The organism is Pseudomonas sp. McL0111 (assembly GCF_052567255.1).
In genome coordinates, this window is record NZ_CP199585.1 from 5,094,440 (window position 1) to 5,152,110 (window position 57,671).

Annotated in this window: 47 protein-coding genes (2 of these 47 running past the window's edge); 34 read left to right on the plus strand and 13 right to left on the minus strand. The window is 60.3% G+C overall.

What is annotated here, in order from left to right; translation table 11 throughout:
* Positions 1-4,191, minus strand: partial view of an NAD-glutamate dehydrogenase gene (locus ACTWLJ_RS23015; RefSeq protein WP_445178585.1) — the 5' portion only. The gene continues 681 nt to the left of window position 1, outside the view; the window shows 4,191 of its 4,872 coding nt (coding positions 1-4,191); it begins with the start codon at positions 4,189-4,191; its stop codon lies off the left edge, out of view.
* Between the two features lie 504 nt (positions 4,192-4,695).
* Between ACTWLJ_RS23015 and ACTWLJ_RS23020 the strand changes: the two genes are divergently transcribed.
* From ACTWLJ_RS23020 to ACTWLJ_RS23090, 15 genes are all read left to right on the plus strand, one after another.
* A complete protein-coding gene (locus tag ACTWLJ_RS23020; RefSeq protein ID WP_445178586.1) occupies positions 4,696-5,049 on the plus strand; it encodes a hypothetical protein in 354 nt (117 codons plus the stop codon).
* 270 nt (positions 5,050-5,319) lie between these two features.
* On the plus strand, positions 5,320-6,279 hold the full coding sequence (locus tag ACTWLJ_RS23025; RefSeq protein ID WP_003218556.1) for an AAA family ATPase: 960 nt from the start codon (positions 5,320-5,322) through the stop codon (positions 6,277-6,279).
* 5 nt (positions 6,280-6,284) lie between these two features.
* Positions 6,285-7,229 carry a DUF58 domain-containing protein gene (locus ACTWLJ_RS23030; RefSeq protein WP_401212495.1) on the plus strand — a complete coding sequence of 315 codons (945 nt, stop codon included), beginning with the start codon at positions 6,285-6,287 and terminating at the stop codon, positions 7,227-7,229.
* Positions 7,226-7,723: a DUF4381 domain-containing protein gene (locus tag ACTWLJ_RS23035; protein WP_445178587.1), complete on the plus strand. Its 498-nt coding sequence runs from the start codon at positions 7,226-7,228 to the stop codon at positions 7,721-7,723. Before ACTWLJ_RS23030 ends, ACTWLJ_RS23035 begins: the two co-directional genes overlap by 4 nt.
* Positions 7,716-8,795, plus strand: coding sequence for a vWA domain-containing protein (locus ACTWLJ_RS23040; protein ID WP_401212499.1), 1,080 nt, complete (start codon positions 7,716-7,718; stop codon positions 8,793-8,795). Before ACTWLJ_RS23035 ends, ACTWLJ_RS23040 begins: the two co-directional genes overlap by 8 nt.
* Positions 8,792-10,531 carry a tetratricopeptide repeat protein gene (locus tag ACTWLJ_RS23045; protein WP_445178588.1) on the plus strand — a complete coding sequence of 580 codons (1,740 nt, stop codon included), beginning with the start codon at positions 8,792-8,794 and terminating at the stop codon, positions 10,529-10,531. Before ACTWLJ_RS23040 ends, ACTWLJ_RS23045 begins: the two co-directional genes overlap by 4 nt.
* The gene (locus ACTWLJ_RS23050) at positions 10,528-12,168 is read left to right on the plus strand and encodes a BatD family protein (protein ID WP_445178589.1); all 1,641 of its coding nucleotides are present in this window, start codon (positions 10,528-10,530) and stop codon (positions 12,166-12,168) included. Before ACTWLJ_RS23045 ends, ACTWLJ_RS23050 begins: the two co-directional genes overlap by 4 nt.
* Positions 12,169-12,340: 172 nt before the next feature.
* Positions 12,341-14,344, plus strand: coding sequence for a type VI secretion system Vgr family protein (locus ACTWLJ_RS23055; protein WP_445178590.1), 2,004 nt, complete (start codon positions 12,341-12,343; stop codon positions 14,342-14,344).
* The gene (locus ACTWLJ_RS23060; protein ID WP_445178591.1) at positions 14,341-15,207 is read left to right on the plus strand and encodes a DUF4123 domain-containing protein; all 867 of its coding nucleotides are present in this window, start codon (positions 14,341-14,343) and stop codon (positions 15,205-15,207) included. Before ACTWLJ_RS23055 ends, ACTWLJ_RS23060 begins: the two co-directional genes overlap by 4 nt.
* Positions 15,204-18,830 (plus strand): toxin VasX, encoded by a 3,627-nt coding sequence (locus ACTWLJ_RS23065; protein WP_445178592.1) that lies wholly within the window; start codon positions 15,204-15,206, stop codon positions 18,828-18,830. The genes ACTWLJ_RS23060 and ACTWLJ_RS23065 overlap by 4 nt, the downstream gene beginning before the upstream one ends.
* Positions 18,814-19,944 (plus strand): hypothetical protein, encoded by a 1,131-nt coding sequence (locus ACTWLJ_RS23070; RefSeq protein ID WP_445178593.1) that lies wholly within the window; start codon positions 18,814-18,816, stop codon positions 19,942-19,944. Before ACTWLJ_RS23065 ends, ACTWLJ_RS23070 begins: the two co-directional genes overlap by 17 nt.
* Before the next feature lie 108 nt (positions 19,945-20,052).
* Entirely contained in the window at positions 20,053-21,171 is a 1,119-nt protein-coding gene (locus ACTWLJ_RS23075; RefSeq protein ID WP_445178594.1) for a hypothetical protein, read from the plus strand.
* Positions 21,172-21,317: 146 nt separating this feature from the next.
* Complete coding sequence (locus tag ACTWLJ_RS23080) at positions 21,318-22,562, plus strand: exonuclease SbcCD subunit D C-terminal domain-containing protein (protein WP_401212528.1); 1,245 nt, start codon at positions 21,318-21,320, stop codon at positions 22,560-22,562.
* On the plus strand, positions 22,559-26,200 hold the full coding sequence (locus ACTWLJ_RS23085) for an AAA family ATPase (protein ID WP_445178595.1): 3,642 nt from the start codon (positions 22,559-22,561) through the stop codon (positions 26,198-26,200). The genes ACTWLJ_RS23080 and ACTWLJ_RS23085 overlap by 4 nt, the downstream gene beginning before the upstream one ends.
* Positions 26,197-26,781 carry a glutathione S-transferase gene (locus ACTWLJ_RS23090; protein WP_445178596.1) on the plus strand — a complete coding sequence of 195 codons (585 nt, stop codon included), beginning with the start codon at positions 26,197-26,199 and terminating at the stop codon, positions 26,779-26,781. The genes ACTWLJ_RS23085 and ACTWLJ_RS23090 overlap by 4 nt, the downstream gene beginning before the upstream one ends.
* 370 nt (positions 26,782-27,151) lie before the next feature.
* Here the strand turns inward: ACTWLJ_RS23090 and ACTWLJ_RS23095 are convergent, their stop codons facing one another.
* The 6 genes from ACTWLJ_RS23095 to ACTWLJ_RS23120 form a co-directional block, all read right to left on the minus strand.
* Positions 27,152-27,331, minus strand: coding sequence for a hypothetical protein (locus ACTWLJ_RS23095; protein WP_445178597.1), 180 nt, complete (start codon positions 27,329-27,331; stop codon positions 27,152-27,154).
* 156 nt (positions 27,332-27,487) lie between these two features.
* On the minus strand, positions 27,488-28,663 hold the full coding sequence (locus ACTWLJ_RS23100) for a lactonase family protein (RefSeq protein WP_445178598.1): 1,176 nt from the start codon (positions 28,661-28,663) through the stop codon (positions 27,488-27,490).
* Complete coding sequence (locus tag ACTWLJ_RS23105; RefSeq protein ID WP_445178599.1) at positions 28,650-28,946, minus strand: DUF5629 family protein; 297 nt, start codon at positions 28,944-28,946, stop codon at positions 28,650-28,652. The genes ACTWLJ_RS23100 and ACTWLJ_RS23105 overlap by 14 nt, the downstream gene beginning before the upstream one ends.
* A gap of 168 nt (positions 28,947-29,114) precedes the next feature.
* On the minus strand, positions 29,115-30,695 hold the full coding sequence (locus ACTWLJ_RS23110) for an aldehyde dehydrogenase (NADP(+)) (protein WP_445178600.1): 1,581 nt from the start codon (positions 30,693-30,695) through the stop codon (positions 29,115-29,117).
* A gap of 9 nt (positions 30,696-30,704) precedes the next feature.
* Positions 30,705-31,697: an AraD1 family protein gene (araD1, locus tag ACTWLJ_RS23115; RefSeq protein WP_445178601.1), complete on the minus strand. Its 993-nt coding sequence runs from the start codon at positions 31,695-31,697 to the stop codon at positions 30,705-30,707.
* A 158-nt stretch (positions 31,698-31,855) separates the two neighbouring features.
* The gene (locus ACTWLJ_RS23120) at positions 31,856-33,178 is read right to left on the minus strand and encodes an MFS transporter (RefSeq protein ID WP_445178602.1); all 1,323 of its coding nucleotides are present in this window, start codon (positions 33,176-33,178) and stop codon (positions 31,856-31,858) included.
* Positions 33,179-33,372: 194 nt separating this feature from the next.
* Here ACTWLJ_RS23120 and ACTWLJ_RS23125 point away from each other — a divergent pair, with 194 nt between their 5' ends.
* A complete protein-coding gene (locus tag ACTWLJ_RS23125) occupies positions 33,373-35,109 on the plus strand; it encodes an IlvD/Edd family dehydratase (RefSeq protein ID WP_401212553.1) in 1,737 nt (578 codons plus the stop codon).
* 208 nt (positions 35,110-35,317) lie between these two features.
* A complete protein-coding gene (locus ACTWLJ_RS23130; protein ID WP_445178603.1) occupies positions 35,318-36,037 on the plus strand; it encodes a FadR/GntR family transcriptional regulator in 720 nt (239 codons plus the stop codon).
* Between the two features lie 183 nt (positions 36,038-36,220).
* On the opposite strand, the gene ACTWLJ_RS23135 is transcribed toward ACTWLJ_RS23130, so the two are convergent.
* Positions 36,221-38,605, minus strand: coding sequence for an efflux RND transporter permease subunit (locus ACTWLJ_RS23135; protein WP_445178604.1), 2,385 nt, complete (start codon positions 38,603-38,605; stop codon positions 36,221-36,223).
* Positions 38,602-39,645: a WD40/YVTN/BNR-like repeat-containing protein gene (locus tag ACTWLJ_RS23140; RefSeq protein WP_445178605.1), complete on the minus strand. Its 1,044-nt coding sequence runs from the start codon at positions 39,643-39,645 to the stop codon at positions 38,602-38,604. The genes ACTWLJ_RS23135 and ACTWLJ_RS23140 overlap by 4 nt, the downstream gene beginning before the upstream one ends.
* 449 nt (positions 39,646-40,094) lie before the next feature.
* Here ACTWLJ_RS23140 and ACTWLJ_RS23145 point away from each other — a divergent pair, with 449 nt between their 5' ends.
* From ACTWLJ_RS23145 to ACTWLJ_RS23175, 7 genes are all read left to right on the plus strand, one after another.
* Complete coding sequence (locus tag ACTWLJ_RS23145; RefSeq protein WP_007957412.1) at positions 40,095-40,685, plus strand: amino acid synthesis family protein; 591 nt, start codon at positions 40,095-40,097, stop codon at positions 40,683-40,685.
* Positions 40,686-40,729: 44 nt separating this feature from the next.
* The gene (locus ACTWLJ_RS23150; RefSeq protein ID WP_401212566.1) at positions 40,730-41,563 is read left to right on the plus strand and encodes an alpha/beta fold hydrolase; all 834 of its coding nucleotides are present in this window, start codon (positions 40,730-40,732) and stop codon (positions 41,561-41,563) included.
* Positions 41,560-43,041: an aldehyde dehydrogenase gene (locus ACTWLJ_RS23155; protein ID WP_445178606.1), complete on the plus strand. Its 1,482-nt coding sequence runs from the start codon at positions 41,560-41,562 to the stop codon at positions 43,039-43,041. Before ACTWLJ_RS23150 ends, ACTWLJ_RS23155 begins: the two co-directional genes overlap by 4 nt.
* 12 nt (positions 43,042-43,053) lie before the next feature.
* Positions 43,054-43,539: a flavin reductase family protein gene (locus ACTWLJ_RS23160; protein WP_401212572.1), complete on the plus strand. Its 486-nt coding sequence runs from the start codon at positions 43,054-43,056 to the stop codon at positions 43,537-43,539.
* Between the two features lie 134 nt (positions 43,540-43,673).
* Positions 43,674-44,063 (plus strand): carboxymuconolactone decarboxylase family protein, encoded by a 390-nt coding sequence (locus ACTWLJ_RS23165; protein ID WP_027613073.1) that lies wholly within the window; start codon positions 43,674-43,676, stop codon positions 44,061-44,063.
* Positions 44,064-44,121: 58 nt separating this feature from the next.
* Positions 44,122-44,874 (plus strand): GntR family transcriptional regulator, encoded by a 753-nt coding sequence (locus ACTWLJ_RS23170; RefSeq protein ID WP_445178607.1) that lies wholly within the window; start codon positions 44,122-44,124, stop codon positions 44,872-44,874.
* Position 44,875: 1 nt separating this feature from the next.
* Complete coding sequence (locus ACTWLJ_RS23175; protein ID WP_445178608.1) at positions 44,876-45,439, plus strand: NUDIX hydrolase; 564 nt, start codon at positions 44,876-44,878, stop codon at positions 45,437-45,439.
* Positions 45,440-45,561: 122 nt separating this feature from the next.
* Here ACTWLJ_RS23175 and ACTWLJ_RS23180 read toward each other — a convergent pair whose 3' ends face one another.
* Positions 45,562-45,858, minus strand: a complete 297-nt coding sequence (locus tag ACTWLJ_RS23180) for a DUF1330 domain-containing protein (protein WP_445178609.1) — start codon at positions 45,856-45,858, stop codon at positions 45,562-45,564.
* A 69-nt stretch (positions 45,859-45,927) separates the two neighbouring features.
* On the opposite strand from ACTWLJ_RS23180, the gene ribBA reads away from it, so the two are divergent.
* From ribBA to ACTWLJ_RS23205, 5 genes are all read left to right on the plus strand, one after another.
* Positions 45,928-47,037: a bifunctional 3,4-dihydroxy-2-butanone-4-phosphate synthase/GTP cyclohydrolase II gene (gene ribBA, locus ACTWLJ_RS23185; RefSeq protein ID WP_445178610.1), complete on the plus strand. Its 1,110-nt coding sequence runs from the start codon at positions 45,928-45,930 to the stop codon at positions 47,035-47,037.
* Between the two features lie 362 nt (positions 47,038-47,399).
* Complete coding sequence (locus ACTWLJ_RS23190; RefSeq protein ID WP_445178611.1) at positions 47,400-48,425, plus strand: ABC transporter substrate-binding protein; 1,026 nt, start codon at positions 47,400-47,402, stop codon at positions 48,423-48,425.
* Positions 48,422-49,369 (plus strand): ABC transporter permease, encoded by a 948-nt coding sequence (locus ACTWLJ_RS23195; protein ID WP_445181406.1) that lies wholly within the window; start codon positions 48,422-48,424, stop codon positions 49,367-49,369. Before ACTWLJ_RS23190 ends, ACTWLJ_RS23195 begins: the two co-directional genes overlap by 4 nt.
* 6 nt (positions 49,370-49,375) lie before the next feature.
* Complete coding sequence (locus tag ACTWLJ_RS23200; RefSeq protein WP_445178612.1) at positions 49,376-50,185, plus strand: ABC transporter permease; 810 nt, start codon at positions 49,376-49,378, stop codon at positions 50,183-50,185.
* Between the two features lie 17 nt (positions 50,186-50,202).
* A complete protein-coding gene (locus tag ACTWLJ_RS23205) occupies positions 50,203-51,357 on the plus strand; it encodes an ABC transporter ATP-binding protein (RefSeq protein WP_445178613.1) in 1,155 nt (384 codons plus the stop codon).
* 130 nt (positions 51,358-51,487) lie between these two features.
* On the opposite strand, the gene map is transcribed toward ACTWLJ_RS23205, so the two are convergent.
* The 3 genes from map to ACTWLJ_RS23220 form a co-directional block, all read right to left on the minus strand.
* On the minus strand, positions 51,488-52,279 hold the full coding sequence (map, locus tag ACTWLJ_RS23210; protein WP_445178614.1) for a type I methionyl aminopeptidase: 792 nt from the start codon (positions 52,277-52,279) through the stop codon (positions 51,488-51,490).
* Positions 52,276-52,503, minus strand: a complete 228-nt coding sequence (locus tag ACTWLJ_RS23215) for a ParD-like family protein (protein ID WP_166217502.1) — start codon at positions 52,501-52,503, stop codon at positions 52,276-52,278. Before ACTWLJ_RS23215 ends, map begins: the two co-directional genes overlap by 4 nt.
* Positions 52,504-52,568: 65 nt before the next feature.
* A complete protein-coding gene (locus tag ACTWLJ_RS23220; protein WP_445178615.1) occupies positions 52,569-53,426 on the minus strand; it encodes a LysR substrate-binding domain-containing protein in 858 nt (285 codons plus the stop codon).
* A gap of 109 nt (positions 53,427-53,535) precedes the next feature.
* Here ACTWLJ_RS23220 and phnD point away from each other — a divergent pair, with 109 nt between their 5' ends.
* From phnD to ACTWLJ_RS23245, 5 genes are all read left to right on the plus strand, one after another.
* Positions 53,536-54,402 (plus strand): phosphonate ABC transporter substrate-binding protein, encoded by an 867-nt coding sequence (gene phnD, locus ACTWLJ_RS23225; RefSeq protein ID WP_445178616.1) that lies wholly within the window; start codon positions 53,536-53,538, stop codon positions 54,400-54,402.
* Positions 54,399-55,190 carry a phosphonate ABC transporter ATP-binding protein gene (phnC, locus tag ACTWLJ_RS23230; RefSeq protein ID WP_445178617.1) on the plus strand — a complete coding sequence of 264 codons (792 nt, stop codon included), beginning with the start codon at positions 54,399-54,401 and terminating at the stop codon, positions 55,188-55,190. The genes phnD and phnC overlap by 4 nt, the downstream gene beginning before the upstream one ends.
* A gap of 2 nt (positions 55,191-55,192) precedes the next feature.
* Entirely contained in the window at positions 55,193-56,011 is an 819-nt protein-coding gene (gene phnE / locus ACTWLJ_RS23235) for a phosphonate ABC transporter, permease protein PhnE (RefSeq protein WP_445178618.1), read from the plus strand.
* A gap of 133 nt (positions 56,012-56,144) precedes the next feature.
* Positions 56,145-57,236 (plus strand): iron-containing alcohol dehydrogenase PsrA, encoded by a 1,092-nt coding sequence (gene psrA / locus ACTWLJ_RS23240; protein WP_445178619.1) that lies wholly within the window; start codon positions 56,145-56,147, stop codon positions 57,234-57,236.
* Between the two features lie 133 nt (positions 57,237-57,369).
* Positions 57,370-57,671, plus strand: the beginning of a protein-coding gene (locus tag ACTWLJ_RS23245) for an MFS transporter (RefSeq protein ID WP_445178620.1). Its footprint extends 913 nt past the window's final position; the window shows 302 of its 1,215 coding nt (coding positions 1-302); the start codon lies at positions 57,370-57,372; its stop codon lies off the right edge, out of view.

Sequence of the window (57,671 nt, forward strand, 5' to 3'; positions counted from 1 at the left end):
GTCGGCGGAAACCTGGTAATCCAGGGCTTCGATCTGACGGAACCAGTGCGGGAGGTGGAAGATGTCACGCACGATCACGTAAGCGCCCGCCACGTTCGCCGGGCTCATGCCGGTCGACTCTTTGAGTCGTTGAACGAAGGTGATACCCATGTGGTTGACCAGATCGTTGGCGATCTGGGTGCTGACGATCTCGCGCTTCAGGCGGTGACGACGCATGGCTTCGGAGAACTTGCTCACCAGACTCGGCGGGAAAGCCGTTTCCATGTCGCGAGTCAGGTAATCGTCGTCCGGCACCTGCGAGCCCAGCAACTGCTCCTTGAGGTCGATCTTGCTGTACGAAATCAGCACCGACAGCTCAGGGCGCGTGAGGCCGTGGCCTTCTGCAAGGCGTTCGTTGATCTGCTCTTCGGTCGGCAGGAACTCGATGGCACGGTCCAGCTTGCCACGGCCTTCCAGATCGCTCATCAGACGCTTGTACTCAGCGATCCGCTCGTAGGCACGACGGGCCGCCAGGGACAGGGCCTGAGTCTGCTTGTAGTTGTTGCCCAGCACCAGATTGCCGACTTCGTCGGTCATGCTCGCCAGCAGCTGATTACGCTGCTTGTCGGTCATGTCACCGGCCTGAACCACTTCGTTCAGCAGGATCTTGATGTTTACTTCGTGGTCGGAGCAGTCAACGCCACCGGCGTTGTCGATGAAGTCGGTGTTGGAACCGCCGCCATTGATACCGAATTCCACACGACCCAGTTGGGTCATGCCGAGGTTACCGCCCTCGCCCACTACTTTGCAGCGCAGTTCGTTGCCGTTCACGCGCAGAGCATCGTTGGCCTTGTCGCCGACATCGGCGTGGCTTTCGGTGCTGGCCTTGACGTAAGTACCGATGCCGCCGTTCCACAACAGGTCTACCGGCGCCTTGAGCAAGGCGTTCAGCAGTTCGGTCGGGGTCAGCTTGTCAGCCTGGATGTCGAAGCGTTCTTTCATCTGTGGCGAGATGGCAATGCTCTTCGCGCTGCGCGAGAAGATACCGCCGCCTTCGGACATGATGCTGGTGTCGTAATCCGACCACGACGAACGCGGCAGATCGAACATGCGCTGACGTTCAGCGAAGCTCGAAGCGGTTTCCGGGTTCGGGTCGATGAAGATGTGCAGGTGGTTGAAAGCCGCGACCAGTTTCAGCTTGTCGGACATCAACAAACCGTTACCGAAAACGTCACCGGCCATGTCGCCGACGCCGACCACAGTGATGCTGTCTTCCTGAACATTGATGCCACGTTCGCGGAAGTGACGTTGTACGCCAACCCACGCGCCCTTGGCGGTGATGCCCATTTTCTTGTGGTCGTAACCGGCAGAACCACCGGAAGCGAACGCGTCACCCAGCCAGAAACCGTAGTCGATGGCGATACCGTTGGCGATGTCGGAGAAGGTCGCAGTGCCCTTGTCCGCTGCGACTACCAGGTACGGGTCGTCATTGTCGTGGCGAACCACGTTCAATGGCGGTACCAGTGCGCCGTCTTTCAGGTTGTCGGTGATGTCCAGCAGACCGGAAATGAAGATGCGGTAGCAGGCGATGCCCTCGGCCGCGATCTCGTCACGGCTGCCGCCCAGTGGCAGACGACGCGGCAGGAAGCCGCCCTTCGCACCCACTGGCACGATGACCGAGTTCTTCACTTGCTGGGCTTTCACCAGACCGAGGACTTCAGTACGGAAGTCTTCTTCACGGTCGGACCAGCGCAGACCACCACGGGCAACGTTGCCGAAGCGCAGATGCACGCCTTCGACGCGAGGCGAGTAGACGAAGATTTCGAACTTCGGCACTGGCTTCGGCAGCTCAGGGATCGCATGCGGGTTGAACTTGAAGCTGAAGTACGACTTGTTCTGGCCGTTGGCATCAGTCTGATAGAAGTTGGTACGCAGTGTGGCTTTGATCAGGTCGAGGTAACGACGCAGGATGCGGTCTTCGTTGAGCACCTGAACATCGTCCAGAGCCGTCAGAATCGCTTGTTCCAGACGCTGTTGCTTGTCTTCCAGATCGTCTTCGGTGAGCTTGCGCGCCAGATAGAAACGGGTCTTGAACAACCGGGTCAACTCGCGAGCGATGTCGGTGTGGTTGTTCAGGGTGCTGGCGATGTAACCGAGGTCGAAGCCCAGACGAATCTGCTTCAGGTAACGGGCGTAGGCACGCAGCAGCGCAACGTCGCGCCATGGCAGGCCGGCGGTCAGAACCAGACGGTTGAATGCATCGTTCTCGGCATCGCCACGGACGATGTGGACGAACGCGTCCTGCAGGGTGTCGTTGAGTTGCTGGATGTCGAGGTCCAGACCTTCAGCGGCAGTGAACGCGAAGTCGTGAATCCAGAACTCGCGGCCATTGGTGTGACGCAGGCGGTACGGGAATTCACCCAGCACGCGCAGACCGAGGTTTTCCAGAATCGGCAGCACGTCGGACAGCGCTAGCGGCGTGTCGGCGTGATACAGCTTGCAGTGCAGTTCGCGCTGACCGGAGACCTGACCCAGTGGTTGATAGAAGCTCATCACCAGCGGATTTTTTTCGTTCAGGCTCAGCAGGTGCTGCATGTCGACCACGGCCGAATGCGCAGCGAAACGCTCGCGGTAGCCGGCCGGGAAGCCTTTCGGGAAGTCAGCCAGCACGTTGGTGCCGTGGGCTTCGCCGAAGCTTTCAACGGTCAGTGCGGCGTAGTCGTCCTGCCAGCTGCGGCAGGCCTGAACCACTTCTTTTTCCAGCAGCAGCGTGTCGATGTCCAGACGGTTCTTCGGATCGACACGCAGGATCAGCTGTACGCGAGCCAGAACGGACTCGGAGAAGAAGGTCCAGAACTCGCAGTCGGAAGCCTTCAGGCGTTCCATCAGCACTTGCTGGATTTTCTGGCGTACTTCGGTGGAATAGATGTCGCGCGGCACGTAGGCCAGGCAGTAGCAGAAACGACCGTACGGGTCTTTGCGCAGGAACACGCGGATCTTGTTGCGTTCCTGGATCTGCACGATCGACATCACGGTGCTGAACAGTTCGTCGACCGGAGTCTGGAACAGGTCATCACGCGGCAGCACTTCGAGAACCTGCGCCAGTTCCTTGCCCAGGTGAGCCTTGGACTGGAAGCCGGAACGGGTTTCGATTTCTTCGACCTTGCGGCGGATGAACGGGATGACCCGTACGCTCTCGCCATACACCGAGGAGGTGTAGAGGCCCATGAAACGGTGTTCCTTGATGACTTTGCCGTCGGCGTCGATCTCGCGGATCGACACATAGTCCGGGTAAGCCGGACGGTGTACACGGCTCGGATGCGCAGCCTTGGCGAACGACAGCAGGGTCGGTTCGCGCAGGTAGTTCACCGCGTAGTCTTCGATGCGCAGGTCTTCGTAGGTCAGGCCGGTGCGCAGCAGTTTGGTTAGGCCGAGGAACGAGTTCTGGTCGTACTCGATGTGGCCGCCATCGGCCTGATCGGTGACCACGAACTCTTCGTAGCCGAGGAAGGTGAAGTGGTTGCCCACCAGCCATTCCAGGAAGCTTTTGACTTCGGTCTTCTCGTCGGCATCGACGGCGAACTTGCTGTTGTCGAGCTTGGTGAGGATTTCCTGCACCTTGGCTTTCATTGGCTCGAAATCGGCGACCGCGACGCGGACTTCACCGAGAACCTGTTCCAGCTCTTTGCTCAGTACATTCAATTCGGCCGCGTTGGCGCAGCGGTCGATTTCCAGGTACATCAGCGATTCGTGCAATACGCCTTCGCCGGAGGTGCCTTTCGGCAGGATTTCCAGCAACTCGCCCTTGCTGCCACGACGTACGCTGAGCACGGTGGTTTGCAGGGTGTGGATGCTGTAGCCGCGACGGTTCAGTTCGGTACGGACCGAATCGACCAGAAATGGCAGGTCGTGGTGCAGGACTTCGACCGCGGTGTGGGTCGACTGCCAGCCGTGGCGTTCGTAATCAGGGTTGTAGACGCGCACTTGCGGTTGCGCGTGATCGAAGCGCTCAAGCAGGCGCCACGCAGAAAGAGTACAGCCAGCGAGGTCGGAGAGGCGACGTTGAGTCAGCTCGTCCAGGGAAATGATGCCGAAGAATTGTTCAGCGAACAGCGCCACTTGTGGCAGTGCCTGTTCACTGATGTGCTGCGCCAGTGCCGCTTGCAGTTGGTGCTGGAAGTCGGCTTTGCTGGCTGCGGTGAAGAACGCCATCTGTGGTACTCCGCTTGGGGCTTGTTATTGATGGAAAGCGTCGCTTGCAAAACCCCTTTTCGGGGCCTCCGTCGCCCTGTTCCTGATTCTCGGGCAGAGGAAACAGGGTGACAGGTGGGTGAAGCTGGACGAGACACTCAGGTCACATTCACCTTCCATTGAATGGGCATCTGCAAAAACGACTGCCGGGGCTGCCGACAATGTCTTTACGGGTGCTCATCCGTTGCGCAGCTTAATGGGTGCGACAATGTGTCTGCTTGCGGTGCTGCGACATATTCGGTCATCGGCACGTAAACAGCGACCTTTGCTGGGCAACAACACTAGCAGCCACGGGGCGCAACGGGTGTTTTCAGAGCGGTTTTGCAACATTCTGGTACTAGAAATGACCAGCAACACTCTGAGCGTTCACGCCCCTTGTCTGACAGTCGTTCATGCAGAAATTCCCCCGGACTGGCAGAATTGCGTTTTCGGCGTTGACCACGCCTGTCGAATCAGGAATTTCCCATGCAAATGACCACCGCCCTATTGATCGTCAACCCGTGCGACGACGAAGAAGACAACATGGCCATGCTCTGCTGTCACAGCGACAAGGGCGACATGTTCCTGATGAGCCGCTACCCGGACGAAGACGAACTGGAAATCACCCTGGATGGCGAGCCTTCGACCCTTGATGGCGTGAAGGTCACTTTGACCTCGACCCTGCTGAAGATCGAAATTGCTGCCGGCGATGCCGATGCGCTGAATGGCGATGATGTGCTGGAGATCACCCACAGCACGGATGCAGCGGATCTGGCGGAAGTTGAAGAAACCCTGAAGAACATCCTTGATGGCACTGGCACCTTTATCAGCCAGATTTGATGGTGTCCGGGCTGGCCCCTTCGCGAGCAAGCTCGCTCCCACATTGACGGATGTACGCCGCTCAAAATGTGGAGCGAGCTTGCTCGCGAAGAGGCCCGAAAGAACACCGCCCCTCCCCGGCGCTACAAAAATCCAACAACTCCTGCGGTCATTTCCCGCACTTTGCGAAAAATGCCGTTAGTCGCCACCCCCCTCGATGGATTAAAGTAACGCCCCCAGCCCCGGCATTATTCGAACGCCCGTGGCCACCCTTTCCAGGAACAGTCACCGATGGAACATCGTGAAGCGCTACTGGCGCTGCGAACCTTTCTTTCAACGCAGATTCTCGGCCAGGAAAAGCTCATCGAGCGTTTGCTCATCGCCCTGCTCGCCGACGGCCACATGCTGGTCGAGGGCGCCCCGGGCCTGGCCAAGACCAAAGCGATCAAAGAACTCGCCGAGGGCATCGAAGCCCAGTTCCATCGCATCCAGTTCACCCCAGACCTGCTGCCGGCGGACATCACCGGCACCGAAATCTATCGCCCGGAAACCGGCAGCTTCGTGTTCCAGCAAGGGCCGATCTTCCACAATCTGGTACTGGCGGACGAAATCAACCGCGCCCCGGCCAAGGTTCAGTCGGCATTGCTCGAAGCGATGGCTGAACGTCAGGTCAGCGTCGGGCGCAGCACTTATGAGCTATCGCCGCTGTTTCTGGTGATGGCCACGCAGAACCCGATCGAGCAGGAAGGCACCTATCCGCTGCCGGAAGCTCAACTCGACCGCTTCCTGATGCACGTCAAGATCGGTTTCCCGGACGCCGCCGTTGAGCGGCGTATCCTGCAACAGGCCCGTGGCGAAGCGCTGAACGGCGAAACCAAACCCGAACGCCGGGTCAGCCAGCAGGCGATCTTCGCCGCGCGCAAGGAAATCCTCGGTCTGTACATGGCTGACGCGGTGGAGGAATACCTGGTGCAACTGGTCATGGCCACGCGCACCCCGGCCAAGTTCGATCCGGAGATGGCCGAGTGGATTGCCTATGGCGCCAGCCCGCGAGGCTCGATTGCCCTCGACCGTTGCGCCCGGGCTCACGCCTGGCTGGCCGGTCGCGACTTCGTTAGCCCGGAAGATATTCAGGCAGTGCTGTTCGACGTGTTGCGTCACCGCATCATCCTGTCGTTTGAAGCTGAAGCAGCGGGCATCGACCAGGATCGGGTGGTGCAGCGGATTCTCGACGTCGTAGCCGTCGCTTGACCCTGATGAACGCCCCTCTGCCGTCCGAACCGGGTATTCGCGTCAGCCTCGCCGAGCTGATCGAGATGCGTCACCGCGTGCGTGAAGTGCAGCTGTTTTCGACGCCGAGCCAGCGCAGCCCGCTGATCGGTCTGCACCACTCGAAATTCCGTGGGCGCGGCGTCGACTTCGATCAGGTTCGGGTCTATCAGGCCGGCGACGACGTACGCACCATCGACTGGCGCGTTACGGCACGCACGCAAGAACCGCACACCAAAATGTTCCATGAAGAACGCGAACGACCGATTTTCATCATGGTCGAGCAGAGCCAGCGGCTGTTTTTCGGTTCCGGACTGATGTTCAAATCGGTACTCGCCGCGCAAGTCGCAGCGCTGATCGGCTGGGCCGCACTGGGCCACAACGACCGTGTCGGCGGACTGGTGTTTGGCGACAACGAGCATTACGAAATCAAGCCACGGCGCAGCAAACAAAGCCTGCTGCAACTGCTTAACCGTCTGGTGAAGGTCAACCAGTCGCTGCACACCGAGCGCGAGCCGGATCGTGATGCCTTTGGTGTGGCCCTGCGCCGTGCCCGCGAAGTGCTGCGCCCGGGCAGTCTGGCGATTGTGATCTGTGACGAACGCGCACTGTCCGACAGCGCCGAGCAACAGCTGGGCCTGCTGTCGCGGCATTGCGACCTGTTGCTGCTGCCGCTGTCCGACCCGCTGGACCACGCCCTGCCCGCCGCCGGACTGCTACGGTTCGCCGAGCGCGGCGCGCAACTGGAACTCGACACGCTGAATTTTGAGCTGCGCCAGACTTACCGCGCCCAGGCTGAAGCACGCATCGCCCGCTGGGAATTGCTCGCGCAAAAACTGCGGGTGCTGTTGATGCCACTGAGCACGCAAAGTGAAATGGTCGAGCAGATGCGCGAGTTCCTCAATCCGCAACGCCCGGGGAAAGGTCGATGAACGGCCTCGAGCAACTGCAACCGCTGATTTCCCCGCCACCGATTGCCTTCTGGCCACCGGCACCGGGCTGGTGGCTGTTGGTTCTGTTGGTGCCGCTGCTCGGTTTTGCGGTGTGGCGTTTGCGCCGCTTCATTCCCGTCAAGAAACGCTCAATCGTGCGCGCCGAACAGCCGCTCGATCCGGTGCGCATCGCCGCCCTCGTCGAACTGGCGCAGATGCCCAAACCGTACGATGGCGCGCCGGCCGGCGCGTGGTTGCAACAACTCAACGGCCTGCTCAAGCGTCTCTGTCGCAATCACTATCCCTACAGCCAGAGCCATACGCTCAATGGCCGCAAATGGCTGGCGTTTCTCGACAACCGTTGCCCGGCAGCTGGCCTGACGCGCTGGATGGTGCTGGTGGAAGGTGCGTACAAACCCGAATGCAAACTCGATGACAAGGCCATTGCTGGTCTGACTCAAGCCGTCGACACCTGGATTCGCAAACATGTTTGAGTTCGCCTGGCCGTGGATCTTCGTGCTGCTGCCGCTGCCGTGGCTGATGCGCATCGTGCTGCCGGTGGCCGACAGCGGCGAGCCGGCCTTGAAGGTGAGTTTCCTCTCTGACCTCGAAGGTCTGGCCCGCCGTCGTGCGCGGGCCAATCTGCCGGCCTGGCGTCAGCAAACGCCGTTCATCCTGTTGTGGCTGCTGTTGCTGATCGCCTCGGCGCGCCCGGAATGGCTTGGCGAACCGTTGCCGATTGCCGCCAGCGGTCGCGACTTGCTGGTGGCGGTGGACGTGTCCGGCTCGATGGATTTCCCCGACATGCAGTGGCAAGACGAAGACGTCAGCCGCTTGTCGCTGGTTCAGCATTTGCTCGGCGACTTTCTCGAAAGCCGCGAGGGTGATCGGGTCGGGCTGATCCTGTTCGGCAGTCAGGCCTATCTGCAAGCGCCACTGACTTTTGACCGCCACACGGTACGGGTCTGGCTCGACGAAGCACGCATCGGTATTGCCGGCAAGAACACCGCCATCGGCGACGCGATTGGCCTCGCCCTGAAACGCCTGCGCCTGCGACCCGCGCAAAGCCGCGTGCTGATTCTGGTGACTGACGGCGCCAATAACGGTGGTGAAATCGACCCGCTGACTGCGGCAAAACTGGCAGCCAGTGAAGGCGTGAAAATTTACCCGATCGGCATCGGCGCCGATCCTGAAGCCAGCGGCAGCACCGGCCTGCTCGGGACCAATCCGAGCCTGGATCTCGACGAGCCGGCGCTCAAGGCGATTGCCGACGCCACTGGTGGCCGCTATTTCCGCGCCCGTGACGGTAAAGAACTGCAAGCGATCAAGGACACCCTTGACCTGCTCGAACCCGTGGCTCAGCAACCGACGCAAGCCCGCCCGGCGCAAGCGTTGTATCAGTGGCCGCTGGCACTGGCCTTGCTGCTGAGTCTGTTGCTGGTCGTGCGCGAATTGTGGCCGGACAACCCGTTGCAACGCCTGTTCACCAAGGAGCTGTATCTGCAAAGTCCGTTGCCCGACTGGCGTGAGCGTCTCAAGCGCCTGCGTCTGCGGAGGCGCCGATGATTGCGCTCTGGCCGCACTGGTTCCGCCCTTGGTGGCTATTGCTGTTGCCGCTGCTGGGCTGGCTGCTGTGGAAACTCTGGCACCGGCAAAAACGCGCCGGACGCTGGCAGATGATTCTGCCGCCAGCCTTCCACGCCACCCTGCTCAGCGGCGGCAACGGACGCGACAGTAAACTGCCGTGGATCGTCCTCGGCGGTGCGTGGCTGTTGGCGATGCTGGCGTTGCTCGGGCCGAGCTGGGAGCGCGTCGAGCAAACCAGCCAGAAACCCGCAGACCCGTTGGTGGTGGTGCTGGAGCTGACCCCGGAAATGCTCGCCACCGACTCGCCGCCAACCCGACTGGAACAGGCCCGGCGCAAGCTGTTCGACCTGTTGCAGGCGCGCAGTGATTCGCAGACTGGCATCGTCGTTTACGCAGGCAGCGCGCATACCTTGGTGCCGTTGTCGGATGACCTGGCGACCAGTCGCAATCTGCTCGATGCGCTGAAGCCATCGCTGATGCCCGAAAGCGGCCATCGCGCCGACCTTGCCGTGAGCAAAGCGCTGGCACTGCTGAAACAGGGCGCGCTCGGTCAGGGGCGGATTCTGTTGATCGGTTCATCGCTCTCTGAAGAAGAACGCCAAGGCATACGCCGCGCGTTGAGCGGACAATCCGCGCAACTGCTGATGCTCGGTGTCGGCACCGCTGAAGGCGCGCCAATTGCGCAAGAGGACGGCAGTTTCCTCAAGGATGACCAAGGCGCGATCCGCGTGCCGCAACTCGACAGCCCGGGCCTCGGCGCCTTCCTCAATAGTGTGGGCGGCGAATACCACAACGCGCGGCTCGACGAAGCTGATTTGCGAGCCCTCGGTTTGCTCGACGGCCCGCGCAGCTTGCGCAACGACGGGCAGATCCTGCGTCTCGATACTTGGGCGGATCAGGGCTATTGGCTGCTGTTGCCGCTGTTGCTGCTGGCGGCCTGCGCGGGGCGTCGTGGCTGGTTGTTCTGCCTGCCATTGCTGCTGTGCCTGCCGCAACCGAGCTACGCTTTTGATTTTCAGGATCTGTGGCTGCGCCCCGATCAACAAGGGCTGCACCTGCTCAAGCAGAAACGTCCGGCCGAAGCGGCGGAACATTTCGAAGATCATCAATGGCAAGGGGTGGCGTTGTACGAGGCCGGCGACTACAGTGGCGCCGCCCAGCGCTTTGCCGAAGGCAGCGATGCCCGCGCCCACTACAATCGTGGCAACGCCCTGGCGAAAAGCGGCGAGCTGGAAGCGGCCATCGATGCCTACGAACAGGCGCTGGAGCTGCAACCGGATTTGCGCCCGGCACTGACCAACAAGGCGCTGGTGGAAAATCTGCTCAAGCAGAAAAACACCCCGCCACCCGCCGAGCCGGAGCCACAACCCGAGCAACAAAGCATACCGGGCGACGAACCACCGCCAGCGACCGCGCCACCAACGGCGGTCAACAGTGAAAACCACAGCGAAGCGCAAACCGCCGAGCCGGCCAGCGAACCGCCGACCGCCACCCCGCCGCCGCTGCCAGGCCCGAACGAAGTGCCGAACAACGAGCCGGACGAAGAACAAAGCAGTACGCCGACGCTGCATCCCTACGAAGATAATCTTCAAGGCGAACAACGTCAGGCACTGGAACAATGGCTGGGCAAAATCCCGGACAATCCGGGCGAACTGCTGCGACGCAAATTCTGGTACGAACAGCAACAACATCAGGATCAGGAAAAAACCCGATGACCCGTTTCACCGCTCTCTTGCTGCCCCTGCTGATCTGCACGGCCGCCGCCAACGCGGCCGAGTTGACGGCCAGCGTGGATCGCAGTCGCCTGAACTCCGGCGAGACGGTCGAACTCACCCTCGAATCCAACGACGTCACGCAGTTCGGCAAACCTGACCTGACACCGCTGGAGCCGCTGTTCGAAGTGCGCGGCACGCGGCAGGTCAACCAGTTGAACACGCTCAATGCCGACAGCCACGCGACCACGCGCTGGATCATTACCCTGCTGCCCCGGCAGAACGGCAGCGTGGTGATTCCACCGCTGCAAATGGGCGACGTGCAGAGCCAGCCGATCACCGTGCAAGTGGTCGAAAGCGATACCCGCGAAGACAAAAACAGTCTCGATCCGGTGTTTATCCAGGCCAGCCTCGATCAGCCCAGCGTCTACGTGCAGGCGCAGGCGATTCTGACCCTGCGCATTTACCATTCGGTCTCGCTGTATGACGACAGCAGCCTGACCCCGCTGGAAGTCACCGATGCCCGCGTCGAACAACTGGGCGACACCCGCACCTACGAAAAAGACATCAACGGCATGCGCCACGGAGTGATCGAGATGCGCTATGCGATCTATCCGCAACACAGCGGTTCGCTGACTATCGCGCCGCAGACCTTCAGCGCCACACTGGTCGACACTCAATCGACACAGGATGCCAACGCGCAGGGACCGAAAACCGGCAAGCTGCTGCGCATCAACTCCACGCCGATGGAGCTGACAGTCAAACCGAAACCGCTGACTTACCCCGCCGATGCGCCTTGGCTGCCGGCACGCAGCCTGACTCTTAGCGAGAGCTGGAACCCGGAGCCGGATCACACTCAGGTCGGTGATTCTCTGACTCGCATTCTGACACTGAAAGTCGAAGGCCTCGCCAGCTCACAACTGCCGGCGCTGCCCGGCACCGAGGCCAACGGCCTGCGCCGCTACCCGGATCAACCAGTGCTGAGCAACCAGAGCAGCGACCGTGGCCTGATCGGCACCCGCGAAGAACGCGAAGCACTGGTGCCGAGCCGCAGCGGCTCAATCGAGTTGCCGACCGTAGATGTGATCTGGTGGAACACCTTCGAGGATCACCTGGAACACAGCAGCCTCCCGGCGCGCACTCTGCAAGTGGCGAACAATCCGAGCCTGCAAGTCGATACCCCGGCCGGCAACTCGCCAGCCATGAGCACTGCCGACAGCGATGCACTGTGGTGGTGGAAACTCAGCACACTGATTCTGGCCTGCACCACCCTGCTCGGCTTCGGCTTGTGGTGGCGGGCGCGCTGGCAACCGGCGATCCTGCGCGCTGCACAAACCGGCCCGAGCCCGCGCACGCTGCTGGATGACATCAAACGAGCAAGCCAGGCCAACGACCCGCAAGCCACCCGGCAGGCACTCGATGCCTGGGCACGCCAGCAGCCGGAAACCCTGGCCGACATGGCCGCGCGTTTTGTACCGCTGTCCGACGCCCTCGACGGCCTCAACGGCGCGCTCTATAGCGAAACCGGCCAGCATTGGCAGGGTGAGGATTTGTGGCGGGCAATCCGCACAATTCCGATGGCCGAGCGCGTGCAAGACCCGACAACCGACAGCAGCCTCCCCCCCCTCTACCCCAAATAAAGCTCCTACCTGATCCAGCGCAATTAAGTAATTTCTGTAGGACTTATAGCCTGATGGCGTGCTTTTCCGCCAAATCAGAAAAGCCCTACATCAAACTTCGATTTGTCTGACTTCACTGATTGGGTCGCTCCACACAAAGTCCTGTGCCTTAAACAGACACAGGGAAAAGTGGATGCTTACTGCTGGCAAACCCGTCGTTTTCAGACTCGATATCGAAGGTTTTACCCACGACTTTCAGGTACATGAGTTCCGAGCCAAGGAAGCGCTCAACCAAACCTACAAGGTCGAACTCGAATTGGTCAGCGAACGTCGCGACCTTGATCTCGAGTCTCTGCTGCACCGTCCGGCCTTTCTCTCTTTCAGCGCCAATGGCGCCGGCCTTCACGGGCAAATTTATCGAATCGGCCAAGGTGACTCCGGCACACGTCTGACGCGTTACCAGATCGTGTTGGTGCCGTATCTGGCCTATCTCGGCCACCGCCATAACCAGCGAATCTTTCAGCAGCAGAGCGTGCCGCAGATCATCGCCAAGGTGTTGCTCGACCACGGCATGCAGGCTGACGCCTGGCGTTTCCAGCTGAGCGCGGAATACCCGCCACGTCCGTACTGCGTGCAATTCAACGAGACGGATCTGCACTTCATCCAGCGCTTGTGCGAGGAAGAAGGTCTGCACTTTCACTTCCAGCACAGCAGCGCTGGACATCTGTTGGTGTTTGGCGAGGACCAGACCGTTTTCCCCAGACCCGGTGCCCCGACCGTGTACGTACAAGACAGCGGCATGGTGGCCGACACCTCGGTAATCGATCGCTTCAACGTACGCCTGGAAACCCGTACCAGCCACGTCAGTCGTCGCGACTATCACTTCGAACGGCCTACTGTGCAACTGGACGCCGAGGCCCGGGACACGCGGCTTCCCGCACTTGAGGATTACGCCTTTCCGGGGCAGTTCATCCATCGTGAACGCGGCACTCATCTGAGCCAGCGCGCCCTTGAGCGCCATCGCGCCGATTACCGCCAGGGACAAGGTCGCAGCAATCAAAGCCTGCTGCGCAGTGGCAGTTTCCTCGACCTGTGCGAGCACCCACGCGCTGACTTTAACGGTTTATGGCTGCTGACCAGCGTCGACCACACTGGCAAACAACCGCAAGTGCTGGAGGAGTCGGCGACTGACGCTGGCAGCGAAGATGGATTCCAACAGGGCTACCGCAATGACTTTGTTGCCACGCCTTGGGAGGTGATTTACCGACCCGCGCTGGAACACCCGAAACCACGGGTGAACGGCAACCAGCACGCGGTGGTGACAGGTCCGTCCGGCGAGGAGATCTACTGCGACGCCTATGGCCGCGTGAAAGTGCAATTGCTGTGGGATCGCGAAGGTCAGCTCAATGAGCAATCCAGTTGCTGGCTGCGAGTCGCCACAGGCTGGGCTCATGACCAATACGGCAGCGTGCAGATTCCCCGCGTCGGCATGGAAGTGCTGGTCGGATTCACTGAAGGTGATCCCGACAAACCGTTTATCCAGAGTTGCCTGCCCAATGCCGTGACGCCGGTGCCACTCGACTTGCCCGCCGAACAGACGCGCAGCATCTGGCGCAGTCAGAGCAGCCCCGGAGGTGGCGGTTACAACGAGCTACGGATCGAGGACAGAAAAGGCGCCGAAGAAATCGCCATCCGTGCTCAGCGTGACTTTGTTCAACTGGTGCTCAATGACCAACGGGTTCAGGTCGACAATCAGCGCTCGGTGGTGGTCGGCGGCATTTGCAGCCATGACCTGCGCAGCGACGAACACCATCTGACCCACGGCAATCGCCTGACCGAACTCAAGCAGGACGATCACCTGTGGGTGCAAGGCGACCGGCACATTCGCGTCACCAGTCAGCGGCTCAGTGCGAGCCAGCAAATCCACTTCGGCGCCGGCCAGCAAGTGGTCATCGATGGCGGTGCCCACGTGACGATCAAGGCCGGTGGCCATTGGTTGACGCTGGGGCCGGAGGGCATTTGCAGCAGCGTGCCGATCGTTCAGGGCGGCGCGCCTGCGGTCGGGCTGTCAGCGGCGCCATTGATGCCGGGAGCGTTGCCGATCTTGAGTGCAGCGGTCGATCCGCCCCAGCAGCGCCGAACAATGGTCGCGGCGCGCAATTCACGTTGCCTGATGTGCGAGGCAGCCGAGGCATGAATCTTTCGACCTCACTGCCCACTGACTTGCCGTGGAATGAGCAACAGGCTTTTGTATTGCTGGACGGCGCAACCCAAATCAATTTGCCGGAGCGCTTGCAACAGCACTGTCCCGGCTTCAGCAGCATCGCATTGTTCGACTGCCCGCCCTTCACTGAACTGCGGGATATCTCGCCACTGCTGGTGACAATCGAACACCCTGAGTCGGCGGTGTTTCAGTTCTACATGGCGCATGCGCACGAAGAATGGGGAGTGTTGCTGTTCAGCTCGGAGCACGCACATGGCGTCGCTCAACACCTGCGAAAACTGCTGACGGTGGAAATGCCGGAAGGTCTGCCGGTGATGCTGCGACTGGCCGACGCCGCCGTTGCGCGGGCGCTGTTTGGCAGCGGTGATCCACGGTTATTTGGTCCGCTTTGCTCGGTAGTCACCCCCGATTGCGTTGGCGCGAGCTGGCATCGTCACCAGTCTCGGCAATCCGACAGCCCTGACCTGCCAATCCCCTATCGCCTGACGCCGGAACAGAACTCGGCACTGGATCGAGTTGATCAACGGCGTGCGCTGCTCGATCTCGATGTCCATTTACTCAGCTACTTCCCGCAACAGCAACGCGGCGCAACCCTGGCCTTGCGCTGGCCAGCGCTTGAACAGCTTTTTACGCAGGCGCAAGCCCTGGGCTTGAGCAGCCAATCCGAGTTGCTCTATTACGCCAATGTTCTGGCCTCGCTGGACGGTTCCCCGCTCGACCAGCACCCGCACATCCATCGATTACTGCATTCGCCATCGCTGCAATCACCCGGCGAGCGCGTTGCGCTGGCCGCTACCCTTGCCCACGACTGGGCCAGCCAACGGGGCCGCCCATGAACTCGCCTGCCAACCTTGCCGCCGCTGCGGCCCCGAAAACCCCCATCGGCTCACCCGGCGCCTGCCCCTTGCGTCAAACCCATGTGCAACTGCTGCCCTTGCGTTACGGGCTGGTGGAAAACCCCCTCGACCCAAGTGCCTCGCTGCAACTGCCCTACTCCCTGAAAACGCGACCGCTGGGCATTCGCATGCTGCGCGATGGCTGGCTGTATGTGATCGACAGCGTCACCGGTCATTTGCATGAATACCGGATTCGCAATGGTCTGGTCAGCGCCTTGTTGCACAAGGGCGCCAAGGTAGCCGGCGATCAACGCACGCCCATCGAGGAGTCTCCGGCGCTGGTGTTTTCCCGGCGCAGTCAGTTGCACGTGTGCTTCGCCGAGGTTCAATGGAGCGCCGGCAAATGCGCGCAAGTGACTGACAGCCGCGAAGAGCGCGAACACTTCATGCAGGCCGTAGACCTTGGTCCGGTGAACTGCGAAACCGGTGGCGAACATCTGCTGACGGTGGAACAGGCCGGGCAGTGGCTGGCGGAGATTGCGACGGTGCCGGCGCAACAGACGCAGCTGGAGAAAGACCGCGCCAGCCTGGAGCAGGACTCGCCGCCAGACGCCGTCCTGATGCCCACGGTGCACGTCAGCAACGCCCCCGAGCACGAGCGCGAACCGTATCTGTGGGAACAACCCCGGCGCTTTCGCGATGCGCATATTGGCGAGTTCCTCGGTTCAGTGCGCCCGGCTTATCAGAACGACACGTTGTTCCTTGTGGTGCTGGACGACCTCGGCGTACTGCGTGATCTGGCTGACTATCAAGACACGGTGGTCGGCTGGATTGATCACTGGAGCAATAACGGGCACAACGAACGGGATTATTTGCTGGCCTGTTATATCGAATCCTTGAGTCAGCTCAGTCCGGCTGACGTCGGCAACCTCGACAAGGTCAGCGACGACCCGGCAGTCAAAGCCCTGCTTGGCGATCTGCAACAGTTGCCTGAACCGACCCGGGAAGACACGCGCAAAGCTTTGCTCGACTACCTGAACAAGGGCGGCAAGGTCGAGCTGGACGAGGTGCCCCTCCCGCCTGCGCTGGTGCAATTACGCAACGAAGCCCAAGCCGAAGCACGGAAGATGCTCAGGTATCAGGGTGGCGCTCCAGACATCATGGCCCATAGCCGCGCCATAGAATACGCGGACCGCAGTTACTACACCCGCGAGCACTTTTCGATGGCTCCCGATGACTTCGTCGAGCGCCACTTGAAGACGCTGGTCAAGCTCGGCAAGGAGCAAAACAAGCGCATCGAGGACGTGATCGAGGGCTCCAGTTTCACCGGTAAACGCGGGATCAACGACTTCATTGATCGACCCGCCATGGACGACATGCTGTTCCAGCATCGCGCCGATATCGGACGCTGGAATCGCTTGCTCGATCGCATTACCGAAGACCGTACAGATTTGGTCTGTGCCGGGCGTTTCCATCGCTCGGCCTGGTACTACGATGCGCATAAACCACAGCAATTGGCCGAGGTTTTCGCCGCCGAATACGCCTGCATCAAAGACATCTGCCGCAGCGATCACGCCAGTGAAAAGATGCTGGCTTTTCTGGAAGAACACCCGGAGCTGACACGCCCTGCGTTTTACACCTTGCCGCTGCGGGTCAGGCCTGAGCTGCTGGCGCAATACAGCCTGCTGTCCAATGCGGGAACCAGCCTGTACAGCAAGCTGCCGCACTGGCTGGAAACCCTGCGAAAAGCCGAACAACCGCACCTGCCTGCCCTCGATTCATTTCCCGAATACACCAGCGCCCTCGCCGACGCGGTGCAGCACAGCTACAGCCCGGCGCTGAATCTGGGCCTGAGCCGCGCACTGGCAGGTTTCGATCTGGAGGGAGGAAAAGTCCCCGACCTCGACGAACTGTTTCGCCATCTGCCCAAAGCACTGCCGGCCCGGATTCTCGATGCGGCGCGAAGCACAGGCGTGACCTTCACCGTCGCCACCCCGGCGGAACACGCGGCGCTGCAAACCGACATCAAGGACGTGCTCCGGGAACGGGCGGACCTCAAAAGCCTGACCAAGGAACGCAATCGGCTGACCCACAACAAAAACCTCGCGGGGCACAAGACACCACAAGCGATGGAGTTGCAGACCGAGATCGTGCGGGTACGGGCGCAATTGACACAGCTCGAAGGTCGACTGGCGGGAGCGATGAGCCCGATTGCAGAACTGCCGGATGCCTCTGTTCGCACTTACGGTGCAACGCCGTCCCGGGCGGGAGTGACGGTAGTGTTTGCCCCGGCGCAGCAGCAGGAAGTGCGGAGTTTGCTGAAGAATATTCGGTTGGGGATACAGAGTGTGCCGAGGGCGGATTTGATTAAGAGTGAGGGGATTGGGTTGTTGGTGTTTTTGGCTCAGGCGGTGAATTTGGTGGTGGTTTATCGGGAGATGTTGAAGCAAACCGGGAACGAACGAGTTTGGAAGCCATTTGCTAACGCAGTAGCAACCACAGGTGCCGCAGGATTTTCCGCTGCACAGAACCTAGCAGACACTGCGCTGAAGGCACATAGCGATAAGTTGGTCGCGGCAGGTCAATATCACGCTTTGGAGAGTGTGCATGTCCAGATGGGGAAGATGCATGTTGGATTGGGTTTCGCTACGTACTTGTTCGGTTTTGTATCTTCCCTGGCCAGCCTAAATGCCCACCAGCAAAATTGGCAGCAAGCAATGCGAAGTGGCAACCGCGCAGCCCAGAGCAGTGCTGCTCTTGCCACAGTAGGAGCAGCCGGCATGACGAGCATCAATGCCTATGGTTTTGGTCAAACCTTACATTCGGGTTACATGGTTCTGATTGCTAAAGACGCTGCCGCAAGAACAGCCGCATGGACCGCAGCCGGTACTCGCCTGTCAACCGTGTTTTTCCGAGCAAACCTGGCTGGTGCATTGTTCACAGTATTAGAACTAAGCGGTACCTGGCTGCACAACCGCTATAACATCAGCGCTCACGACAAATGGCTCAAAACCACACCTTGGAGTCTGGACGGCGATGAACGCGGTAACTACACCCTGGACGAATACCAGAGTTACCTCGGCGAATTAATCCATGCCCCTTTTGCAACATTGGGTCTGAACGAACATGACACTTCGCTGAAGAAGCTTTTTTTGCGGGCGAAACCCAGCGATATTCACCTCGAGTTGCCGGGGGTGAAACTGAGCGACTTCCAGCCGCCACTCAGCGGCAAACCATCCCTGCGCCTGGGCATCGGTGCCCATCGGCTGTTCCGCCCACTCGAAAGCCGCGGCACCGCGCGTGAACGCAAGGATGTGATCAGTAATGAGGTGTCGGACAGCTTGCAGATCGTGCAAGCAAACCCACTGATTCTATGCCTGCAATACCCGCTAAATCGTGAGGCTCCGACGTCGCCCGTGATCGATACAATGGAGTTGGGGGTTTGCGTGCAACGGTTGAACGCCAAAGGCGAGTGGATCTCTCGTACCCACATCATTCACTTGAATCCCCGAGGCGAAGGCCGTTTCCCTTCGCTGCCCCCCAAATCCGTCACCGAGCATCCGCCCCTGTTGCTGGTTGAAACCCATTTACTGGAGCTGGTCGACCATGTCCAAAAGCCTTGATGACACCGTCCAAACACCACGCGTGGAACAATCCCGTAAAGCCGGAGATATCGAGCCCTTTCCAAGCGGGAAGATCACTTATCTCGCGCCGCTGCCGCTTCCTACCCCATTGCTGCCTCACGGTCCTCATATCGGAGAGTTGAATGATGTACACATGGACTTTGGCTTGGGGTCACCCGGAGTCTTCATGTGGCAAGTGACACTAGGCGGACCATTCACCGGGGCATTTATGATTGCCTTCCTATTTCCGTTGGTGGGCGGATTTCTTGGGCTCGTGCTTGGATATGGCTGGGAGGAAGCTTGGAGTTCTGTAGAGGGAATTTTCCTGGTGTCATATGACACAGCGTTAATAACCGGTTTCTGCTCCCTATTCGTTGGCCTCTGCGTCTGGCTCCACAACCACAACAAACGCGCCGAAATCATCCCCACCCGCTTCAACCGCCAGCGCCGCGAAGTCTGTTTCATGCCCGAAGACGCCACCGAACCGGTCTTCGCCCCTTGGGAATCGCTTTCAGCCTGGGTCATCGAAGCCCAAAGCGCGACCCAGCATGGCATCCGCCGCCAATACGGCATGGGCATCGGTTTCCAGCACGGCGAAACCCTCACCAGCGTCGAATTCCCCTGCGCCGGCCTGCCCATCGCCATCAGCTATTGGGAAGCCATTCGCGGTTACATGGAATACGAAGTCAACGACCTCAAATCCATCCAGTATCAGCAAGACCTGCAAGGCCCCGACGACCCGCCCCACGAAGGCCTGCACACCTTCCACAACGCCCGCGCGCGCATGCATCAGCAAATTCGCGATGGCGAGCGAGGCCGGGTGTCGGGATTTTTCTGGTACCTGTACCACGTCATGACCTTCTGGACCGTGCCCAACCACTTGGTCGAATGGGAAATCCGCCGTATCAACGCCAGAGGCCAACACATACTGCCCGAGGTAATGCGCCAGTGGTCAGAGCCGCTGCCGAAGGACCAATGGGCTAAACCGAGCGAAGAATTGCTGCGCATGGGCGAACAGGTAAGAAAGCTACACAAACGCCGGCCTCACCGGGCGATCACCGAGATTTTTGCCGAGGTGCAGCGGTTGAACGCCAGCAACAAAGATCGCGCATGAAATTGAGCGCCTCGAGACGAAGTCTGTTCCCTTCGCTGCCCCTCAAATCCGTCACCGAGCATCCGCCCCTGTTGCTGGTTGAAACCCGTTTACTGGAGCTGGTCGACCATGTCCAAAAACCGTGATGACACCGTCCAAACACCACACCTTGATCAATCCCGTAAGGCAGGAGATATCGAGCCCTTTCCAAGCGGGAAGATCACCTATCTCGCGCCATTGCCGCTTCCTACTCCATTGCCACCTCACGGCCCTCATATTGGGGAGTTGAATGACGTGTACATGGACTTCGGGTTGGGATCGCCTCAGGTGTTCTCCTGGCAAGTCATTTTGGGCTTACCCTTTAGTGGCGCGTTTATGATTGCTTTCCTATTCCCGCTATTTACTGGGTTTCTTGGGATTGTTTTCGGTTACGACAAGGAAGCTATCTGGGACTCAATGAAGGGTATATTCCACGAAGGTTATGGGTATGCGCTGGTAACCGGCTTCATCACCCTACTCATCGGCCTCTGCGTCTGGCTCAACGTCCACAACAAACGCGCCGAAATCATCCCCACCCGCTTCAACCGCCAGCGCCGCGAAGTCTGTTTCATGCCCGAAGACGCCACCGAACCGGTCTTCGCCCCTTGGGAATCGCTTTCAGCCTGGGTCATCGAAGCCCAAAGCGCGACCCAGCACGGCATTCGCCGCCAATACGGCATGGGCATCGGTTTCCAGCACGGCGAAACCCTCACCAGCGTCGAATTCCCCTGCTCCGGCCTGCCCATCGCCATCAGCCATTGGGAAGCCATCCGCGGTTACATGGAATACGAAGTCAACGACCTCAAATCCATCCAGTATCAGCAAGACCTGCAAGGCCCCGACGACCCGCCTCACGAAGGCGTTCACACCTTCCACAACGCCCGCGCGCGCATGCATCAGCAAATTCGTGATGGCGAGCGAGGCCGGGTGTCGGGGTTTTTCTGGTACCTGTACCACGTCATGACCTTCTGGACCGTGCCCAACCACTTGGTCGAATGGGAAATCCGCCGCATCAACGCCAGAGGCCAACACATACTGCCCGAGGTGATGCGCCGATGGTCAGAGCCGCTGCCAAAGGAACAGTGGGTCAAACCGAGCGAAGAACTGCTGCGCATGAGCGAACAGGTCAGAAAGCTGCACAAACGCCTGCCCCACCGGGCAATCACCGAGATTTTTGCCGAAGTTCGGCGCATGAAAGTTAGCGGATGAGACGACTTTCTGTGGTGAGGGCGCTTGCCACTCTCACCACAGAAGCTCACTTCGACCACAGTCAGCGTTTTTGCCAGTAAACTCTCCGCACTTTCGCCGCCATCCATTTCCTGCGGCCATCACCTCTTTTTGTTGCGGAGTCCACCTTGCGTCTGTTTCACACCTCCGACTGGCACCTTGGGCAAAACCTGCATGGCCAGGAGCGCGATTTCGAGCACGCCTGTTTTCTCGAATGGCTGCTGCGTCAACTGCAACTGGCGCAGCCTGATGTGCTGCTGATCGCCGGGGACATATTCGACACGGTCAACCCGCCGGTCAAAGCCCAGGAACGCCTCTACGATTTCATCGTCAGCGCCCACGAACAGCAACCGTTGCTGACCATTGTGATGATCGCCGGCAACCATGATTCCGGCTCGCGCATTGAACTGCCCGCGCCGTTGATGCGCCGGTTGCGCACCCATGCGCTGGGTCGGGTGTTGTGGCTGGACGATGGCCAGCTCGACGCCGAGCGTCTGTTGCTGCCACTGCCGGATGCCTCCGGCGAAATCGCCGCGTGGTGCCTGGCGCTGCCGTTCTTGCGCCCTGCCGAAGTGACTGGCGCGCACTTGGGCGATAACTATTTGCGCGGTATCGGTCAGGTTCATGAATGGCTGATCGAAGCGGCCAATGCCAAACGCAAACCCGGTCAGGCGCTGGTCGCCATCAGCCACGCGCACATGGCCGGTGGTTCGGTTTCGGAAGACTCCGAGCGCAGTCTGATCATTGGCAACGCCGAGGCGCTGCCGGCCAGTCTGTTCGGGCCGAGCATCAGCTACGTCGCCCTCGGCCACTTGCACAAGCCGCAGAAGGTCAACGGTGAAGAGCGGATTCGCTACAGCGGTTCGCCGATTCCATTGTCGTTCTCGGAAATCGGCTATCAGCATCAGATTCTCGACATCACCCTGGACGGCGAAACCCTGGTCAGCGTAGAGCCGAAACTGATTCCGCGTTCGGTCAATCTGCAACGCATCGGCCCGGCGCCGCTGGCGGAAATCCTCGTGCAACTGGCGGACCTGCCAAACATCGACCTGCTCGCCGAAACCCAGCGCCAACCGTGGCTGGAAGTCCGTGTGCGCCTCGACGAGCCGCAGCCGGATCTGCGCCATCAAGTCGAAAGCGCCCTGCAAGGCAAAGCCGTGCGTCTGGTACGGATCGCCGCCGAATATGCCGGCAACGGTGGCCGCGACGGCGCCGACGATGGCAGCACGCTGATCGAACTCGATCAACTGACGCCGCAGGAGCTGTTCAGCCGCGCCTGGCTCGACAACTACGGCAATGAGGTCGATGAACAGACGCTCAAGGACTTCGCCGAGTTGCTGCAAGACGTGCAAATGGAGGCGGAGCAGCCATGAAGATTCTTGCGATTCGCCTGAAAAACCTCGCCTCGCTGGCGGGCCCGTTCGAAATCGATTTCACCGCTGAACCGCTGGCCAGCGCCGGTCTGTTCGCGATTACCGGGCCGACCGGCGCCGGCAAAAGTACCCTGCTCGATGCTTTGTGCCTGGCATTGTTCGGCGCCGTGCCGCGTCTGAACAACACCGGTCGCGATGCGAAAGTACCGGACGCCGACGGCGAAATCGCCACTGGCGACCCGCGCACCTTGCTCCGTCGCGGTACTGGCGAAGGTTATGCCGAAGTGGATTTTGTCGGCGTCGATGGCCGTCGTTATCGTGCGCGCTGGGAGGCCAATCGCGCCCGTGAGAAGGCTGGCGGCAAGTTGCAGGCCAGCCGTCAGAGCTTGCGCGATATCGATCAGGATCAACTGCTCGCCAGCCAGAAAGGCGAGTACAAAACCCAACTCGAAGCCGCGCTGGGCCTGAACTTCGAACAGTTCACCCGCGCCGTGTTGCTGGCCCAGAGTGAGTTCAGTGCCTTCCTCAAAGCGGACGACAACGACCGCAGCGAGTTGTTGGAAAAGCTCACCGACACCGCGCTCTACACTCGCCTCGGTCGTCGCGCTTTCGACAAGACCAAAGAGGCCCGCGAGGCGCATAAGCTGTTGCAGGATCAAGCGACCGGCGTCACGCCGCTGACGCCGGAAGCCCGCGCTGAGCTGGATGAACGCTTCAACACCGCACAACAGCAACTGAAGCTGCAACAGTCGCAGCTCAAACAGCTTGAGCAGCAGCACACTTGGCTCAAGGATTTACGTCAGTTACAGGACGCGCAACACGCCGCCGCCGAACAACTGCAAAGTGCCCAACAACACTGGGAAACGCTGAGCGCTGATCGGCTGAAACTGACGCGTCTGGAACAACTGGCCCCGCAACGCCACCAGTTCGCCCGCAAAACCGAACTCGACGCGCAACTGAGTCCTTTGGCCGCGCAGATTGCCGCGCACACCCAACAGCATGTCGAACTGGGCGAACGTCAAACATTGCTGGAACAGAATCTCGGCGCAGCGCAACTGGCCCTGAGCGAAGCGCAACAGCGCCAGAGTGACAGTGCTCCGCTACTGCGTCAGGCCTTCGAAGAACAAAGCACCCTCGCCCGTCTGGCCAAGGATGTCGCGCTCAGCGTCGAAGCCAAACAGGCAGCGCAACAGGCCTGCACTCAGGGCCAGAGCTCGATACAGACCTTGCTCGACAAGCAAAGTCAGGTCGCTGAACGCTTGCAGCAGATTGCCGCCGGGCTTGAGCAAAGTGCCCATCTGGCACCGTTGAGCGATGCGTGGAATGCCTATCGCGATCGCCTGCAACAGCTGATGCTGGTGAGTGGTCGGTTTAACAAGGGCCAAGAAGAACTGGCCAGTCTTGAACAGAATGCCAGCCGCTGCGCCGAAGAGCTGGCCACGCACAAACAGCAACTGGACGTGTTGTTCAAAGAGGCCGGTGCCGAGCCGGATGCCGTCGCCGAACAGATCGGCATACTCGGCAATCTGTTGCAGGACAACCGCAAACAACTGCGCGCCATCGAAGATCTGACGCGCCTGTGGGCCAGTCAGGAGGAAATGGACAAACTCGGCGCCGAGCTGCAACAACGTCAGCTCAGCGCGCAACAGGAACGTGATCGCCTGACTCAGGACGGGGTCAAGACCAAAGCCGAACTGACCGTCGCCGAGCAAACCCTGAGCGTCACCCGTGACTTGCTGGAGCGTCAGCGACTGGCGCGCAGTGCCAGCGTCGAAGAGCTGCGTGCGCAGTTGCAGGACGATCAGCCGTGCCCGGTCTGCGGCAGCAACGAGCATCCGTATCACCAGCCCGAAGCGCTGCTGCAAAGCCTCGGTCGCCACGATGAGAGCGAACAGGCCAACGCGCAGCAAGTGGTCGATCAGCTCAAGGAAAAGCTCACCGAGTTGCGCGCCGAAGTGGTTGGGGTCATCTCGCAACAGAAAGAATTGCTGCAACAGCAGGAGCAGTCTGCCGCCCGGCAACAGGCATTGACCTCCAGCCTCGAAGCCCATCCGCAGGCGGCTCAGTTGCTCAATCAGGACGCCGACAAACGCAGCGCCTGGCTGACGCGGCAGAACGATCAGCTGAATCAGAGCATCGCGCAGGACGAACAGCGCCAAAGCGCCCTGCTCACGCTGCAACAGGATGCGGCGCGCCTGACTCAGCAACTGCGTCACGCCGAAACCGCCCACCAGCAAGCGGCGCAACACCTGAGCAATCAGCAACGCGAACTGGGCAGCGACCGTCAGCGGCTCGACGAAGAGCTGACTGCGTTCGGTAATCTGCTGCCCGCCGACACCCTTGAAGCGTTGCGGGTTGAACCAGCGGCAACCTTTATGCAACTCGACCGGCAGATCGCCGAGCGCCTGACCCAAGTCGATCAGCAGAAAGAAGAACTCAGCGAGCAGCAACAACGCCAGCAGACGCTGGAGATGGAACAGGATCGTCAGCAGACCCGCGTGCAGCAAGCGCAAAACGCTGAACAGCAGTTCGACGCATTGGCCGCGCAACAACAGGCCTGCCAGGAAAAACTCGCGCAATTGCTCGGCGAGCACAGCAACGCCGAGCACTGGCAAACCCGGCTTGAACAAGCGGTGGAACAGGCGCGCAACGCCCAGACATCGACGGCCCAAGAACTGCAAAGCGTGCGCACGCAACTGGTGCAGATCGCCGCCGAACTCAAGGCGCAGCAAGATCGCTTACAGACCATCGAAGCCGAAGACCGCGAACTGGCCGGCAAAATCGCCGACTGGCGTGCGCGTCATCCTGAGCTGGATGACGGTGGCCTCGAAGACTTGCTGCGAATCGACGACGCGCAAGTCAGCGAATTGCGTCAGCGCTTGCAGCACAACGAAAAAGCCATCGAACAGGCCAAAGTGCTGGTGCAGGAACGTGATCTGCGTCTGCTCGATCATCAGGCGCAGCACAACGGCAACCTCGATGCCGAACAACTGGCAAGCGCCCTCGCCGACCTGCAAAACCAGTTCACCGTCAGCGAGCAGCAATGCGCCGAATTGCGCGCCGAGCAAGCCGAGGACCAACGTCGGCAGAACGCCAATCAGGCGCTGGCGCAGCAGATTGCCGACGCCTACACCGAGTATCAACGCTGGGCTCGTCTCAACGCGCTGATCGGCTCGGCCACTGGCGACACCTTCCGCAAGATCGCCCAGGCGTACAACCTCGATTTGCTGGTGCATCACGCCAACGTGCAGTTGCGCCAACTGGTCAAACGCTATCGCCTGAAACGTGGCGGCAGCATGCTTGGATTGCTGGTGATGGACACCGAAATGGGCGACGAACTACGCTCGGTGCATTCGCTGTCCGGTGGCGAGACGTTCCTGGTGTCGCTGGCATTGGCCCTGGGTCTGGCGTCGATGGCGTCGAGCACGCTGAAGATCGAATCGCTGTTCATCGACGAAGGTTTCGGCAGCCTTGATCCGGAATCACTGCAACTGGCGATGGACGCCCTCGACGGCTTGCAGGCGCAGGGCCGCAAGGTCGCGGTGATCTCGCACGTACAGGAAATGCACGAGCGGATTCCGGTGCAGATTCAGGTGCAGCGCCAGGGCAATGGTTTGAGCACACTGGAGGTGAAATGAACACGCTGTACTCTTTCCGCCGCTGCCCTTACGCGATGCGCGCACGGATGGCGCTGCGCTATTCGGGCGTGGCGGTGAACATTGTCGAGGTCAGCCTGAAGGCGAAACCGGCCGAGATGCTGGCGCTGTCGCCGAAAGGTACGGTGCCGGTGCTAGATGCCGGTGGTCAGGTGCTGGAAGAGAGTCTGGAGATCATGCGCTGGGCGCTGGCGCAGAATGATCCGGATAATTGGTTGCTCGACGGTGATTCGCGGATTGCCGAATTGATCCAGGCCAATGATCAGGTGTTCAAGGTGCACTTGAATCGCTACAAGTACGCTGAACGCTATCCGGAGCAGCCGATGGAGTTCTATCGAGGTGAGGGTTCGCTGTTTCTGCAGAAGCTGGATGAGTTGCTGAAGGATCGCGATTATTTGCTGACCGAGCATCCGACTCTTGCCGATATCGCGCTGCTGCCATTCGTTAGGCAGTTCGCCCATGTTGATCGCGAGTGGTTTGCGCAGACGCCTTATGTGCGCTTGCAGTCGTGGCTACAGCGCTTCCTCGACTCCGACCTGTTCACCGCCATCATGAAAAAGTAACCAACCCTTCCTGCTTAAACAACACCCGTGGCGAGGGGATTTATCCCCGTTGGGCTGCGAAGCGGCCCCAAACCCTGCAAGCCAGATATTCCCGATGCACCTTAGTGGCAGATTTTACGACTGCTTCGCAGCCGAACGGGGATAAATCCCCTCACCACAGAAGTGTTCACACCTCAGAAAAATCTGCGGATGCTCAAGTAAGGGCTTCGCACATGCCCAGCGCCGAGCAATGTGCGCTTTGCTGAATAAACTCTATCGAGCTGCCAAACGCACACATGCAGGAGCTGCCGAAGGCTGCGATCTTTTGATTTTGAAAGTCAAAAGATAGCAGCCTTCGGCAGCCCCAACAGGGAGTTTCTGAGCGGGAATTTCAGTGTTGGGTTTTGTGATCCAGTGCGGCGTAGAAGTTGGCACTTTGTTGCAGGTATTTCTGGGTGTAGCTCTGGGTGTGGGATTTTTTGCTGCTGACTTCAACGCTGGCGCTGGCTGGCAGAGCAACGGTAGCGGAGATGGCGGAAGCAGCGATAATCGAGAAGAGATTGAAGTTCATGGCGGTAACCCTCGTGTTCGGTTGGCTTGCTTGCCCGGTTGGGCTGTGAAGCAAACTTAACGCTCGAGGGTCGCCTGCTTGAAATGCTTTGTAGCATTAGCTGTTATCAGCGCGATTAATACATAGAGACAGGCCCCGTGAACCGGGGCCTGTGGCTTATTGTCGCACCAGAAACTTGAGGTCGCTCGGGGCGTCCATCGGCAGTTTCTGCACGGTTTTGCCCAGCAGACCGGTCTTGGCATCGCGCTCGACAACGATAATCGCGTTGCTCTTCTGGTTGGCGATCAGCAGGAATTTACCGCTCGGGTCGAGACTGAACTCACGCGGGTGATCACCCTCCACCGAGCGTTTTTGCAGTTCTTTGAGCTGGCCGGTCGCCGGATCAATCGCAAAGACCACCAGTTGATTGGCGGTGCCACGGTTGCTGACGTAGAGGAATTTGCCATCAGCCGAAGCGTGCAACGCCGCACCAGCCTTGTCCGAGGTCGGTTGGCCGGCAGCCAGATCGACCATTTGCGTCTGGGTCAGCACGCCGTCGTTGTAGTCGAACACCGCGACCTGCGCGCTCATCTCCATGGTCAGCCAGGCATGCTTGCCGTCGGCGCTGAACAGCAGATGCCGTGGACCGCTGCCCGGTGGCAAGGCCACGGAAGCGGCTTTCGCCGGGGTCAGTGGCAGATCCGGGTTGGCTTTCGGGTCGAATTTGTAGATGAAAACCTTGTCCGCGCCCAAGTCGTTGGAGAACACGTAATGACCGTCCGGCGAGGAAATCGTCGAATGCACATGGTTCGACGCCTGACGTTCGGCGTTCACGCGGCTCGCCGGGTGAGCGCTCATCTGCACCACGGGCTTGAGTTTGCCGTCGGCACCGACCGGCAATACCGCGAGGGTTCCGCCCGGGTCTTCAACCACCGAGTAGTTGCTGACGAACAGATGGCTGGCGTCGCCGCTGAGGCTCGAATGGGTCGGCTCGTTGCCCAGGCTCTGCACTTGGCTGATCAGGCTCAGGGCATGAGTCTTGGGATCGATGGCGTAACTGCTGACGCGGCCGACCGGGTCTTTTTGGCCCGGGCCGTTTTCGTTGACCACGAACAGTCGGTGCTGATCTTTCGACAGGGTCAGCCACGACGGATTTTCGCTCTTGACCACTTGCAGCGGTTTGGCGTCAATCTGCCCGGTGGCGCTATCGAAGTTCATTCGATAGATGCCCTGGCTGGTATTGGCGGTGTAGGAACCAACGAGCAACTGGAAATTTTCGGCGGACGCACTGGAAATGCCCATCGCGCCCACGCTGCCGGCCATCAGCAACGGCCAGAATTTACGCATTTTCATTCGGTTCTTCCTCGTCGTTGCTGCCGCCGAAGGCTTGCATGACCACCAGACGATGCTCGCCGGAGTCGCCAACGATCAGCCAGCTCTGCAGCTCATTGTCGAAAGTTGCCGCCCTGACTTGTTCCGGGCTGAACTCCCAGTGTTTCGACACGCGACCGTCCATGAGTTCGATGTGCAGACTGTCGTCTTCGTAGAGGGAGGATTCGAAAGCATGCAAGCCGTCGATTTCGACCATGTCGCAGTGTTCGAGGGCGTTGAGAAGGGATTCGGTTTCGGCAGTCATGGCAAACAGTCTTTAAAAGGGGGAAAGGGCCAATGATAGCTCAATGTCGCCACATAACCCCCTGTGGGAGCTAGCCTGCTAGCGATGCGGTTGTGTCAGGCGGCGGTGATGTCGACTGATTGGCCGCTATCGCTAGCAGGCTAGCTCCCACAGGTAATGTGTTGTCAGTTACAACGCGTCGCGGGATTGCTTGCCATCGACCAGCCGTTGAATGCGCAGCGGATTGGCGTTTTTCAGCGGTTCCGGCAGCAGGCTGTCCGGATAGTTCTGGAAGCACACCGGGCGCAGGAAACGATCGATCGCCAAGGTGCCCACCGAGGTGCCGCGCGCATCCGAAGTCGCCGGGTATGGCCCGCCGTGCACCATCGAATCACAGACCTCGACACCGGTCGGATAACCGTTGAGCAGAATCCGCCCGACCTTCTGTTCCAGTAGCGGCGTCAGTTCGGCGAACTGTTCGAAGTCAGCTGGTTCACCAATGATCGTCGCGGTGAGTTGCCCGTGCAGGCCGTTCAACGCGGCACTGAGTTGTGCCTGATCGGCCACTTCAACGATCACCGTGGTCGGGCCGAAGACTTCTTCCTGAAGCACTTCATCGCCGTTGATCAGCAGGCTCGCATCCGCTTTGAACAGTTGCGGCTGCGCCTGATTGCCTTGCTGCGGATTACCCGCCAGATGCTCGATGCCAGCGTGCGCCAGCAATTTCTCCAGACCTTTGCCATAACTGCCCAGCGTGCCGGCATTGAGCATGGTTTGCGCCGGTTGATCGCCGATCAGCCCTGCAACTTGCTGGATAAAAGCGCTGAATTGCGCCGAGCGAATACCAATCACCAAACCCGGATTAGTACAGAACTGCCCGCAGCCTTGCACCACCGATGCGGTGAGATCGCGAGCGACGGTTTCAGCACGGGCCGCCAGTGCCTGAGGCAAGACGATAACCGGGTTGATGCTCGACATCTCGGCGAACACCGGAATCGGCTGCGGCCGAGCGGCAGCCATGTCGCATAGCGCCCGTCCGCCCTTGAGCGAACCGGTGAAGCCGACTGCCTGAATCGCCGGGTGTTTGACCAGCCATTCGCCGACACCACCGCCGTAAATCATGTTGAATGCCCCGGCCGGCATGCCGGTTTTTTCCGCGGCGCGGATGATTGCATCGGCAACCAGCTCTGCCGTGGCCATGTGGCCGCTGTGCGCCTTGAACACCACCGGGCAACCGGCGGCCAGCGCCGAAGCGGTATCGCCGCCCGCCGTGGAAAACGCCAGCGGGAAATTGCTCGCGCCAAACACGGCTACCGGGCCGAGACCGATGCGGTATTGGCGCAGATCCGGACGCGGCAACGGCTGACGATCCGGCAATGCCGAATCAATGCGCGCACCGTAAAAATCACCCCGACGCAGCACTTTGGCGAACAAACGCATCTGCCCGCTGGTGCGCCCGCGCTCGCCCTGAATCCGCCCGGCCGGCAACGCCGTTTCGCGACAGACCACGGCCACAAAATCATCGCCGAGCGCATCCAGTTCATCGGCAATCGCATCGAGAAACTGTGCGCGGCGCTCAGCGCTGAGGCTGCGATACGCCGGGTACGCGGCGGCGGCAGCTTTGGCGGCGGCATCGACTTCTTCAGCAGTGGCCTGAATAAAATCGTGCGGCAATTGCTCGCCCGTGCTGGCGTCAACGCTGTGCAGTTTGACGCTGCCGGCAGCGCTGCGCTGACCGCCGATGTAGTTGTGACCGAGAATCTGAGTCATGGGATCTCCTTAAAGGGTGCCGATGCTGCCCGGTTGGAAAACGGCTTCTGCCGGGGCAATGCCATTGATCAGCGGTGCGCCGAATTCGGCCTGGCTGATTTCAAATACATCGCCCGGTTGGGTGCGGATGCCATCGGCGAACGACAGGGTCGCGGTGCCGAAAAAGTGAATATGTACATCGCCCGGACGCAGGAACTGGCTGTACTTGAAGTGGTGGTATTCGAGGTTCGCCAAGCTGTGGCACATGTTGGCCTCGCCGCTGAGGAACTCGTTCTGCCACAAGACTTCGCCGTCGCGCAGGATGCGGCTACTGCCCGCCAGATGTTGAGGCAATTCACCGACGCGAAGTTCCGGGCCATAACTGCAACTGCGCAGTTTCGAGTGCGCCAGGTACAGATAGTTTTTGCGCTCCATGACGTGATCGGAGAATTCGTTGCCGACCGCGAAGCCGAGGCGATACGGTTTGCCGTCGTGGCCGATGATATAGAGGCCGGCCATTTCCGGTTCTTCGCCAGCGTCTTCAGCAAACGGCGGCAGCGGAAATGGCTCGCCCGGACGCACGACGATGCTGCCATCGCCCTTGTAGAACCACTCCGGTTGCACACCGGCCTGCCCCGCCGCTGGTTTGCCGCCCTCCACGCCCCATTTGAAGATGCGCATGGTGTCGGTCATCGTCGCTTCATCGCCGGCCTGCTGGTGCATCTTGTCGCGGGCCGAGGCGCTGCCGAGATGGGTCAGGCCGGTGCCGCTGACCAGCATGTGCGCCGGGTCCGGGTGATCGAGTGGCGGCAGGATGCGCAGCTGGGTCAGCAGTTCGGTGTAGTCATGACTGATGCCCAGACCGTGGGTCTGCACTTGCTGCACGAGGCTGTTGCCGGACTCGATGGCCGCCAGCGCCAGATCACGCACGCTGCGCGCATCCTGCACTTCGCGCACCAGACCTTGCTCGACCACGCCGACACGGCGCTCGCCGTTGCTTAATTCGAATTGAACCAGATGCATGATTTTCTCCCTTGAGCATAATTTCTAAACAGCGAAGAACCCTGTGGGAGCTGGCTTGCCAGCGATGGCGGCGGCACATTCAGCATTGATGTGTCTGAAAGATTGCTATCGCTGGCAAGCCAGCTCCCACAGGTTCGGCGGTGATTGCTGCATTGGTGTCAGGTGCGGGTCGCGCCGCGGGCGCTTGCGGCGAATTGGTCGGCGGGGAGCACGTGCTTGCGCTCCAGCAACCGATAAACCACGCCAGTCAAAATCAAACCGAACACCATCACCCCTGACAGGAAATACAACCCCGAAGCCAGATTGCCGGTGTATTCCTTCAGCGCCCCAATCACGAACGGCCCGATATAGCCGCCGAGGTTGCCCACCGAATTGATCAACGCGATCCCCGCCGCCGCACTCGCTCCGGCAAAGAAGCGCCCTGGCAATGTCCAGAAAACCGCCGTGCAAGAGAACAGCGCAAACGCCACCAGACACAGCGCCGCCAGTTGCGCCACCGGCATCGACAGCCAGGCGCTGAGGAACAGGCCAATCGCGCCGAGCACGTAAAGCACTGCCAAGTGGCCGTAACGGTCATTCAATCGGTCGGAACTGCGCGGAATGATCAGCAACCCGATGATCCCGAAGACGTACGGCACCGAAGACACAAACCCGGTGACCAGATCGCTACCGCCAAATTGTTTGATCAGGGTCGGCAACCACAGACCGAGGCCGTAAATGCTCAGGGTCACCGGCAGATAAAACAGCGCCAGCAGCAACACGCGTTTGTCTTTCAGCGCATGCAACGGATTGCCGTGACGGGTCTGGCCGTATTCCTGCAAATCCTTTTTCAGCTCGCCGGTCAGCCAGTCCTTCTCGGCCTGATCCATCCATTTCACTTGCTGCGGGCCATCGGGCAACCAGCGCAGCACCGGCCAGGTCAGCAGGATCGCCGGGGTGCCGATGACGATGAACAGCCACTGCCAGCCGTGCAGACCCAGCACGCCGTCCATGCCCAGCAAACCGCCGGACACTGGCCCGGTGATCATCATCGCGATGGGTTGGGAAAGGATGAACAGCCCGAGGATCTTGCCGCGATGGCGCACCGGGAACCATTGGGTGATGTAGTACAGAACGCCGGGAAAGAACCCCGCCTCCGCCGCGCCGAGCAGAAAACGCATCACGTAGAAACTGTGCGGGCCCTGGACGAACGCCATGCCGATGGTGATGGCGCCCCAGGTGATCATGATCCGCGCAAACCAGCGCCGCGCGCCGAAGCGTTCGAGCATCAGGTTGCTGGGGATTTCCAGCAGAAAGTAACCAATGAAAAACAGCCCGGCGCCGAGGCCGTAGGCGGCATCGCCGATCCCGATGTCGGCGCCCATGTGCAGCTTGGCGAAGCCGACGGCGGAGCGATCCACATAGGCGATCAGGTACAGCAGGATCAGGAAGGGAATCAGTTTCAGCGTGATGCGGCGAATAAGCCGCAATTCCTGGTTCATGGGATCGGTCTCCGATTGTTGTTTTTATAGAACCTCGGGGGACGCCTCTCGCGGAAAACCGCCAGGGCCGATCCCTCCGTCGAAAATGACTATATAGTAATACTATTTAAGCAACAACACTTCCAAACCGGCGAATTTGAGCTTATGTTTAGCCACAACTCGAACACTATAGTCATACAATAAGAGAATCGATCATGTCTGATAAGAAACCCACCCTGCGCTCCGCCCAATGGTTTGGCACGGCCGACAAGAACGGCTTCATGTACCGCAGCTGGATGAAGAATCAGGGCATCGCCGACCACCAGTTTCATGGCAAGCCGATCATCGGCATCTGCAACACCTGGTCGGAACTGACCCCATGCAACGCGCATTTCCGCCAGATCGCGGAGCACGTCAAACGCGGGGTGATCGAGGCCGGTGGTTTTCCGGTGGAATTCCCGGTGTTCTCCAACGGCGAATCGAACTTGCGCCCGACCGCCATGTTCACCCGCAACCTGACCAGCATGGATGTCGAGGAAGCGATTCGCGGCAACCCGATTGACGGCGTGGTGCTGCTGACCGGTTGCGACAAAACCACTCCGGCACTGTTGATGGGCGCGGCCAGTTGCGACGTGCCGGCCATCGTCGTCACCGGCGGGCCGATGCTTAACGGCAAACACAAAGGCAAAGACATTGGCTCCGGCACGGTGGTCTGGCAGCTCAGCGAACAGGTCAAGGCCGGCACCATCACCATTGACGACTTTCTTGCAGCCGAGGGCGGCATGTCCCGCTCGGCCGGTACCTGCAACACCATGGGCACCGCGTCGACTATGGCCTGCATGGCCGAAGCGCTGGGCACTTCGCTGCCGCACAACGCGGCAATTCCTGCGGTGGATGCGCGGCGTTATGTGCTGGCCCATATGTCCGGCATGCGTGCGGTGGAGATGGTTCGCGAGGACTTGAAACTGTCGAAAATCCTGACCAAGGAAGCCTTCGAAAACGCGATTCGCGTCAACGCCGCCATCGGTGGTTCGACCAACGCGGTAATTCACTTGAAAGCCATCGCCGGTCGGATTGGCGTCGAGCTGGATCTGGACGACTGGACGCGCATCGGTCGCGGCATGCCGACCATCGTCGATCTGCAACCGTCGGGACGTTTCCTGATGGAAGAGTTCTACTACGCCGGTGGCCTGCCCGCGGTGCTGCGCCGTCTCGGCGAGGCCAATCTGATTCCCAACCCGAATGCGTTGACCGTTAACGGCAAAACCCTCGGCGAGAACACCAAGGACGCGCCGATCTACGGCGAAGACGAAGTCATTCGCACCCTCGACAACCCGATCCGCGCCGACGGCGGCATCTGCGTGCTGCGCGGCAATCTGGCGCCACTCGGCGCGGTGCTCAAGCCCTCCGCCGCCACCCCGGAACTGATGCAGCATCGCGGCCGCGCCGTGGTTTTCGAGAACTTCGACATGTACAAGGCGCGGATCAACGATCCGGAACTGGACGTTGATGCGAACTCGATTCTGGTGATGAAGAACTGCGGGCCGAAGGGTTATCCGGGCATGGCCGAAGTCGGCAACATGGGCTTGCCGGCCAAGTTGCTGGCCCAAGGCGTGACCGACATGGTGCGCATTTCTGATGCACGGATGAGCGGCACCGCGTACGGCACAGTTGTGCTGCACGTTGCCCCGGAAGCCGCAGCCGGCGGGCCTTTGGCGGCGGTGAAGGAAGGCGACTGGATCGAACTCGATTGCGCCACCGGGCGTCTGCATCTGGATATTCCGGATGCCGAACTGGCGGCGCGCATGGCTGATCTGCAACCGCCGCAGCAATTGCTGTTGGGGGGGTATCGTCAGCTGTACATCGATCATGTGCTGCAAGCGGATCAGGGTTGCGACTTCGACTTCCTGGTGGGCTGCCGTGGGGCTGAGGTACCTCGCCACTCCCATTAAGGCATTCAGCAGTTCCTACATTGGAATGCATTTCCCTGTAGGAGTGAGCCTGCTCGCGATAGCGGAGTTTCAGTCAACATGGATATCAACTGACAGACCGCTATCGCGAGCAGGCTCACTCCTACATTTGCTTGTGTTGCGCCTCAAGATTGCATCACGCCTGCTATGATGCGCGGCATCTTCATCGCTCAGGATCGCGCCGTTCCCCATGGATTACCGCAAACCGTCCGACCGCAAAAGCATGCACTCGCGCATCGTCCAGGAGCTGGGCATGCAGATCGTTTCCGGGCGTTTTCTGCCTGACGACAAACTGCCCGCCGAAGCCTTGTTGTGCGAGGAGTACGCCGTCAGCCGGCCGGTATTGCGCGAAGCCACGCGGGTGCTGGTGGCCAAGGGTCTGGTGTATTCCAAGCCGCGAGTCGGCACGGTGGTCAAGGCCCGCCGCGAATGGCACATGCTCGATCCGGACGTACTGCACTGGCTGATGCAAAGCAGCCCGCAGAATGAGTTCTTCAATGTCCTGACCAGCGTGCGCAGCATCATCGAACCCGCCGCTGCCGCCCTCGCCGCCCAACATGCAACCGATGCCGACATTGCCTCTATCAGCGAAGCGTATCAGCGCATGGAAGCGGCGCCGACGCCGGAAGCCTTGCTGCAACCGGATCTGGATTTCCATAGCCGCATCGCCGATGCGACACACAATGATCTGCTGGCGAATCTGTGCAACATGCTTTCGGTGGCGATTGCCGAAGCGTTGAAGCATTCGAACCAGCGGCCGAATCTGCATGAACTGGCGTTGCCGCGACACAAGGCGATCCTCACGGCCATCGAGAACCGTGATGCGCTGGGCGCAAGGCATGCGACGCTGGTGCAGCTGGATGACGCGCGCAGTGCGTTGAGTACGGTGCTGGGCACCGAACTCTCCTGAAACACCACCGCACCCTGTGGGAGCTAGCCTGCTAGCGATTGAGGTGTGTCAGGCAACACAAGTGTGATGGATAGACCGCAATCGCTAGCAGGCTAGCTCCCACAGGGGTTTAGCGTGACATTTGCGGGATAAAAAAAGCCGCAACCCCTCAAGGTTGCGGCTTTGTCATTTCAGCTCGGCAGATCAGTGGGCAAACAGCGAGTTGCCCTTCTGCCCCGCCAGTTTCTCAGGCTTGATCAGGAACTTCGCCAGTGCCGGCAACAGCCACAGCGCACCGAACATGTTCCATAGCAGCATGAAGGTCAGCATCAGGCCCATGTCGGCCTGGAACTTGATCGCCGAGAAGATCCAGGTGCACACGCCGATGGCCAGGCACAGACCGGTGAACAGCACCGCTTTACCGGTGGATTTCAGCGTCTGGTAATAGGCTTCCTGCAACGGCAGACCGGCACGCAGGAAACTTTCCAGGCGGCTGTAGATGTAGATGCCGTAGTCGACGCCAATCCCCACACCCAGCGCCACCACCGGCAAGGTCGCAACCTTGACGCCGATGCCCATGAACGCCATCAGCGCGTTGCCGAGTACCGAGGTCAGCACCAGCGGCAGCACGATGCACAGGGTTGCCGCCCACGAACGGAAGGTGATCATGCACATCACCGCCACGCAAATATAGACCAGGATCAGAATGGTCAGCTCGGCCTGTTTGATCACCTCGTTGGTGGCCGCCTCGATCCCGGCGTTACCCGCCGCGAGGATGAATTCCAGACCGTCCTTGTTGTTGTCCTTGGCGAACTCCTGCACCGCATGCACCGCACGATCCAGGGTTTCGGCCTTGTGATCGTTGAGGAACACCAGCACCGGCGCCAGCGAGCAACTGTTGTTGTACAAACCATCGGCGCGGGCGATGGAGTTGTTCAGCACGTCCGGGTTACGCGACAGGGTTTCCCATTTCAGGTTGCCCTCGTTCATGCCCTTGATCATCTGCTTGGACACGGTCACCAGCGAGATCGCCGACTGCACGCCCTCGGTGTTCTGCATCTTCCACATCAGCTCGTCGATTGGCGCCATGGCCTCGTAACGCGAGCAACCTTCGGTCTTGGTCTTGACCATCACCACCAATACGTCGGAGCTGGTGGAGTAGTTGTTGATGATGAAGTTGTTGTCCTTGTTGTAGCGCGAGTCCGGACGCAGTTCCGGCGCGCCCTGGTCGAGGTCGCCGATTTTCAGGTTCTGGCTGTACCAGAGGCCGCCACCGAAGGCGACCAGCGCCAGGGCAATGGAAATCGGCGCCACTTTCGGGCTGGCGAAGTTCGACAGCAGGCGCCAGAACGGGTGCTCGCGGTGTGCATCCTTCTTGCTGCGGGCGATGGCGCGCTTGCTGATACCGACATAGGAAATCGCGACCGGCAGCAGGATCAGGTTGGTGAACACGATCACCGCCACGCCGATGGACGCGCCGATGGCCAGTTCACGGATCACGCCGATGTCGATGATCAGCAGCGTGATGAAGCCCACCGCATCCGCCAGAATCGCGATCATCCCCGGCAGGAACAGTTGCCGGAAAGTCCGTCGCGCCGCAGTCAGGGCGTTATCCGCCTCGCTGGATTGCAGGGCGATACCGTTGATTTTCTGTACGCCGTGGGAAATGCCGATGGCGAAGATCAGGAACGGCACCAGCATCGAATACGGATCGAGCCCGAAGCCGAAAAAGTGCATCAACCCCAGTTGCCAGACCACCGCCACCAGCGTCGTGCTCAACACCGCCACGGTGCTGCGCAGGCAGTTGGTGAACCACAGCAGCAGGATCAGGGTAATCACGAACGCGATGCCGAAGAACAGCACCACCATCACCAGGCCATCGATCAGGTCGCCGACCTTCTTGGCGAAACCGACAATGTGAATCTTGACGTTAGGGTTTTGCGCTTCGAACTTGTCACGGATTTTCTCCTCCAGATCGTGGGAGAACTTCCGGTAGTCCAGCGGCAGCAATTTGCCCTGATCCTGCGGGTCCGGGTAGGACTCCAACAGCGGGATATCGACGATGCTCGACTTGAAGTCGTTGGACACCAGACGCCCGACCTGACCGGACTTGAGCACGTTGTTGCGCAGCATATCGAGGCTGTCCGGCGAGCCGTCGTAGCTCTGCGGAATCACTTCACCGCCGGCGAAACCCTCTTCGGTCACTTCAGTCCAGCGTACGCTCGGGCTCCACAGCGATTTCAGCCCGGAGCGGTCAACGCCGGAGATGTAGAACACCTCGTCGTTGATCTGACGCAGGGTCTCCATGTATTCCTTGGAGAAGATGTCGCCGTCTTTGGCTTCAACCGAAATCCGCACGGTGTTGCCCAGGTTCGCCAGATCGTTGCGGTGCTCCATCATCTTCTCGATGAATGGATGCTTTAGCGGGATCATCTTTTCGAAACTGGTGGAAGGACGGATCAGCGTGGCCTGCCAGAACAGGAAAATACTCACCACCAGACAGATCAGGATCACTGCCGGGCGGTTGTTGAAGATCAGACGTTCGAGAAACGTCGCCTTGTCCTGATGATGATTGCTCAAGGAAGTCATAGCCCCGCCTTCTTATTATTAATCTCGGCGCCGTTTGGCGTGGTGGTGTGGACGCCACCCTGCCCGGTCAGAATCAGATTGCCGTCGCCGGCAGCGGTGACCGACGACAGGGAAATCCGGTCCGGGCGATTGAAGATGCTGAAGGTTTCGCCGTTGTCGCTGCTGCTGATCACCGAACCACCGTTGCCGACGATGACAATCGAACCGTCGTCGAGCAGCGTGGCGCCGGACAGACCGAACTCCAGCGAACCGCGCGCAGCCTTCAGTTCAACCTGCTGCCAGGTGCTGCCGAAATCGGTGGAGCGATAGAGATTGCCGCGCAAGCCATAAGCCAGCAGGGTCTGCGGTTGTGCGGTGCCAATCACACCGAACAGCGAGCCTTCGTACGGACCGTGGAGTTTTTCCCAGGTCTGGCCCCAGTCGGCGGAGCGGAACATGCTGCCCTGCTCACCGACGATGAACAGCCCGGCGTCTTTCACCGCAGCAATCGCGTTGAGGTGGAACTGGTCCTGATTGTCGAGGCGGTCACTGACGTCCTGCCAGTTCTTGCCGCCATCGGTGGTTTCCAGCAATGCCCCGTAAGCGCCCACGGCCAGACCGGTGTTGACGTCCTTGAACCAGACGTCGAGCAGCGGTGCTTCGCGTTTGAGGTCTTCGAATTGTTTGGTCCAGGTCAGGCCGCCGTCGTCGCTGGCGAGGATCTGCGCGTCATGGCCGACCGCCCAGCCGTGCTTGTCGTCGACAAAGTACACCGCCGTCAGTAGTTGCCGGCTCGGCACCTTGGCCTGAGTCCAGGAACCGCCCTGATCGTTGGAATAGAGAATGTGCCCTCGATCCCCGACCGCCACTAGCCGGGTCCCGGCTTTGACGACATCGAGCATCAGACTTTTCGCGGCTTTGGCCGATTCGGTGGCATAGACCACATCGGCAGGCGCTTCGGCAGCCAGAACGGGCGCCGACAACGTGGCAAAGCCCAGCATGGAGAGTGCTGTGGCCAGCAACGCGGTGTTGCGAAACGCCGGCGGGCGGCAACGACTCATAGACCTTCCCCTATTTATTATTGTTAGGCCATTCGGCCTTAGGGCGCCGCAAGGGTGCTCGGGCGATTGACTGGTCAGAAGCATAGTCCTGAAACCCGCAACCCAGAGCCCCTTCGGAAGCTGGCTCATCCTATCGGGCTTTGGAAACGTCTGACAATCGGCGCCACGTTATCTTTTGTTAACCAACTGACGCCTGTATTCCCGTGTGGGAGCGAGCCTGCTCGCGAAGGCGTCGTTTCAATCAACATCTTTATTGGCTGACCCGCCGCTTTCGCGAGCAAGCTCGCTCCCACAGGGGTTGGTGGTGTGCGGGGGATTTGTGGTGGCGGGTGAATGCGTAGCCATTCGCCGGATGGATGACGCAAAACTTGCGTGGGGGACTTGCAGGATCGGTATTATGGTATACCATCAGACGCACAGACACTCTCAATCCCCCTACGGAGCAGCTCATGAGTTTCGAAATTCGCAAGATCGTCAGCTATGTCGAAGAAACCTTCATCGAAGGCGGCAAAGCCTCGGACACCCCGGTGACCATGGTCGGCCTGGCTGTCGTGATGAAAAACCCTTGGGTGGGTAACGGCTTTGTCGAAGACCTCAAACCGCAGATCCGCGCCAACTGCTCCGACCTCGGCGCGATGATGGTCGAGCGTCTGGTGGGCATCATCGGTGGCGCCGAGAAGATCGAGGCTTACGGCAAAGCAGCGGTGGTCGGTGCCGACGGCGAGATCGAACACGCCTCCGCCGTGATCCACACCCTGCGCTTCGGCAACCATTACCGCGAAGCGGTGAAAGCCAAGAGCTACCTGAGTTTCACCAACAAGCGCGGCGGCCCGGGCACTTCGATTCAGATCCCGATGATGCACAAGGACGACGAAGGCCTGCGTTCGCACTACATCACCCTGGAAATGCAGATCGAAGACGCGCCGCGCGCCGACGAAATCGTCGTGGTTCTGGGTTGCGCCGACGGTGGCCGTCTGCACCCGCGCATCGGCAACCGTTACATCGATCTGGAAGAACTGGCCGCCGAAAAGGCCCAGTAATCATTCAGCAGAACGACAATAAAAAGGCATTGCAGGAGCGCTCCATGATTCGGCTCACCGCTGAACTCACCCCGGCTGGCACCAGTTACCTGGCGACCGGCCAAGGCCAGCCCGTGGTTTTGATCCACGGCGTGGGCCTGAACAAAGAAATGTGGGGCGGCCAAATCGTTGGCCTGGCCACCCAGTACCGAGTGATCGCCTACGACATGCTCGGCCATGGCGCCAGTCCGCGACCGGCCAGCGGCACCGACCTGCTCGGTTACGCCGATCAGTTGCTGGAGCTGCTCGACCACCTGCAATTGCCGCTGGCATCGGTGATCGGTTTTTCCATGGGCGGCCTGGTGGCGCGGGCGTTTGCCCTGCACTACCCCGAGCGCCTGAAAAGTCTGGTGGTGCTTAATAGTGTGTTCAATCGCAGCGAAGAGCAGCGCGCCGGGGTTATTGCTCGCACCGCTCAAGCCGCCGAACACGGGCCGGACGCCAATGCCGAGGCTGCGCTGTCGCGCTGGTTCAGCCGTGAATATCAGGCCGCCAACCCGGCGCAGATCGCGGCGCTGCGGCAAACCCTGGCGGACAACGATCCGCAGGGCTACCTGACCACCTACGAACTGTTCGCCACCCAGGACATGTATCGCGCCGACGACCTGGGCAGCATTCAGGCGCCGACGCTGATCGCCACCGGCGAGCTGGACCCGGGTTCGACCCCGGAAATGGCTGAGCAACTGGCCCGGTGCATACCCGGTGCGAAGGTTGCCGTACTGCCTGAGCAACGGCATATGATGCCCGTAGAGTCGCCGCGTCTGGTCAACCAGATGCTGCTGGAATTTCTCGAATTCGCACACTCCCGACAAAACCATATAAAGGGGATCGTTGCATGACACTCGCACGCTTCCAGATGTGCATCGGCGGAGAATGGGTCGATGCCCTCTCCGGCAAGACTTTCGAAAGCCTCAATCCTGCCCTGGCCGAACCTTGGGCCGAATTGCCGGACGCCGATGAGGCCGATGTCGAACGCGCCGTGCAAGCCGCGCAAACGGCCTTCGACAGCCCGGCCTGGCGCGGTTTGACCGCCACCGCACGGGGCAAACTGCTGCGCCGTCTCGGTGATTTGATCGCCGAGAACAAAGAACAACTGGCGCAGCTGGAAAGCCGCGACAACGGCAAACTGATCCGCGAAACCCGGGGTCAGGTTGGTTATCTGCCGGAATTTTTCCACTACACCGCAGGTCTGGCCGACAAGCTCGAAGGCGGCACCTTGCCGCTGGATAAACCCGATCTGTTCGCCTACACCGTGCATGAAGCGATGGGCGTCGTCGCGGCGATCATTCCGTGGAACAGCCCGCTGTACCTGACCGCGATCAAACTTGCTCCGGCCCTCGCCGCCGGCAACACCATCGTGATCAAACCGTCCGAGCACGCCTCGGCAACCATCCTGGAACTGGCGCGTCTGGCGCTCGAAGCCGGAATCCCGCCGGGTGTGGTCAACGTCGTCACCGGTTACGGCCCGAGCACGGGTGCCGCCCTCACCCGCCATCCGCTGATCCGCAAAATCGCCTTCACTGGCGGTGCGGCCACGGCGCGTCATGTGGTGCGTAGCAGCGCCGAGAACTTCGCCAAGCTGTCGCTGGAACTGGGCGGCAAATCACCGAACATCATCTTCGCCGACGCCGACCTCGACAGCGCGATCAACGGCGCCATCGCCGGGATCTACGCGGCGTCCGGGCAAAGCTGTGTGTCTGGCTCACGCTTGCTGGTACAGGACGAAATCTACGACGAATTCGTCAACCGTCTGGTGGAACGCGCCCAGCGCATTCGCATCGGCAACCCGCAGGAAGACAGCAGCGAAATGGGCCCGATGGCCACCGCGCAGCAACTGGCAGTGGTGGAAGGACTGGTCGCCGATGCCATCGCTGAAGGTGCGCGTTTGCGCCTCGGCGGCAAGCGTCCTTCTGGCCTCGGTGACGGCTGGTTCTACGAACCGACGCTGTTCGAGTGCGACCGCAATTCAATGAAGATCATGCAGGAAGAAGTCTTTGGTCCGGTGGCTTCGGTCATCCGCTTCAAAGACGAAGCCGAAGCGCTGGCCATCGCCAACGACTCGCAGTTCGGCCTTGCGGCTGGTATCTGGACCCGCGATCTGGGCCGCGCCCATCGACTGGCCCGCGATGTGCGTTCGGGGATCATCTGGGTCAACACCTACCGCGCCGTCTCGGCGATGGCGCCGATTGGCGGCTTCAAGAACAGTGGCTATGGACGCGAAAGCGGCATCGATTCGGTGCTGGCCTACACCGAACTGAAAACGGTGTGGATCAACCTGTCTCAGGCGCCAATGCCTGATCCGTTTGTGATGCGCTAGGAGTCCTGAGAAATGATCGAACCCGGCATTTACAAAGACGTCATGAGTTCGTTTCCGTCCGGGGTCACGGTGGTCACCACCCTCGACCCGGATGGCGGCATCGTCGGCATCACCGCCAGCGCTTTCAGCGCGTTGTCGATTGATCCGGCGCTGGTGCTGTTCTGCCCCAACTATGCTTCGGATACCTACCCGGTGCTGCGCGACAGCAAGAAATTCGCGATTCACTTGCTCTCCGCCGAGCAGACCGCCGAAGCCTATGCGTTCGCCGGCAAAGGCAAGGACAAGGCGAAAGCCATCGAGTGGCATCTGAGCGAACTCGGTAACCCGATCCTCGCCAAAGCCACGGCAATCATCGAGTGCGAGTTGTGGCGTGAATACGATGGCGGCGATCACGCGATCATCGTTGGGGCGGTGAAGAATTTGATCCTGCCTGCGCAACCGGTGACGCCGATGATTTATCACAAGGGCAAGCTGGGCGCGTTGCCAACGCTGGCCTGATGCCCCCAGGAAAAGCCTATGTGGGAGCTAGCCTGCTAGCGATTGCGGTTTTCCATTCAATAGCAATTTGATTGAACTGACGCCATCGCCAGCAGGCTGTCTCCTACAGGGGATGTGTGGTGTGAGGAGGATTTATGAGTAACGAAAAATACGAAAAAGGCCTGAAGATCCGCACCCAGGTGCTCGGCGAAGCCTACGTCCAGCGTTCCATCGACAACGCCGACGACTTCACTCGCCCGCTACAGGAAATGGTCACCGAATATTGCTGGGGCCATGTCTGGGGACGCGAGGGTCTGTCGCTCAAAGAGCGCAGCATGATCAACCTGGCGATGATCTCGGCCCTCAACCGGCCGCATGAACTCAAGCTGCATGTGCGCGGCGCCTTGCGTAACGGCCTGAGTCGTGAGCAAATACGCGAAATTCTGCTTCAGGTCGGCATTTATTGCGGTGTTCCCGCTGCCGTGGACAGTTTCCGGCTCGCCCGTGAAGCGTTCGCCGAAGCCGATGCCGAGGCCTCCAGTTAACCCCTCGGCTGTTTTGATGCCCGTCTGGCATGGACAGCCATATTAAAGAGCGGACCCCATGAAACGCCTGCCACTCGACGACAGCTTCAAGGTCAATCGCAACCCCATTACCCTGCGCGAAATCGTGCTGGATAAACTGCGAAGCGCCATCATGAACTTCCAGCTCATGCCGGGCGACCGTCTGGTCGAACGCGATCTGTGTGATCGCCTGGGTGTGAGCCGCACGTCGGTGCGCGAAGCCTTGCGCCACCTCGAATCCGAAGGCCTGGTCGAGTTCGCCGACGCCAAGGGCCCACGCGTCGCCATCATCACCCTCGCCGATGCGGTCGATATCTACGAACTGCGCTGCGTGCTCGAAGGCCTGATCGTCCAGTTGTTCACCCTGCGCGCCAAGGCCAAGGACATCAAAGCCCTGGAAAAAGCCCTCGACGACAACCGCAAGGCGCTCAAGGACGGCGAACTGCAACAGGTAATCGACTCGGTACAAGGCTTCTACGACGTACTGCTCGAAGGCTCCGGCAACCATGTGGCGGCCACTCAGTTGCGCCAGTTGCAGGCGCGCATCAGCTACCTGCGCGCGACTTCGGTTTCGCAGGAAAACCGTCGCGGCGCGAGCAATCAGGAAATGGAAAAAATGGTCGCCGCAATCAAGAGCGGCGATCCGCTGTTGGCGCATCAGGCCTGCGTCGATCACGTCCGCGCAGCCGCCGCTGTGGCCCTCGATTACCTCAAGCGCAAACAGGAAGAGACCGGCGCCACGCCTGCGATCACCCTGCCCATCGCTTTGAAAGAACCTCGTATAGGTCACTGATATGTTCAGCCTGAGCTATTGCCCGAAATGCGGTGGTCCTGACCTCAGTCAGCAGATACCGCCGGGCGATACGCACGAGCGCCTGATGTGCCGTGGCTGCGGCTACATCCACTACGTAAACCCGAAGATCATTGCCGGCTGCATCATCGAGCAGGACGGCAAATACCTGCTGTGCCAACGGGCGATCCCGCCACGTCCGGGCACCTGGACGCTTCCGGCCGGTTTCATGGAAAGCGGCGAAACCACCGAACAGGCAGCCCTGCGCGAAGTCTGGGAAGAAAGCGGCGTACGCGCGGAAATCGTCTCGCCATACTCGATCTTCAGCGTGCCGAAGATCAGCGAGGTCTACATCATCTTCCGCGCCCTCGCCGTGGAAATCACCGGCGAGTGCGGCCCGGAAACCCTGGACTACAAATTCTTCGCCCCCGAAGACATCCCGTGGGAGCAAATCTACTACCCGGCAATCCGCCAGATCCTCGAACGCTACATCGAGGAACGGCAGGCCGGGGTGTATGGCATCTACATGGGCAATGACGACAGCGGCAAAATCCACTTCATGCGCTGAACAACGTCTATCCCATGTGGGAGCGAGCTTGCTCGCGAAGGCGTCGTGTCAGTCGATACAGATTTTGAATGATCGACCGCTTTCGCGAGCAAGCTCGCTCCCACAGTGTTTAGTGTTGTGGCTTAAATTGGGGCGATGCCTTCGACGATGATGATTTCCGCTGTGGCCCATTCCTCGCGATAACTTTTCGCCTCCTGATACGCCGCCGAGTGGTAGCACGCCACCGCTTGCTCGTAGCTTTCAAACTCGATCACCACACTGCGCGGCGGCGTACTGCGCCCTTCCATCGCCTCACTGCGCCCGCCCCTCGCCAGAAACTTCGCGCCGAACTCGGCAAACGCCTTGGGCGCACGCTGCGTGTATTGGCTGTAGCGCTCGGCATCAGCAATGTCCACATGAGCAATCCAGTACGCCTTCATAGTGACCTCTCCGCTAATTTTGTATTATGGTATACCAATACTATTTCCAACAAACCCTGAGAGTCCAGCATGGCCTTCAACAGCATCGAAGAAATCATCGAAGATTATCGCCTCGGCAAAATGGTCTTGCTGGTCGATGACGAAGACCGCGAAAACGAAGGCGACCTGCTGCTGGCCGCCGACCGCTGCACAGCCGAAGCGATCAGCTTCATGGCTCGCGAGGCGCGCGGGCTGATCTGCCTGACCCTGACCGACGATCATTGCCAACGCTTGGGCCTGGAGCAAATGGTACCGAGCAATGGCAGCGTGTTCAGCACCGCATTTACCGTATCGATTGAAGCAGCCATCGGCGTCACCACCGGCATCTCCGCCGCCGACCGCGCTTGCACGGTGGCGACTGCCGTGGCGCCGCATGCCCGCGCTGAAGATCTGGTGCAGCCCGGCCACATCTTCCCGCTGCGCGCCAAGGAAGGTGGTGTGCTGACCCGCGCCGGTCATACCGAGGCCGGGTGCGATCTGGCGCGTCTGGCCGGCTTCACCCCGGCTTCGGTGATCGTCGAAGTGATGAACGACGACGGCACCATGGCCCGCCGCCCGGATCTGGAAGTATTTGCGCACAAGCACGGGATCAAGATCGGCACCATCGCCGACCTGATCCACTATCGCCTGAGCACCGAGCACACCATCGAACGCATTGGCGAACGCGAACTGCCAACGGTGCATGGCACCTTCCGTCTGATCACTTTCGAAGACCGCATCGAAGGTGGCGTGCACATGGCGATGGTCATGGGCGACCTGCGCCGTGAAGAACCGACGCTGGTGCGCGTGCATGTGATCGATCCGCTGCGTGATCTGGTCGGCGCCGAGTACAGCGGGCCGACTAACTGGACGCTGTGGGCGGCGTTGCAGCGAGTCGCGGCCGAAGGGCATGGCGTGGTCGTGGTGCTGGCCAATCATGAATCTTCGCAAGCGTTGCTGGAACGTGTGCCGCAACTGACTCAGCCGCCACGGCAGTTCAGTCGCTCGCAATCGCGGATTTATTCGGAAGTCGGGACTGGGGCACAGATTCTGCAAAACCTTGGGGTTGGCAAGCTGCGGCATCTGGGGCCGCCGCTGAAATACGCGGGGCTGACCGGGTACGACCTGGAAGTGGTCGAGAGCATCCCGTTCTCCGAATAACCCAAAGAAATCGGTGCCCCCCCGTGGTGAGGGGATTTATCCCCGTTGGGTCGCAAAGCGGCCCCAAATCCTGCCAACGCGATCCATCAGGCATACCGCATTCATCGGGCACAGGGCTGCTGCGCAGCCCAACGGGGATAAATCCCCTCGCCACAGGTTTTTCATCTAGCAAAAAACGCCTGATGAAGAACGAAAACTCATTTTCAGCAGATAGCCGGTAAGGCAAAGTGCTTGCACAAAGTTTGGAATACCATAATATGATATTCCATAGACCGGACACTCCAACGAACGTCCATCTACTGCTCCCGTCAGGCGGGCAACAACGCAAGCCCGCTCAAAAACACAACAATGAGGGCGTAAAAATGGTGTTGAACAAAGCTGCAACCGCGATCTTTTTTGCGGGACTGCTCAGCGTCACCGGCCAGGCTGCAATGGCTGCCGAAAGCGTGAACTTCGTCAGCTGGGGCGGTAGCACCCAGGACGCGCAGAAACAGGCCTGGGCCGATCCGTTCAGCAAGGCCAGCGGCATCACTGTCGTGCAGGACGGCCCGACCGACTACGGCAAACTCAAAGCCATGGTCGAAAGCGGCAACGTGCAGTGGGACGTGGTCGATGTCGAAGCCGATTTCGCCCTGCGCGCCGCGGCGGAAGGCCTGCTCGAACCCCTCGATTTCAAAGTCATCCAGCGTGACAAGATCGACCCGCGCTTTGTCAGCGACTACGGCGTCGGTTCGTTCTTCTTCTCCTTCGTCCTCGGCTACAACGAAGGCAAGCTCGGTGCCGCCAAGCCGCAAGACTGGAGCGCCCTGTTCGACACCAAGACCTACCCCGGCAAACGCGCCCTCTACAAATGGCCAAGCCCCGGCGTGCTTGAACTGGCGCTGCTGGCCGACGGCGTTCCCGCCGACAAGCTCTACCCGCTGGACCTGGATCGCGCTTTCAAAAAACTCGACACCATCAAGAAAGACATCGTCTGGTGGGGCGGCGGCGCGCAGTCGCAGCAACTGCTGGCGTCCGGTGAAGTGAGCATGGGCCAGTTCTGGAATGGGCGGATTCATGCCCTGCAAGAAGACGGCGCTCCGGTTGGCGTGAGCTGGAAACAGAACCTGGTCATGGCCGACATTCTGGTGATTCCAAAAGGCTCGAAAAACAAGGACGCGGCGATGAAGTTTCTGGCCAACGCCAGCAGTGCCAAAGGCCAGGCCGACTTCTCCAACCTGACCGCTTACGCCCCGGTCAACGTCGACAGCGTGGCGCGCCTGGACTCGGTGCTGGCCCCGAACCTGCCGACTGCCTACGCTAAGGATCAGATCACTCTTGATTTCGCGTACTGGGCCAAAAACGGCCAGGCCATCGCGACACGGTGGAACGAATGGCTGGTCAAATGAAAATGGCGGCCACCGCGTCCCGTCCCTCCACTGCCACCGGGAGCGCCGCGAGCGCTGCCGGTCCGGCCAACGGAAAAAAGGCGATTGCGATGCCGCAAGCTCCATCGCTCAAACAACGCTGGCGCGGCGCCGGTAATCTTGTCCCGGCGCTGCTGTTCCTCGGCCTGTTCTTTCTTGCGCCGTTGATTGGCCTACTGTTGCGTGGGGTGCTGGAACCGACCCCGGGCCTCGGCAACTACGAACAACTGTTCGCCAACTCGGCCTATGCGCGGGTGCTGTTCAACACCTTTTCGGTGGCCGGTCTGGTGACCGTGTTCAGCCTGCTGCTGGGCTTTCCACTGGCCTGGGCGATCACCTTGGTGCCGCGTGGCTGGGGTCGCTGGATTCTCAACATCGTGCTGCTGTCGATGTGGACCAGCCTGCTCGCCCGCACCTATTCGTGGCTGGTTTTGCTGCAAGCCTCGGGCGTGATCAACAAGGCGCTGATGGCCATGGGCATCATCGATCAACCGCTGGAAATGGTGCACAACCTGACCGGCGTGGTGATCGGCATGAGCTACATCATGATCCCGTTCATCGTGTTGCCGTTGCAGGCGACCATGCAGGCCATCGACCCGATGATCCTGCAGGCCGGTTCGATCTGCGGCGCCAGTCCATGGACCAACTTCTGCCGGGTGTTCCTGCCGCTGTGCCGGCCGGGGCTGTTTTCCGGTGGACTGATGGTGTTCGTGATGTCGCTCGGTTACTACGTCACCCCGGCGCTGCTCGGCGGGGCACAGAACATGATGCTGCCGGAGTTCATCATTCAGCAGGTGCAATCGTTCCTCAATTGGGGCCTGGCGAGTGCCGGCGCCGCGTTGCTGATCGCGATAACCCTGGTGTTGTTCTACTTCTACCTGAAGCTTCAGCCGGAATCCCCGGTTGGCGCCAGTAACGCGAGGTAAGCCGCCATGCTCCTGACACCCAATGCCATGAGCCGCCGGATGCGCTTCGGCCTCTATACCACCACCGGGCTGATCGGCTTGTTCCTGCTGTTGCCGATCGTCTTCATCGTGTTGCTGTCGTTCGGTTCATCCCAGTGGCTGGTGTTCCCCCCACCAGGCTGGACGCTGAAATGGTACGGCCAGTTCTTCTCCAACGCCGACTGGATGAACGCCGCGCTGGCCAGCCTCAAGGTTGCAGTGCTGACCACCATCTGCGCCGTGGCTCTCGGTCTGCCAACCGCGTTTGCCCTCGTGCGCGGACGCTTCCCCGGCCGCGAAATGCTCTACGGCCTGTTCACCCTGCCGATGATCGTGCCGCTGGTGATCATTGCCGTGGCGGTCTACGCGCTGTTCCTCAAGCTCGGTTACACCGGGACCATGTTCGCGTTCGTCGTCAGCCATGTGATCGTCGCGCTGCCATTCACCATCATCTCGATCATCAACTCGCTGAAGCTGTTCGATCAGTCGATTGAAGATGCGGCGGTGATCTGCGGCGCCTCGCGCCTGCAAGCGGTGTTCAAGGTGACATTCCCGGCGATTCGTCCGGGCATGGTCGCCGGCGCCCTCTTCGCCTTTCTGGTTTCGTGGGACGAAGTGGTGCTCAGCGTGATGATGGCCAGCCCGACCCTGCAAACCCTTCCCGTGAAAATGTGGACCACCCTGCGTCAGGATTTGACTCCAGTGATCGCCGTCGCATCGACGTTGCTGATCGGCCTGTCGATTCTGGTCATGGTGATCGCCGCCGCCCTGCGCCGGCGCAACGAAATCAGCGCCTGAGCGCCCAGGAGTACGACATGAGTGCCGTGATCAAAGACGCATCCCAGCAGAACGACAAACCCCTGGTCAGCCTGCGCAATCTGAACAAGCACTACGGCGACTTCGCTGCCGTGGACAACATCTCGCTGGACATCAAGGACGGAGAATTCCTGACCTTCCTCGGCTCCAGCGGCTCGGGTAAAAGCACCACGCTGTCGATGCTCGCCGGTTTTGAAACCCCGAGCAGCGGCGAGATTCTGGTCAACGGCCAATCGCTGGTGAATGTACCGCCGCACAAGCGCGACATCGGCATGGTATTCCAGCGTTATTCGCTGTTCCCGCACTTGTCGGTGCGCGACAACATCGCCTTCCCGCTGGCGATCCGCAAACTCGCGGCGGCCGAGCGCGAAAAACGTGTCGATGCGATGCTGAAACTGGTGCAGCTTGAGCAATTCGCCCATCGCCGCCCTTCGCAACTGTCCGGCGGCCAACAGCAGCGCGTGGCCATCGCCCGTGCGCTGGTTTACGAACCACGTATTTTGCTGATGGACGAACCACTGGGCGCACTGGACAAGAAACTGCGTGAAGACTTGCAGGACGAACTGCGCCAACTGCATCGCCGACTTGGCATCACCATCGTTTACGTGACACACGATCAGGAAGAAGCCATGCGCCTGTCGCAGCGCATCGCGATTTTCAGTCACGGCAAGATTGTGGGACTGGGCAGCGGTTATGACCTGTACCAGAATCCGCCGAACGCCTTTGTCGCATCGTTTCTTGGCAACTCGAACTTCCTCAAACTCAAGGCGCAGGGCAATGGCGCGGCGAGTTTTGAAGGGCAATCGTTGTCGATCCGCCTCACGGCGGGTCTGCGCAGCGAGCAGGATGTGCTGCTGATGGTGCGTCCGGAAAAAGCCCTGGCGCTGAGCACGCAACAGGCTGCCGCCGAACCGCTTGCCGCAGGTTGGAACGAAGTGTCGGCGAAGGTCGTGGAAGTGTTGTTCCTGGGCGAGAGCCAGACGTGCAGCGTGGTGACTTCGGGTGGGACTTCGATGACGGTCAAGGCGTTGTCGGCTGCGGGGATGCCGCTCAAGGCGGGTGATCCGGTGCAAGTGCGCTGGGCCACCGCAGATGCTTGCGTCTATACCGAGTGGACCGAAAGCGATCTGAACAAAGCCGCTGGCGCTCACTGAAAATCCAGCAAAGGATTGCATTTCAACTGTGGGAGCTAGCCTGCTAGCGATAGTGATTTACAGGCAAGCGTCAAAGTCGCCTGATACACCGCCATCGCTAGCAGGCTAGCTCCCACAGGTATTGCTGTGGTCAGGTGATAGGGGTGAAACCCTCGATTGCATCCGGCCATGCCGTCAGCACTTCAAACCCGCTCTCCGTCACCGCGACCATATGCTCCCACTGCGCCGACAACGAACCATCCTTGGTCAGCACAGTCCAGCCATCCGGCATGTTCTTCACATGACGCTTGCCGGCATTGAGCATCGGTTCGATGGTAAAAATCATCCCCGCCTTCAGCTTCATGCCTTGGTCGGGAAAGCCGTAATGCAGAATCTGCGGCTCATCGTGATACACCTTGCCGATGCCGTGGCCGCAGTATTCGCGCACGACGCTGAAGCCTTCCTTCTCCGCCAGACTCTGAATCGCAAAACCGATATCGCCCAACGTCGCGCCCGGTCGAACTGCACGAATGCCCGCGCACATGGCGTCATAGGTGGTCTTGATCAAATGCTGCGCCTCAGGTGTCGCTTCCCCCACCACATACATGCGGCTGGTGTCGCCGAACCAGCCATCCTTGATCACCGCGATGTCGAGGTTGACGATGTCGCCATCCTTCAGCGGTTTCGCGTTAGGGATGCCGTGGCACACCGCATCGTTGACCGAGGCGCAAACGGTTTTCGGAAAGCCGTGATAACCGACGTTGGCCGGAATGGCTTTCTGCACATTGACGATGTAGTCGTTGCACAGCCGATCCAGTTCATCGGTGGTCACGCCCGCCTTGACGTGGGGTACCAGCATCGCCAGCACTTCGGCGGCGAGTTTGCCGGCCGCGCGGGATTGGGCGATGTCCGCCGGGGTGTTGATCTTGATCTGGTTTCTCATGCGGTGACTGCTTCCTGAGTCAGTTGTTGCAGATCCAGCCCGCCGTTCTGTTCAGCGCGGATCAGCAAGCGGCAAATGGCGCTGTGGTCGAGGTTCGGATGCAGCTCAGCGAGCATGCCGATGCGCATCCAGTGCTCGGCCTGCGCGTTGATCGAGCGGCTGAGTGCATTGCTGGAGATGCGCAGATTCTCATGCATGTCCTCTGAAATCTTTACGATGCCCACGGCGAATATCCGATATGAAATGTATATGGTTCGTATATTAGCCAAGCCTGACGAAGAAATGCAAATCAGCCCAACGCCGCATCGAAAAACGAAGAGATCAGTCGACTCGATCGCCGCTCGGCCAAGCAATACAGATAAGTCTCGGTGTAGAGCGCCTCGCCTTCGATGCGGATGGTGCGGATGTTCGGGTCGGCGATGAACTCCGCCTCGGACACCACGCCCAACCCCAAACCGCGTACCACTGCTTCTCGCAGCGCCTCGCGACTGCCGATTTCCATAGCGATACGCGGTTTGACCTGCGCGGCGTTCAGCGCCTGTTCTAGCACCAGCCGCGTGGTCGAACCGGGCTCGCGTTGCAGCAAACGCTGCCCTTCCAGCTCCTCCAGCCGCACGCTGCCACGGTTGGCCAACGGATGCTCGTGATGGGCAAACAGAATGATCGCGTGTCGCGCATAACGCACCGCAGACAGCGCCGGGTCATCCTGACGCCCCGCGAGCACCGCGATATCGGTCACGTAGTTTTCCAGATCAGAAAGCACCTGCGCCGAGTTGCCGACCCGGATCGACACATCAATGTTTGGATACTGTTGCAGGTAGCTGTCGACCATTTCGATCACATGAAACGGCCCCACCGCACCGAGCTTGAGCTGACCACTGTCGAGCCGCCCGGAGTCACGCAGCAGGTTATGCGCCTCCAGTTCCAGCAAGGCGATGCGTTGCGCAATCGGCAGCAATTGCCGCCCGACATCCGACAGCTCAATGCGCCGCCCACGCCGGTGGAACAACTCGACATTGTGCTGACGCTCCAGGCTTTGCACCTGGGTGGTAAGGGTCGGCTGACTCAGCCCGCAGGCCCGGGCTCCGGCGCTGAAGCTGCCGTGGCGGGCCACCGCCAGAAACGCACGCAGTTTGGCGCTCGACATCCATAGACTCCATCAATAGTTAACCGCTGTTTCGCATATTGAATTGATTGAATGACTGTCACGTGACAGACCTAGCCTGTGGCAACTCCCAACCACCCCGTGGAATGCCATGAAAACAATTCACAAGTTTGTGCGTGCCGCCAGCCTGACCTTGCTTGCCCTCGGCGCCAGCCATGTCTGGGCCAAAGACAAACTGACCATTGGCCTGATTCCCTCCGAAGACTCCCAGGCGATGATCGAGTCGAGCAAACAAGTGCTGGATGATTTGCAGGAGAAACTCGGCATGCCGGTGGTGCCATTTGTCGCCACCGACTACAACGGCATCATCGAAGCCCTGCGCGCCGGCAAGCTCGACGTCGCCTATCTGGGACCGTTTTCCTATGTACTGGCGACCTCGGTGGCGGACGTCGAAGCATTCTCGGTGGCGGTCACCAAAAAGACCGGTCAGAGCGCTTACAAGAGCGTGATCCTGGCGCGCAAGGACAGCGGCATTCATACCCTGGCCGACCTCAAGGGCCACACCTTTGCCTTCGTCGATCCAAGTTCGGCGTCCGGGCATCTGTTCCCCAAGGCCGGTCTGGAACAGGCCGGTTTTGCCCCGGACACATTGTTCAAACGGGTGATTTTTTCCGGCTCCCACGACGCCAGCATCCTCGCCGTGGCCAACAAAAAGGTCGACGCCGCCGCCGTGGCCGACCGCATTTTTGCCAGCGCCGTGTCCAAAGGTCTGGTGAAGCAGGATGACTTCGAAGTGGTCTGGAGTTCGCGTCCGATTCCCGAATCACCGATGGTCTGGCGCAAGGCACTCGATCCGGAACTGAAGAAAAAAGTCGCCGCCGCGCTGGCGGGGATCAAGGATGTGCCGTGGGGCGATCAGGGCCAGCTCGACGGTTTCCAGCCCACCTCTGACGCGGCTTACAACGTGGTGCGCGAGACCGCCAAGGTGCTCGATCTGGATTTGCGGAGCATGAAATGATCAGCATCCGCCAACTGACCAAACACTACGGCGACAACCCGGTGTTGCGCGGCATTGACCTTGAGGTCGCTGCCGGTGAATTCGTTGTGGTGCTCGGTCAGTCCGGCGCGGGTAAATCGACGCTGCTGCGCTGCATCAATCGTCTGGCCCAAGCCGATAGCGGCACGTTGAACGTGGCCGGCATCGACGCCCTCGCCTGCCGGGACACCAGTGTGCTGCGCCGTGAAGTGGCGATGATCTTCCAGCATCACAACGTCGTGCCACGCCTGAGCGTGCTGAAAAATGTGCTGACCGGGCGCCTCGGTTCAGTGGGCACCCTCGCCTCGATTTTGCAGCTGTTTCGCCGTGACAATGTGGCGCTGGCCATGCAATGTCTGGAGCGCGTCGAACTGGCGCACAAGGCCGGCGAGCGCACCGATTCACTGTCCGGCGGGCAGAAGCAGCGAGTGGGCATTGCCCGCGCACTGGCACAACGACCGCAAGTGATTCTGGCGGACGAACCAATCGCCAGCCTCGACCCGAAAACCGCGCGGCTGGTCTTGCAGTATTTGCGCGATGCCACCCGCGAACTGGGGATCACCGTGCTGTGCAACCTGCATCAGGTTGAATACGCCCGCGAGTTCGGCGACCGCGTGGTCGGTCTGGCCCACGGCAGTCTGGTGTTTGACGGCAAAGCCTCAAGCATGACCGAGGCGGATCTTGGCCGAATCTATCCGGGCCAGTCTGCGGAGCCATCCGCAACCAGCGTGACGCCCACCCTGACCTACCGCGCCGCTTCGAGGGCCTGAGCATGCAATCGCAAAATTATCAGTGGGTCGGCGACCGGCCCCGAGGCACACGCAGCTGGCTGACCAGCGGCGCCATCGTCCTGATCGTGCTGTGGACGCTGAACTGGAGCGCACAAGGCGCGCAACTCAGCCTCGGCGAACTGGCGGCGGGACTGCCGCAGATTGGCGACTTTCTTTCACGCACCTTTCCACCGGATTTGAGCATCCTCCCGCGTCTGCTGGCGCCAGCGGTGGAAACCTTGCAGATCGCCATCTGGGGCACCTTGCTCGGGGTATTGCTGGCGATTCCCTTGTCGTTTCTCGCGGCACGCAATCTGAGCCGCAACCGCTGGGTGTTTCACACCACTCGCCAGGCGTTGAACTTCACCCGCAGCATCAACGAACTGATCCTCGCGCTGATCTTTGTTTCGGCGGTAGGTCTGGGCCCCTTCCCCGGCGTATTGGCGCTGGCGCTGCATGGCCTGGGCATGCTCGGCAAGTTCTTCGCCGAGAGCATCGAAGAGATCGACCAAGGCCCGATTGAAGCCCTTCAGGCGACCGGTGCACGGCCATTGCAAGTGATCGTGTTCGGCGTGCTGCCGCAAGTCATCACTGCGTGGATTGCGGTGATCCTCTACCGCTTCGAAGTCAACCTGCGCTCGGCCACGGTGCTGGGAATGGTTGGCGCCGGCGGCCTCGGTTTCGAACTGGTGAGCAGCCTCAAGCTGTTCAAATATCAGGAAACCGCCACCTGCATTATCGTCATCACCTTCATGGTGATCGTCGCCGACGCGGTGTCCAGTCGCTTGCGGGCCGCGATCCAGAGCGGTTCGGCGCACTAGCTCCAACGCCCGTCAAACGGCTGCGGATTTTGTTATCGCCTCAGCCGATTCAAACCTGCGAATTATCGATTTGAGCGGTTGTCGACGGCGCCTGAGTATGGCGCCACACCGACAACAACAAGAAGGGTCCACCATGACTGCCCGATTCCAGAACCCCGTCGACACCCGTTTCGGCTGGGGCAGCCTGCAAGAACTTGCCAGCCTAACCGAGCAGCAAACCGTGGCGCTCGTCACCTTCCCCGAGGCCCGTGGGCTGGGGTTGGTGGATCGCCTGCAAGCGTTGCTGGGCGAACGTCTGGTTTACATCTTCGAAGACGTCCAGCCCAATCCAGATGTCGCGCATCTGCGCAGCACTTATGAGCATTTCTGGGAGCATGCCGGCACCTGTGACGTGGTGCTTGCGGTCGGTGGCGGCAGCGCCATCGACACTGCCAAGGCGTTGATTGTCGGCACCGAGTCCGCTCGTTTCGACGAATTGCTCGCCCTGCTCGCCACCGGCAAACCGTTCACCCCGGCGCGCTGCAAACAACTGATCGCCGCGCCGACCACCGCAGGCACCGGCAGCGAAGTCACGCCGTGGGCAACCATTTGGGACAGCGCCAGCCAGAAGAAATATTCGCTGCATCTGGATTGCACCTGGCCACGCGTGGCGATCATTGATCCACAACTGATGCTCACCGTGCCGGCCAGTGTCACCGTCTCCACCGGGCTCGACGCGCTGTCGCATGCGCTGGAAGCGATCTGGAACGTCAACGCCAATCCGGTCTCCGACACCTTCGCGATCTCGGCCATCGAAGACATTCTCGAATGCCTGCCGCGCCTTCATCAGGACCTCGCCAGCCAAGAGTTGCGCACGCGCATGGCATTGGCGGCACTCAAGGCCGGGCTGGCGTTTTCCAATACCAAAACCGCGCTGGCACATTCCATTTCTTATGAAATGACCCTGCGCCACGGCCTGCCCCACGGTATCGCCTGCTCCTTCACGTTGCCGCTGGTGTTGGGCCTGGCCTGGGGGCATGACGCCACCCGCGACCGCACCTTGCAGCGGATCTTCGGCACAGACCTGAGCAAAGCCCAACAGCAATTGCGCGAGTTCCTGCACAGCCTTGGCGTGAAGACCGAGTTTGCCGACTACGGTGTCTCGGCCAAGGATGCCGAAGACATCATTCACCTCGCCACGCAGGGCGCGCGCGGCAAGAACTTCATCGGTTCACAAGCCACCTGAACCCGACCAACCAACGCAAACAGACAAAGCACAGCCAGCGGCGTAAAACGCTGCGGTGATTTCCTGCCGCACCGAGAAAGAGTGCACCCGCCGACGACATTCGGCGGGAACCTACAACAATAAGGAAAAGATCATGAATCGTGCCCAAACCATGCCTGGTCTCGCCGTACGTACTGCCTCGTTTCGGGTCGCCCAGTGGCGAATGCTGCTGGCGGCGATGTTCTGCTACCTGTTTTTCTACACCGGCCGGCAGACCTTCGGTTTTGCCATTCCGGGAATTCAGGCCGAGTTCGGCCTGAGCAAGGAAACTCTCGGCTGGGCCTCCGCCGCGATGCTCTGGGCCTATGCCATCGGTCAGGCGATCAACGGCAACCTCGCCGACAAGTTTGGTGGCCGGCGGATCATGACCCTCGGCGCGGTGCTGTCCTGTGCGGC

Coding starts and splice junctions, on each gene's coding strand:
- ACTWLJ_RS23160 (WP_401212572.1), top strand. CDS start 43,054: ATGATCGAACCCGGCATTTACAAAGACGTCATGAGTTCGTTTCCGTCC.
- ACTWLJ_RS23090 (WP_445178596.1), top strand. CDS start 26,197: ATGAACACGCTGTACTCTTTCCGCCGCTGCCCTTACGCGATGCGCGCA.
- ACTWLJ_RS23195 (WP_445181406.1), top strand. CDS start 48,422: ATGAAAATGGCGGCCACCGCGTCCCGTCCCTCCACTGCCACCGGGAGC.
- ACTWLJ_RS23200 (WP_445178612.1), top strand. CDS start 49,376: ATGCTCCTGACACCCAATGCCATGAGCCGCCGGATGCGCTTCGGCCTC.
- ACTWLJ_RS23070 (WP_445178593.1), top strand. CDS start 18,814: ATGTCCAAAAGCCTTGATGACACCGTCCAAACACCACGCGTGGAACAA.
- ACTWLJ_RS23025 (WP_003218556.1), top strand. CDS start 5,320: ATGGAACATCGTGAAGCGCTACTGGCGCTGCGAACCTTTCTTTCAACG.
- ACTWLJ_RS23125 (WP_401212553.1), top strand. CDS start 33,373: ATGTCTGATAAGAAACCCACCCTGCGCTCCGCCCAATGGTTTGGCACG.
- ACTWLJ_RS23205 (WP_445178613.1), top strand. CDS start 50,203: ATGAGTGCCGTGATCAAAGACGCATCCCAGCAGAACGACAAACCCCTG.
- ACTWLJ_RS23220 (WP_445178615.1), bottom strand. CDS start 53,426: ATGTCGAGCGCCAAACTGCGTGCGTTTCTGGCGGTGGCCCGCCACGGC.
- ACTWLJ_RS23100 (WP_445178598.1), bottom strand. CDS start 28,663: ATGAAAATGCGTAAATTCTGGCCGTTGCTGATGGCCGGCAGCGTGGGC.
- map (WP_445178614.1), bottom strand. CDS start 52,279: ATGAGAAACCAGATCAAGATCAACACCCCGGCGGACATCGCCCAATCC.
- ACTWLJ_RS23175 (WP_445178608.1), top strand. CDS start 44,876: ATGTTCAGCCTGAGCTATTGCCCGAAATGCGGTGGTCCTGACCTCAGT.
- ACTWLJ_RS23145 (WP_007957412.1), top strand. CDS start 40,095: ATGAGTTTCGAAATTCGCAAGATCGTCAGCTATGTCGAAGAAACCTTC.
- phnC (WP_445178617.1), top strand. CDS start 54,399: ATGATCAGCATCCGCCAACTGACCAAACACTACGGCGACAACCCGGTG.
- ACTWLJ_RS23190 (WP_445178611.1), top strand. CDS start 47,400: ATGGTGTTGAACAAAGCTGCAACCGCGATCTTTTTTGCGGGACTGCTC.
- ACTWLJ_RS23060 (WP_445178591.1), top strand. CDS start 14,341: ATGAATCTTTCGACCTCACTGCCCACTGACTTGCCGTGGAATGAGCAA.
- ACTWLJ_RS23040 (WP_401212499.1), top strand. CDS start 7,716: ATGTTTGAGTTCGCCTGGCCGTGGATCTTCGTGCTGCTGCCGCTGCCG.
- ACTWLJ_RS23095 (WP_445178597.1), bottom strand. CDS start 27,331: ATGAACTTCAATCTCTTCTCGATTATCGCTGCTTCCGCCATCTCCGCT.
- ACTWLJ_RS23035 (WP_445178587.1), top strand. CDS start 7,226: ATGAACGGCCTCGAGCAACTGCAACCGCTGATTTCCCCGCCACCGATT.
- ribBA (WP_445178610.1), top strand. CDS start 45,928: ATGGCCTTCAACAGCATCGAAGAAATCATCGAAGATTATCGCCTCGGC.
- araD1 (WP_445178601.1), bottom strand. CDS start 31,697: ATGCATCTGGTTCAATTCGAATTAAGCAACGGCGAGCGCCGTGTCGGC.
- ACTWLJ_RS23155 (WP_445178606.1), top strand. CDS start 41,560: ATGACACTCGCACGCTTCCAGATGTGCATCGGCGGAGAATGGGTCGAT.
- ACTWLJ_RS23180 (WP_445178609.1), bottom strand. CDS start 45,858: ATGAAGGCGTACTGGATTGCTCATGTGGACATTGCTGATGCCGAGCGC.
- ACTWLJ_RS23055 (WP_445178590.1), top strand. CDS start 12,341: ATGCTTACTGCTGGCAAACCCGTCGTTTTCAGACTCGATATCGAAGGT.
- ACTWLJ_RS23170 (WP_445178607.1), top strand. CDS start 44,122: ATGAAACGCCTGCCACTCGACGACAGCTTCAAGGTCAATCGCAACCCC.
- ACTWLJ_RS23150 (WP_401212566.1), top strand. CDS start 40,730: ATGATTCGGCTCACCGCTGAACTCACCCCGGCTGGCACCAGTTACCTG.
- phnE (WP_445178618.1), top strand. CDS start 55,193: ATGCAATCGCAAAATTATCAGTGGGTCGGCGACCGGCCCCGAGGCACA.
- ACTWLJ_RS23140 (WP_445178605.1), bottom strand. CDS start 39,645: ATGAGTCGTTGCCGCCCGCCGGCGTTTCGCAACACCGCGTTGCTGGCC.
- ACTWLJ_RS23045 (WP_445178588.1), top strand. CDS start 8,792: ATGATTGCGCTCTGGCCGCACTGGTTCCGCCCTTGGTGGCTATTGCTG.
- ACTWLJ_RS23165 (WP_027613073.1), top strand. CDS start 43,674: ATGAGTAACGAAAAATACGAAAAAGGCCTGAAGATCCGCACCCAGGTG.
- ACTWLJ_RS23120 (WP_445178602.1), bottom strand. CDS start 33,178: ATGAACCAGGAATTGCGGCTTATTCGCCGCATCACGCTGAAACTGATT.
- phnD (WP_445178616.1), top strand. CDS start 53,536: ATGAAAACAATTCACAAGTTTGTGCGTGCCGCCAGCCTGACCTTGCTT.
- ACTWLJ_RS23020 (WP_445178586.1), top strand. CDS start 4,696: ATGCAAATGACCACCGCCCTATTGATCGTCAACCCGTGCGACGACGAA.
- ACTWLJ_RS23050 (WP_445178589.1), top strand. CDS start 10,528: ATGACCCGTTTCACCGCTCTCTTGCTGCCCCTGCTGATCTGCACGGCC.
- ACTWLJ_RS23075 (WP_445178594.1), top strand. CDS start 20,053: ATGTCCAAAAACCGTGATGACACCGTCCAAACACCACACCTTGATCAA.
- ACTWLJ_RS23030 (WP_401212495.1), top strand. CDS start 6,285: ATGAACGCCCCTCTGCCGTCCGAACCGGGTATTCGCGTCAGCCTCGCC.
- ACTWLJ_RS23105 (WP_445178599.1), bottom strand. CDS start 28,946: ATGACTGCCGAAACCGAATCCCTTCTCAACGCCCTCGAACACTGCGAC.
- ACTWLJ_RS23110 (WP_445178600.1), bottom strand. CDS start 30,695: ATGACTCAGATTCTCGGTCACAACTACATCGGCGGTCAGCGCAGCGCT.
- ACTWLJ_RS23085 (WP_445178595.1), top strand. CDS start 22,559: ATGAAGATTCTTGCGATTCGCCTGAAAAACCTCGCCTCGCTGGCGGGC.
- psrA (WP_445178619.1), top strand. CDS start 56,145: ATGACTGCCCGATTCCAGAACCCCGTCGACACCCGTTTCGGCTGGGGC.
- ACTWLJ_RS23065 (WP_445178592.1), top strand. CDS start 15,204: ATGAACTCGCCTGCCAACCTTGCCGCCGCTGCGGCCCCGAAAACCCCC.
- ACTWLJ_RS23135 (WP_445178604.1), bottom strand. CDS start 38,605: ATGACTTCCTTGAGCAATCATCATCAGGACAAGGCGACGTTTCTCGAA.
- ACTWLJ_RS23130 (WP_445178603.1), top strand. CDS start 35,318: ATGGATTACCGCAAACCGTCCGACCGCAAAAGCATGCACTCGCGCATC.